This window comes from Enterococcus sp. AZ170, assembly GCF_050545135.1.
GTDB classification, from domain to species: domain Bacteria; phylum Bacillota; class Bacilli; order Lactobacillales; family Enterococcaceae; genus Enterococcus_L; species Enterococcus_L ureilyticus.
On sequence record NZ_CP172947.1, the window covers coordinates 115344 to 173014 of the forward strand.

A 57671-nucleotide genomic window follows, 5' to 3' on the forward strand; every position below is an offset into this window, starting at 1 on the left:
GCTAACAGGATTAACAGGTTCGTATTATTTAGAAACACCACCAAGTGCTAGCATCACTTTGATTTTTATTGGATTATTCATTCTTGTAAGTGTGGTTCGTAAAGTAGTGGTGACGATGCAACGGAATAAAAAGATAAATCAGAGATAAACAGGTATAATTTAGCTGAAGATAAGAGGAAAAACGAAAGTTTTTTCTTTTATCTTCTTTTTTGTTTCTTAAATTGCGAACTATTTTCCAATTTTGTTAAAAAATGCTCGATTTTTTTTACAAAACACCCTATAATAGGAACGATAGATAATGAGGAAGTATCATTTATTTTAGTTGTTGAAAATTAATGAATAACGAACCTATAAAAAATAAGGAACAGTGATTATTCTTGTGAATAATAAGCCTTAAAGGAAAGAGGAGAAGAAGTGACAGATTCTAAAATTCGAAGAAGTGAACGATTGATCGATATGACACAATACTTATTGGATCATCCCCATACATTGGTTTCTTTGACCTATTTTGCACAGCGCTATAAATCAGCTAAATCATCGATTAGTGAGGATTTAGCCATCATCAAAAAGACATTCAAACAGCGAGGAACAGGAATTCTTGAAACGATTCCAGGAGCTGCTGGCGGCGTTCGGTTTATTCCAGAAATTCCATATGAGGAATCAAAAGAACTGGTGAAGTCTCTATGTGAACGTTTATCAGAACAAGATCGTCTGCTGCCAGGAGGATATGTCTATCTTTCTGATTTACTGGGACAGCCGAAACTACTACGTCAAGTGGGCCTAATTATTGCTTCTAAATATTTAGATGAACAAATCGATGCCGTTATGACGGTAGCCACTAAAGGTGTACCGATCGCTCAAGCTGTGTCTTATTACTTAAATGTTCCCTTTGTAATTGTTCGCCGTGATTCAAAAATCACTGAAGGTTCAACCGTCAGTGTAAATTATGTTTCTGGATCATCTGAACGAATCGAAAAAATGGAATTATCAAAACGCAGCTTAAAACGTGGTTCAAGAGTGTTAGTCGTGGATGACTTCATGAAAGGTGGCGGAACCGTTAACGGAATGAAGAGCCTGATCGAAGAATTTGAGGCAGAGCTTGTTGGGATCACTGTGTTTGCAGAGTCTAAATTTAAAGGTCAACGTGCGATCGAAGATTATACTTCGTTACTTTATGTGGAAGACGTTGATACACGGACGAAAACGATCAATGTTGTGCCAGGGAATTATTTTGATGAATAGAATTGGAACCAGCTATCAGAAATGATGGCTGGTTTTTTGTTAAGAAAACGGTACATTTTTATTAAAGTAGCCAGTTTTATTTAACGAATCCCCTAAACAGGTGTATAGTTAATTCGTAAGCAAATTTATCCAGTTTTTCTCACACACAATGAGAAACTGAATAAATCAAATGAAAGAAGGCTAACACAATGGAAAAACAAGAAAAAATCCAAATCTTAAAAGACCTCGTCGCAATCAAATCAGTCAATGGCAACGAAAAAAAAGTCGCTGAGTATTTAAGCAAACTATTCAAAAAACATGGCATCGACTCAAGCTTTTTAGAATACGACAAAGACCGTGACAATCTAATTGTTGAGATCGGCAATAAAAATAGCGAAAAAGTCTTAGCCTTTTCAGGGCATATGGATGTGGTTTCAGCAGGAAATGTTTCTGACTGGACCTCTGATCCGTTCAAACCTGAAATTCGTGATGGTAAAATGTACGGTCGTGGCACTTGTGATATGAAGAGCGGGTTAGCTGCGATGGCAATTGCTATGATCGAATTGAAAGAAGAAAAAGCAGAATTTAATGGACGTTTGCGTTTAATCGCTACAGTGGGTGAAGAAGTCGGTGAATTAGGGGCAGAACAATTAACCAAAGAAGGCTATGTTGATGATGTGACCTCAATGGTGATCGGTGAGCCGTCAGGTTATGCTGGGATCGTTTATGCTCATAAGGGCTCGATCAATTTCAAAGTAGCGTCTCTTGGAAAAAATGCTCACAGCTCAATGCCCCAACTCGGTGTAAATGCAATCGATCATTTGAACGACTTTTATTCTAGAGCCAATCAATTATTTCGCAGTGAAATCCATACAGATGAAGTCTTAGGCGATTTTATCTATAATGTAACGATGATTTCCGGCGGGGAACAAATCAACAGTATTCCAAGTGAAGCGAGTCTTCAAGGGAATATCAGAACGATCCCTGGTTATGATAATGAGCTGGTCATCAAAAAAATGAACGAACTGATCGATGAGCTGAACCAAAAAGAGACGTATCATTTAACCTTGAGTATTGAAGCGAATAAAATTTCAGTGAAAAGTGAAAAAGATTCTGATATCGCGAAAATCGCTCAACAAGTAGCGAAAAAACAAGTCAACGTCGATATTCCAATGGTTGGTATTTCAGGTACAACCGATGCAGCTGAATTTACAAAAGGGAAGAAAGTATTTCCTGTGATCATTTTTGGTCCAGGTAATGAAACACCTCATCAAGTAGATGAATATGTGGATGTGGATAACTATTTGGAAATGGTGGCTATTTATAAAGAAATGGCAACGACCTATTTAGATTAAATCTAATCAGAAAATTAGAAGAGAAGAAGCCTGAAAGTGCCTATCTGTGTGTTTCGCAGATAGGCACTTTTTTTATGAAAAATTAGGTAACGAAAACATTGAACTAATTGAAAATATTAAGGGGTATTTGGATTTTGAAATGTTTCTTTAATTATAGAATAAAAAGTAAGCTAATCATAGACGACCATTTTTGGGATAGATTTATTTTATAAAAAATCTATCCTTTAAATTGGAAATGTAGTGTCAAAATGTTTTTGAAAAGAAGGAAAGTAAACAATACTCTATATTGGAGTTTAGCGGAGAATTATAGAGAAGGAACCAAAGTCAAACAACGTGTGATTCTCAATTTAGGAACTACAGATCGAGTAATTCAAAAATTATCTGAAAATAATCAGTATGGTCATTTTTTAACTAAAGTAGCAAGTGAAGCAATGAAAACAGTAGAAAGTGTTACTGAACTGTGGGATCAAGTTTTTAATGAAAATTGTTTATTAGACATGAGAACGATTCCAGATCATACTATAGATATGATTTTTTGTGATTTATCCTATGCAACCACAAATAACCATTGGGACAGTTTAATTCCTCTTGAACCTCTTTGGAAAGAGTATAAACGAATCATAAAGGACAATGGGGCAATCGTTCTTACAGCTCAAACACCTTTTGATAAAATCCTTGCTAACAGTAATTTAGATATGTTGAGGTATGAATGGATTTGGGAAAAAACAACTGCTACTGGATATTTAAACGCAAAAAAATGCCAATGAAGGCACATGAAAATGTTCTTGTTTTTTATAAAAAGCTACCTACTTACAATCCTCAAAAAAACAACAGGACATAAGCCAGTAAATAGCTATACTAAGCACCAAAATGATGGTAGTAACTACGGTAAAACCAAAGTAGGCATTTCTGGTGGTGGTTCTACAGAACGATACCCACGTAGCGTTTTAACGTTTGCTACTGACAAACAAAAATTAGCAATACACCCAACGCAAAAGCCTGAATCACTTGTTGATTATTTTATAAAGACATATTCTAACGAAGGCGATTTGATACTTGATAATGCTTGGAGTAGTGGAAAAACTGGAGTTTTATGTAAAAAATAATAGACTTTTTTTGGATTTGAAAAGGACAAAGATATTTACTTATCTTCGTTAGAACGATTGAACAGCGTGTAAATTCTGAGTATAGGCAAAAGTGAGCTCATGTAGTTGCTTTAGGATAGGTCTCTTTTAATAAAGAATAAGTGTAAAAGAACACCTGTGCAAAAAAATAGTCTTCGGAAAGTTTAGAGTTGTTAAATGTATATCACAATCAATCCTAACAAGTATTTCATTCTTTTTAAAATAAATGTTTACAAGAATACGTTTTCATTGTATAATTCAATTATCAAATAATAGAAATTGGGTTACATTATGAAAAAGAAATTATTGTTTAGTGTTTTGTTGGGTATTTCGTTGACAGTGCTTGCGTTTCCAACGTCAGCAAAAGCAGAAGAAGTAGAGACATTAGTTGAAAGTGGAACAGTGGTTCAAGTTGAAGAAAATGAGAACGCACTTCAAGCTATGCCTAGAGGTGGATATATTGCAAAAAATCATAGACAAACTAATTACAGAGTAACTTCTGGATGGTATTATTGGTATACACAAACTATTGGTGCATTAGGGGCTAGCAGGACATATCATATTTATCATAGAAATGTTTCTTATACAGCTCAATACGATTTGTATGATCAGTATTCTGGGCGCTTCATTAGAACAGTCTCTCAAAATGTAAACTCTGCAGAGGAACAATGGCGATTAGTTTATTAGAAATGAGGAGAACAGTATGGCTAAAACTAGTAAAGGTTATATCTTTGGCATTAATTTAGCTATTGTTATTTACTATTTTTTACCCAGAACTAAAATATCAACACACTCACAACTATGGAACATGTTTTTCGATTTCAGAGGTATCTGTGTACTTTTGATTACGATATTAATGTTGCTAATTACTTTTCAAAAATCACATTCTGGTAAGTGGAAAAATGTTAATCTTAGCAGGATGGTCACGGGTTCGTATATTTTATATTTTCTAGCGACATTCTTTTATCTGATGATTGTCGAATTGATCTAATTAGTAAATTTAAAGGAAGTTGATATAACTCAACTTCTTTTTTATTTGTTCAAGTATAAAAAAATGCAACTCTGACTGAAGCACGTTGAGTAAGATTTTCTTAATTGGGTGATCCCCAAAAATATTCGTTTTCGAGACATGTATTTTCTAATTTGAATCAAAAACAAGGATTGTCACATTAAAAGATAAATTACGCAGTTTTTAAACGTTATTTTGCACCAATAAAACAAACTTCCAACCTAGAACAACTAAGTAAGAAGTATATTTATTCGATTCATATTACTAATCTTGTTATTTTTAAGAAATTTGTATGATAATTTGAGTGAATTTTATCTCTACAAATGATGAAAATAATAAATTTTTTAATATTTTTTTAAACATTATGAAGGTCATTTAACCTATTTTTTATTTCAATCATATTCTCAGGGATTTGACTAGATTCAATTGAGTCGTAAATAGAACAAGTCCCTAAATCGCTGGCTGTTTCATAATACCAACATTTGTATTTGACTACATTTAGAACATCTTGTAACTCATTAATTTGTTTTTCGATTTTTTTCTGTCTCTCCTTAAACATTGTCAGTCGCTCGTTAATTGTAGAATCACCTTCCATAGTCCAATCTACAAAGGATTTTATATCTTTAATAGACATTCCAGTACTTTTTAAGCATTGAATAATATGGATGAATTCTAAATCAGCTGGCTTAAACATTCTTGTACCTATTTTATTAGAACTACGTTCTACAAAATCGAATAGTCCTTCTTTTGCGTAATATCGTAGAGTGTACGGTGTCAAACCAGTTTTTTTTGAAATATCATTAATTGTTAGGTACATTCTTATCCTCCTAAATTTTAAAAAACTTGACTGATAGTTGACTATTAAGTGTAAACTTAATATAAAGTTGGCGAAGAAATTTGTCAATAACTAATTCAAATTGAGTACTGAAAAATTGTATATATATTAATTTGACTGTTGCGCTTAATATATGTAAAAAACAAGGAGGAATTTTAATGATTTAAAAAAAATAGAGTTTTCATTGTAATTGAAGTTAAAGACGGAATTGCGAGGAAAGCGGTCTAATTATTAACTAAAGAAGGAACTAGCTGTACTTTAGTTGATAGAAATAAAAAAATGAAGGTCAGATTTAGGAGATTTAGATTATAAAGTAATTGCTATCCAATGTGATGTTTCTTATGAAAACTACCTTCAAGCAATTGCAGTTAGTATAGGCTATACAAGTTCAAGAGGAATGGTTACTATGTATTTGAATTAAGTAAAAATATTAGTTAATATATTAAAGTTGAAAGGAAAAGAATTCCGAATAATTTAGCGTTTATGTGTATTCGGTAGTTCAAGGTACTATTAATATGAAATCTACAATTTTTGAAAAAGCTGGTCTAGTAACAGTTCAAGAAGTGGACAAACCACATTTACAAGCTGAAGATGATGTTATTATCAAAGTTGTCCGTGCGTGTGTTTGTGGCTCTGATTTATGGTCATATTCTCATGGTGACAACAAAGAAGCACACTCAATCAACGATGGACACGAAGCTCTTGGGATAGTTGAAGAGATTGGTTCTGCCATCACTTCTGTAAAACCTGGAGATTTTGTTATTGTGCCATTTACTCACGGCTGTGGTGAATGTGAGGCTTGCCGCGCAGGGTTTGACGGTACATGTGATCGTCATCAAGGTTTTACTAACTGGTCTAATGGTTTCCAATCGGAATATATACGATTCCATTATGCAAATTGGGCTTTGATCAAAATTCCTGGTCAACCATCAGATTATACAGAAGGTATGATTAAGTCGCTATTAACTTTAGCAGATGTGATGCCGACAGGATATCATGCAGCGCGTTGTGCTAATGTTAAAAAAGGTGATAAAGTTGTTGTTATCGGTGATGGTGCGGTAGGTCAGTGTGCTGTGATTGCTGCGAAAATGCGTGGTGCTTCTCAAATTGTTCTTATGAGCCGACACAAAGATCGCCAGAACATGGCACTCGATTCAGGAGCTACTTCTGTCATAGCCGAACGTGGTAAAGAAGGAATTAACAAAGTCCGTGAGATTCTTGGTGGTGGTGCAGATGCTGCTCTTGAATGCGTGGGAACAGAATCTGCTATTGAACAAGCCATTGGAGTTCTTCGCAATGGGGGTAGAATTGGTTATGTAGGAGTACCACATTACAATAATCGACCACTGGGTTCAACATTCGCACAAAATATTTCAATAGCTGGTGGTTCTGCGTCTGTAACGACGTATAACAAACAATTTCTTTTAAAAGAAGTTTTAGATGGCAATATCAATCCTGGTCGTGTTTTCACACAAATGTATAACTTAGATAACATTAATCAAGCCTATCAAGACATGCAAGACCGTAAAACAATTAAATCAATGGTTGTTGTATCTAAATAAGATTACAAGTTTTACAAAAGCAACTAAATTGGATGAATCTTCAACACAATGACATATTAATTCTCTAAAGAGCTTGGACGTAAGTCCCATGAACCTTATAATATAAGACCGAAAATCGTAAAAAATGATTCTCAGTCTTCTATTTTTAGATTATTGGGAGAGTCCTTCTTCTTTTCTGGCTTACTTAGCCTATATTTCCTTAAATTTCCTGCCATTAACGTGAAACCAATTTTATTGTGTGTCTGCTGTTTTCCTCGAACAGAGAAACGAGTGAAGCCTAAACAAGCTTTCAAATGTCCGAAAGCAGCTGTTGAATCGTTGCTTTAAAGTATTCCCAGTTCATGTTCTATTGAATCTCACGATTCTTGTCACTCTTCGCTTTTATACATTGGCTTCGAAGAGGACAATTCGAGCAGTCTTCACATTCATACCGTTTTAAATACCGTTTAAATCCATATTTATCTGCACGAATAGAATAATTTCTAAAACTCATTTTCCGTCCGTTTAGACAAAGAAACGCATCCTCTAATTCTTGGTACAACCAGTTTGCGGGAAGAAACGGATTTTGTTTAAACTTTTTCTTTTGTTCTTTATGATACATAGCATAAGTAATGAGTGGTGTTCGCTCGTGATCCTCTAAAACCGCTTGATAGTTTTCTTCACATCCGTAGCCAGCATCTGCGACAATATAGTTTGGCAGTTCAAAGAAACGCTCTTTTAAAGTGGTCAAAAAAGAGCGCAATGTCCGTGTATCTGTTGGATTTGAGAAAAGGTCGTAACCTAAAATGTACTGGCTATTTGTGGCGATTTGAAGATTATAGCCTGCTTTCAATTGACCGTTTTTCATGTGATCATCTCTAGAGTAACTGTTTCGTTGCCCTAAAATCCGTCTATGTTTTTGATAAGCGAGTTTTTGCTCTTTAAAGTACTGGAAAAGTTTCATTACAACAAATGCGATGAGATTTCCAGAGGTTCAAGCTTTTTGGAAAACCTGTTAAAAGCTGAATAACTATTTAGTGCTATTTTGTATGGATGATGAAGATTTAATTGCCTCTTGTTTAAAAGCAAATCCTCGAGGATCAGTTTGTATTTTGAATTTAGAAACAAAGCATGTACTCCTGTTGAAAGGAATATTTACTCAAGTGAAAGTGACTAAAGTGCAATCAAAAGATTACTATGTAGAGTATGAAGAAATGAGACAAAGAATCAACCCAATGCTGTTTGAAATTCAGACGTTAACAAAAGAAGAACTAATGATTTACTAATTTGATGCTTAAAAAGAAAGGTTCTTTCTAAAGAGCTTTTCTTTTTATTACTGGCTATACCAAAAACAGTTGTTTTTGGGACAGAATATTTTTAGCTTTATTAAACAGTGAACACAAATGTGTTTACCCGCGTTTATGTTCATGATATACTTTAAGTATACTAATGAAGAAAGAGGTGTCTAAATATGGCAACTATTACTGTTCGTGTTTCCGATGAGGAAAAGAAATTTTTTGATGAAATGGCAAAATTTGAAGGCAAAAGTTTATCAGATTTGTTAAGAACGTCTACTTTAGAAAGTTTAGAAGATAGCTATGATGCACATATTGGAGATCTTGCTTATGAAGAATACTTAAAAACTAGAGAAAGTAATCCTTTAGCAAATCTCTTGAAAAAGTATGAGGTAGATTAATTGCCAAACTATAAAGTAGAAACTACACCAAAATTTGACAGACAATTAGCAAAGCTGGATAAGTTTACTGCAAGAATGATACTGAAATGGTTATCTAAAAATATAGATAATACTAATAACCCAAAAAAATTTGGAAAATCACTTGTTGGAAATCACAACGGAAAGTGGCGATACAGAATTGGTGACTATCGAGTGATTTGTAAAATAGAAGAAAATGAATTAATTGTTCTTGCATTAGAAGTGGGTCATAGAAGAAAGATATACTAATTTTCAGATTAATAAAAAGTATGAGTGAGATTGTCTTACTCATTTTTTTAAAAGCTAAACTATCAAAACTTAAAAGTATCGATCACATAAAATCGATCAATAAAAATCAGGATGTTAGACTATCAAAAGTTACAATCATAATTTAAACAATAATAGAGCTGACACAATAAAAGTGTGTCAGTTTCTCTAAAATGTACGTTTCCCAAAAACATTCGTTATTGGGAATAGATATTTTACAAATAATTAGAGTTCTTTTCTAGATGCTTATTTTTATTCTATAATGTCAAAGTGTCTTCCCTTTTTAGTTGTAATCATTTAAACTAATGATAGCAAACTGTATTTTACAAAAGGAGGGCTATAATTGTCTATTAATAGCACAACCAGTGTAGCAGGGGGCGTGTCAGCTTCATTCAGCCAATCTGCAAGCGCATTAAATAGAATTTCTGTCTCTGTTAGTTCAGGACAAACCAACGTTGCAGGAAATAGTGCAGCAATACAGAGTTTTTCAACCTTTCAATCCAGTCTAAAAGGGATCTCTAACAGTGTTGTACAAGCAGGGGACAACATTCATTCTGTCGCCAAAGAGTTTGAACAGATTGATCAAAAAATTGCTCAGTTACCGACTCTTTCTTTTGGAGGGCTGAGATAATGAAATTAACAGCACAACAACTCTTTGACGATAAAAAATATCGTTTCAATAATCAATTGGAGGAACTTCAAGAAGCACAACGAGAGAATAAAAAAGAGCAAGGATTCATTGAACAATTACAAGAACGCTTTTATAGGGTGCAACAACAAGAACACAAACTATATGAACATTCGTTGAATGAAGTAGATCCAGAAGAAAGACCCTTTTTTGAAGAGCGACAAGACGAGGGATTTCATTTGTCACGCAAAGCATTACAGGAATTTGAAGAAGAACAAGAACAATTGGCACAAGATCGTAAGAACTTGTTAGAGCAAGAGGATTCTGTCCGTTTCGATCAACGAACTTTCTTAAAATCGGAAGGAAAGGAGAATCTTAGTGGGACTAAAATTTAGTGTATCAGAAGCACAAACGAGAAGCTCACAGGCTGCACAAGTTAGTACACAAGCCCAACAAGCGGCCGCTTCTTTACAACAAAGCGTAAGTTCGTTTCTATCTGCCCCTTTATCCAGTAAAGCCTATGATTCTGCAAAGAGTTACTTTATGGTTGCCTACACGCCAATTTGCCAGTCTATTATTATGACAGGTGAAGCATTAGCTAATGCCCACAAGAAATTTCTAAGTGAGTATCAATCAACGGTTAGTGGTATGGATATGGATGAGGATAAAATCTTAGCAGAAATTGACGACTACAGGGCGTTATTGCATACGATTGACGAACTAATACGTGATGCGAAAACACCTAGACCAGATTTGGAAAAACGATCGATGAATGCCTACGAAGCCATGCAAAAGAGACAAGAGAAGCTAGAAAAGTTTCGTGCATACAGTGCGCAGTCAGCAAGCTACTTTGATGAATACAACTCGTCACAACAGGAATTAGACAAAGGTCTTGCCCAAGTGAAGGACTGTAAAGCATGGAATGCTGCTTCAGGGACGTTTGATATCAAGAAATTAGACATGAATTGGGCAAAGCCAATTGCGACTCGTTGGGGAGATCGCCAGAAAAAAATTGATGCTAAAGTAAAAGCATATACTCTTGCAAATCAAGAGATTATAACAAAATTTGATGAATATGGGAATGTCTTGGGTGTGTATGTTGATGGAAAATTTGATGCAGAATTAACGAGTACATTGCAAGAATCTATTAGGACGCAAAACATAGATATGATTAAAGGCTTCGGGTCTGGATTTATTGATCAGTTGGCTAATAATAATGGTAAATCTTTATTAAATGAATGGTTTGGGGAAAGAAAATTTGGCGCAGAATTTTCAGGAACAAAAAATTATGCTGTAGGGCAATTTGTAGCAGACTTAACTTCTTTAGTACAAGGTGGAGCAGAGTTTATCGGCGGAGGAATATGGGCCTTTGGTGGTTCAGCAGCGTTCACTGTCTTTTCAGGTGGTGCAGGAGTAGTTGCTGTTCCTGCAATTAATGCAAGTGGATTAGCAATATCTGGTCATGGAACTGGTGTGTTTACAAGTGCTTGGGGTAGTTTAGGTGATGGCTATTCTTACAAACCAGATAACAATGCTGTTGCGAATATGAAAGAGTTTTTTGAAACGGAATTTGGATCTAATATAAAAGATAATGTTTCAAAAAATGGAAAAATAGTTGATGGGCAGCAAGTTTATAAAGTAGATGACAAGCAACTAAAAAAATATGGATTAAAAAAAGGGGATCAAATTTATTTAGACGGGATGCACAAAGATCATCTAGAAGTTTTTAATAGCAGCGGTAAGTTAGAAAAAGTTTTGAATTTAGACGGAAGTGTCAATGCCGATAAAACCAGAAAAGCTTTAGGGAGGGTTTTAAAATAGTGGAAAATGCTGATTGGAAGACTTTAGTAAAATTTTATGAAGAAATAGACAAGAAAAACAAAAAAGAATATACTTCAGATTTCCCAATAAAAAAATTAAAAGAAGACGTACTTGAAGAGATTGAAGACGATTTAAAGGAATTGCAGCAAACTATTGCTACGATAAAGTCTATAGATGTTGATGTTGACTTAAACGTATTAAATAGTAATCAGATGTTTAAAGAACAGTTAATAATATTACTTGGAATATATGGTCATTTAAATACTGAATTTGAACAGTTGTATGATTTTCATGCACAGTTTATTAAACAGTTGCCTGAATGGGATGAAGACACCAATTGAAGAAAAGAGGATAGACAAAAAATTCAATAGTTACTGTACAATTTTTTTTAGTAAAGAATTAATGTAAAAATACGTATACCAAAAACATTGGTTTTAGGTGAAAAAGGACAACTACAACAGAGAGTTTAAATTCGACAAAAGAACAAAAAATGAGGACAAAAATATCAAAGAGTGAATTTCCTTATTTTCGAATTTTACAACAGTTCTTGGAGATAAAGTGAGGGATACCATTGGCTGTTTAGGTAGAACAGTTTTAATTCATAAAGAGAACCCATGTATCGGTTGATACATGGGGTACTTGGGGTAATTGAGATTATGTGAACTTACTATTTAAATAACTTGATTAGTTACTTTTTTTACGTTTAAAAGTTAATATATATGCTCCACTTGCAAGCAGTATCATTGCACCAACGTCTGTTAATAAAGGTGAGTTTGTTTCACCTGTTTGTGGCAAGGTGGCTGTTGTAGAAGCTGAATTAATTGTCTTTGCTTTAACTACTGGTTTTGTATATGATTCAGAAGGTTTAGTCGGTTCTAAAGGCTGATTAATCGTGTTTTTCGTATAAACATAAGTCACAGTTTGAGCTGTATCAGTAAATGTTCCGTTTGGATTCCCATTAACCTCTTTAAATGTATAGCCATCTATGGTTAATTGTTCAAAAGAATAAGGGTCTCCAATATTACCAGATTTCACAACATCAGGAGCAATTGTATTTCCCTCTGTATCTTGGTAGTGAATGGTTACATCAGCACCAAGTATGCTATCTTGAACGATAACAGTCATAGTTTTATCAATAAATGTTCCAGCCATGACATTTTCAAGTCTATAAGTAATCGTATAAGTCCCTGCTTTAGAGGTATCTACATCATTAAAAATAGCAGTAAATTCACCATCTCCATAAGGTATTTCTTGGTCACCTCTGAAAGCTGTAGCATAATTTTCAGGAGAGAAAATATCACCAACATTGAGAGTTACCGTATCATTAGGTAACTCTATTCTATCGTTATCTTGAACGATAACAGTCATAGTTTTATCAATAAATGTTCCAGCCATGACATTTTCAAGTCTATAAGTAATCGTATAAGTCCCTGCTTTAGAGGTATCTACATCATTAAAAATAGCAGTAAATTCACCATCTCCATAAGGTATTTCTTGGTCACCTCTGAAAGCTGTAGCATAATTTTCAGGAGAGAAAATATCACCAACATTGAGAGTTACCGTATCATTAGGTAACTCTATTCTATCGTTATCTTGAACGATAACAGTCATAGTTTTATCAATAAATGTTCCAGCCATGACATTTTCAAGTCTGTAAGTAATCGTATAAGTCCCTGCTTTAGAGGTATCTACATCATTAAAAATAGCAGTAAATTCACCATCTCCATAAGGTATTTCTTGGTCACCTCTGAAAGCTGTAGCATAATTTTCAGGAGAGAAAATATCACCAACATTGAGAGTTACCGTATCATTAGGTAACTCTATTCTATCGTTATCTTGAACGATAACAGTCATAGTTTTATCAATAAATGTTCCAGCCATGACATTTTCAAGTCTATAAGTAATCGTATAAGTCCCTGCTTTAGAGGTATCTACATCATTAAAAATAGCAGTAAATTCACCATCTCCATAAGGTATTTCTTGGTCACCTCTGAAAGCTGTAGCATAATTTTCAGGAGAGAAAATATTACCAACATTGAGAGTTACCGTATCATTAGGTAACTCTATTCTATCGTTATCTTGAATAGACTGTTCTTGGACAGTACTTTCGGCTAAAACAATTCCTGAAGGAATAAATTGAAAAGACAATACAAAAATTGCTAACACAATATTAATTTTTTTAATAGAAATCCCATCCGTTCCTTATATATATATTATTATATACATAGTATATAATAATATTAGTTAAAGATAAATAGCTAAATAAAAAATTAATAAATAAAACAAGAAATGTATTAAAAACAGATGGTATAGTCTACAAAAATTGACATGATTGAAAATAGACAAAAATATCTACAATTTATAAAAGTTTTATTCGTTCCATAAACACTCATTTTTCATATAGGTAGGACATTTATAAATTGTAGATAGATTATCCTTGACTCTTCTTATTCCTAAAAAATAATTACTTAATTTTTAAAGTATGGTATAATTTATTATAAAAAAATAATAAGGAGATATAATGAAAAAATTAGTACGTGTAAGCATGTTTTATATGATTTTCGGTTTGATCTCGGGTGTCTATTATAGGGAATTTACTAAGCTTTTTAACTATTCTAAGGAGACACAGTTAAGTACCCTACATACTCACATTTTAGTATTGGGCATGTTTTTTTTCTTGATTGTCCTGCTATTAGAAAAAAATTTTCAATTAACGAGGCATAAAAACTATAAAAAATTTTTTGCAATTTATAACAGTGGCTTAGGTATAACTTTATTAGTCATGATTATAAATGGAACTCTGACTGTTTTAGGTAAGTCACTAGGTGCTGCTATTTCTGGTATTGCTGGTTTGGGACATGTTTTATTAACTATTGGATTAGGTTATTTTTTTAATGTTCTTTTTGATTCAGTTGAATTAGATGACTAGTTCATATTCAGATCAAAGATTTAATTTTTGAGAGGGTTTCTAATCACGCCTATTTAAAATATGACTGGTGCAAACCGTATGACCATTTATCGAATGAAGAAGGAGCTGGAAAGTTAATAATTGGGGAACAAAAAAATCATAGTATTCAGCTTATTTATAAAATTAATTGGTATTTTACTATATCAGTTTTAAAAGAAGCTATGTATTGCGGATTTTTATGTTATATTGAGACTGAAAAATGAGCGGATGTTGCACTTCATAGGATTAACCCCATCCCATCATAATACACTACTTATTAGCAGGTATTATGATGGGATGATTTATTTTGAAGCGTATGGGCTAGGAAAAAATCCGGCGACTCTCTGAATGATACTATATGTTTTCTTAATTGTAATAGTTTTTCAAGAGTAACATACCTCTCAATTTTAGTATGGATAGCAATTGGTATCCATATTATTTGGAATATAGCATAATTGAATACACTCTTGGTTAAGAGAAAGTAACTATGCTAACCAGTAATAATTCAAATTTCTTTTTTTATTTCCTATGAATCTAACAGGTTGACTTTGATAGTTTTAACAATGTTTGTTATTTTCACTATGTATGAACTAATAAAAAACTCTACTAGAGAGCCTTAATTATTAAAAACCAAAGAATTAGATGAAGTATTATAAAGAGTCTAAAGGAAAAATTCTCCAGACTTTTCTTCTATTATACATTAAAAAATCACGGATTTCTCATTAATACAAAAAGTGTAGAGCAAACAGAATTTCATGCTAAAAAAGGTTAAAACAAAAAGATTCCCAAAAAATGAAATAAAATTTTTAGAGTAACTTGATTAAAGTACCTTGAAAGATATCAAACTTATTCACTGCAGATGAATAAATGGGTTTTTTTAAGATAGTAGAGACTCTCTGATTTTCTAACTCAAGTATTCCGTAGTCTTCAGAAACCTTTGAACCAATTTCTCCTTTTATATTAGAAGGAATCACAATCCATAAATAATTCATATGTTGCTGGTATTGTCTACTACTGAAAGACCGGTGAAGATCTTCTTCAGTTAGAATGACTTCAATAGAGTGCAAATTCAATTGATGTGGTTTGCTAGTATAATTTTGAATAACTAAAAAGTCTATAGTATGTAATCGATCACTTAAAGATGAGTAAAACGAAAAATTAGGGAACAACTTATAAACTTTTTTTCGAGAGTGAGCGGTAAAATTGTTCATATTAACATCAGGAAAGTGATCTAGCCAAGAACTATAAGTTAAGGAGATAGCGATGTCTGAAACAGATAATGAACCGACCCCAAAAAGTTAGACCAAAAATCTAATTTTTTGGAGGTCGGTATTTTTATGTCTAAATATAGCTTTGAACTTAAACTAAAAATTGTTCAAGAATATCTGGTAGGGAAAGGAGGAATACAAGCTTTAGCAAATAAGCATGGGGTTAAAGCGGCGGAACAAGTCCATAGGTGGATCAATGCTTATCAAGAATTTGGTGAAGAAGGTCTTTTACGAAAACGTCAAAATCAGAATTATTCTGTTCAATTCAAGCTAAATGCGATAGAGTTATATCAAACAAGTGAGCTCTCCTATCGTGAAGTTGCCAATATTCTTGAAATGAATAATCCAACTCTTATTGCCAACTGGATGCGAAAATTCCGAAAAGAAGGAATCGATGGGCTCTCAAAAGAGAAAGGGCGTCTATCTACCGTGCCAAAAAAAGAAGAACAGACAAAGAAGCATTTAATGAAAGAAACGCTAGAAGAACAGAATCGCATCAAAGAATTAGAAAAGCAGGTTCGTACTCTTCAAATTGAAAATGCCTTTTTAAAAGAACTGAGGAAGCTGCGAAAACAGGAAGCTCAACAACGACGAGTGAATCAATCGCGCGAATCATCGCAAGCCTCCGAGGACAGTTCAAATTAGTTGAGCTTCTTGAAGCATTGAATTTTTCTAAATCAACCTTTATGTATTGGCAAAAACGATTTGACCGAAAAAATCCAAATCAGGAAATTGAAACAGAGATGCTTCATATTCGTCAAAAGCATAAAGATTACGGCTGTTTACGAATGACGAACGAACTAAGGAGCCGAGGATTCCACGTGAATAAAAAGAAAGTTCAACGCTTAATTCGAAAGCTAAGGATTGAAGTCCGCTCTTATACACGGAAATCCCGTCGCTATAGCTCGTATCGTGGAAAAGTTGGAACGATTGCCAAGAACCGAATCCAACGTCGCTTTTACACGAGTGTTTGTCATCAAAAAATAACGACAGATACAACAGAATTAAAGTATTTTGATTGTGATCCCAAAGGAATCATTCGTCAAAAAAAGTTATACTTAGATCCTTTTATGGATATGTATAATAGTGAAATTCTTTCTTATCGTATCTCAGAAAAACCAAATGCACTGGCAATAATGGAAGGATTAGAAGAAGCAATCAGACTGACGAATGATTGTCCTTATCGTCGCACCTTTCACTCAGATCAAGGTTGGGCGTATCAAATGAAAGCTTACAGCTATAAACTGAAGAAACAGAACATTTTTCAAAGTATGTCTCGAAAAGGCAATTGTCTAGATAACTCAATCATGGAGAACTTCTTTAGTCTTTTAAAACAAGAAATTTATCACGGGAAAACCTATTCTGGTTTTGAAGAACTAAAAATGGCAATTGATAACTATATCTATTATTACAACAACGAACGAATGAAAAAGAAACTGAACTGGAAAAGTCCTGTACAGTTTCGAATAGCCGAAAGTAAAGCAGCTTAATAACGAATAAAAAACGGAGTAGATTTCTCTACTCCGAAAAAAGTCTAACTTTTTGGGGTCACTACATAGCGCTATCTCTTTTTCTTTTTCAGAGCAGCTAACTTCAGAGTGGCTGTTCTTTTTGATTATGCTGCCGGGATCATTCTGTCTAATTGTTTTGACTGATTTCCAAGCACTTACTAAATCAGATCGTTTTAACTCTCGATGCAATACTTTATCCATTAAATCGTCTTTAATATCTTTATTTCCCTGACTGATCTTTTCTACTAGTTCAAAATTATCTGGGCTAACTTCGACGTCTTCGATTCTTGGGACAGATAATCCTTTCTTTTTTGCCCTGGTTTGATAATCGGAATAAATTTCGCCAGCTTTTTTCCGTTTCCATATTAAAGACTCGGTTACACCAGATTCATACGCCAAGTGTCTGATCCAACGAGTAAAGGATAAATGTTCTGGTTTCCATAAAGCACCTAATTCAACTTCTCTGATCAATTCAAATAATCGTACCCAGGAGCGCTTATCTTTAATGAGAATTTTTTCAATTTCTTCTTCAATCGTTTTTATGTTCGTCATAAAAAAACTCCTTTCTCAATAGTTACTATAACGTGTTATAGTAACTATTGCAAATTAAAATAATTTAGCCAAAATAGATGATTTTTATGAATGTGACACAAGTATGTTGTGTCGTATTCAAAGAAATGGGCCAAAGATAGATGGCTCTAAGGGTTATTCATTATATGAGTAGCCCTTTAGATTTATAGATTGTTTGAATAAGACTAAATATGTAGTATAATAAGATTAAGTCATATTAATAAAATGAGGGATTTTTACATGAAAATTGTCCAACCAATCAGAGAAAAAAAGCAAATCGATGCAATGAAGGCCATTTTGTCTTCTGGAAAAATGGGGCCAAGAAATATGTTACTATTTTCTATTGGAATAAATACCGCTTATCGCATTTCAGATTTACGTCGATTAAAATTATCAGACGTGCTAATTATTTCTCGTGGTCGGGTGATCGCGAAAGAACGATTAGAAATGAAAGAGCAAAAGACCGGAAAACACAATTCCATTATTATTTCGAATAAATTGAGAAAACAGATTTTAGAGTATGCGAATGACTCTTTTCCAACTCAGGTAGCAAATCATGAATTTGATCATTTTTTATTTCCAAGCCGAAAAGGAAATGATCAGCCATTAAGCCGGCAAGCTCTTTGGGATGTTTTGAGTAAAGCAGCTAAAAGTATGGGGATGAAAAATATTGGCAGCCACTCGATGAGAAAGACGTTTGGTTATTTTCTTTACAAGAATGGAACCCATATTGAGATCATTCAAGAATTATTAAATCATTCATCGCAGCGTGAGACATTACGCTATATTGGGATCACACAAGAAGATAAAGATACTGCCGTAATGAGTTTAGATTTATAGGGTGTAATTATTTACTATATAATAGAAGAAACACGTCATTTTTTTGGAAATTTGCCGATTTTTTATAGATAGAATACGGTAGAGACTTTGATCATTTCCGTAGATAGTTCAATTAAAGAAGCGACAGTAACTAAATGATCAAAAATTTGATCATTGGTTTGAAAATTAAGAATGGGCTAGGAGAGGAAATATGTTAGAAAATAAATTAGGCATTACAAACCAAGTTGAATTAGCAAGAGTAGAAGAAAAGATCAGTAAATCGAATGCAAAGAAATTATACGATAGTGGTGATATTAACAAACTAGAAGTAGGAACGTTCAAAGGGCTAGCAGCTATTCATCGATACCTTTTTTCAGATATTTATGATTTCGCTGGTGAAATGAGGACGGTAAATATTGCTAAAGGGAATTTTCGATTTGCGCCGGTGATGTATTTGAACGTTTCTTTAAATCATATTGATCAAATGCCACAATCTACTATTGATGAAATTGTAGCAAAATATGTGGAGATGAACATTGCACACCCGTTTCGTGAGGGAAATGGTCGTAGTACAAGAATATGGCTAGACTTGATTCTTAAACAAGAAATAAAAAAAGTAATCGATTGGAATCTGATTAACAAAGAAGATTATCTTTCTGCAATGGAGCGTAGTCCTGTAAAGGATTTGGAAATTTCTCATTTAATTAAGCAAGCACTAACTTATTCAGTAAATGATCGTGAAACATACATGAAAGGTATTGATGTTAGTTATTACTACGAAGGATACACAGAGTTCAATACTGAAGACTTGTAGTCAGTGAAAAGGACAAAATATCACCAAAACTTATATCTAAATCTATATCCGGTAAAACTACGTTAATGGTAGAGAGATTCTAAGCTCATTTCAACTTTTAAACTGAGGTATTGTCTTGAACAAGCAATCTAGTGATTACCTAAAACGCCGTTTTTGGTAAAATAAAAAAGTTGCCCCAAAACTAGGACAGCTTCCAGTAATACCAGTATTTCATTATCATTGAATCATTAATTATGCAAATTATCGAAAACGCTCGTTTTCGGTATAAAGGCTTGTTCCCTTATTTTTAATGTTAAAGGAATGAAGCAGCATTGTCAATTTGAAAAAGGATCAATAAACTGAAGGAGGATAAATTATGTGGCAAGTCACTGAGATATATAATGATGGTATGAATGCAACATTTAGCAAATTCAAAACTAAGGAGAAAGCACTGGCTTATTTAGAAGCAGAAGAATACGGAATGGAAGAATCTTTTCATTCAGGTGGTTACGTTCAATACTCACAAGATTTACATACAGCTTATTTAATAAATTCAAGAAACATTGAGACAAAGGACTAAACGGAATACCAAAAAGGATAATTAGGAGGAATAACCCGATGTCTAATATAGAAGGAAAGCTAATATACGATCTTTCAAGCAGGTTTAGAAACGCTATCGAAGAAGCAAAAAACACTGGTCAGCTCTTTGAAACACCGTTTAATAGATTTCCTAACGGTTGTTGTGCAGATACTAGCGAACTATTGGGTCAGTTCTTACTATTAAATGGAATACATACCCAATTGGTGACTAATGCTTTTAGTCAGGGGCAATCACATGCTTGGTTATTAGGAGAAGACGGCTCATTAATTATTGATATTACAGGTGATCAGTTCAAAAATAAATCTAATTTTTTAAACTTTAACGAACCTGTTTATATTGGGAAAGATAATAAATTTTATCAATTATTTGATAACGAACGGTATACAGTTAAGGAAGTTAAACTACTATCAGATATGAGGTATAACGAAACTTACCGCAATCGAATTAAAAAATTATTGGAGATAATTTTAGAATTTTGCTGATGGACCATTCCAAAAATTAATCGTTCGAAAAAACAGGCTATTTTGTCCGGCTACAGCGTGAGATCTCTCCAGGTATTTGAAGGTATTGACGAACGATTGCAGAGGTCAGGACAATGGCCAAACTCAAAATGGCGAACTATACGCCAAAAACGATAGAAAGGTAGATAGAAAGGGTGGACAAAAAAGCAAAAGTTTTAATGAAAGGAAAGTTTAACTATTCTAATTCAAAATTTAAAAAAATGTCAGTAAGAATTTTGTTAGTTCTTACATTTATCTTTGTATTTCTTTTTGGAATAGAGATAATTAGTAACACTAGCATTAATCTTGATGGTGAAGTGTTACTAATTCTATTTGGAACAATTTATTTTGTAGGAGCAATATATTTGTCTGAGATAATTTATGAAAAGTTATTCTTGAAAGAAGTTGTAATAACTAAATGCACAAAGGGTGTAAGGATTTTGGTTGGTAGTGACGAAATTATAATTCAGATGAATAAAATACGTAGAGTTAAGGCAGAATTGAGTTATGGTGTAGGTTCAAGAGGAAGCTCAAGAGGAAGCTCACGATCAAGCGCTAAACTAGTAATTTACACAAACACTGAAGTATTTCATTTTACTACCTCGGGAATAAACGAAGATGTTAAAAAAGTTGAGAGCTATATCAACAAAGGTATAGAGATAAATAGCCAGAAGAGTTCTAAATGAACTGGATACGTTTTTTCAAAAACGATCGTTCGGAAAAATAGGTTGTTTTGTCCAGCTGCAGCGTGAGATCTTCCAGGTGAATTAGATATAATGACGAACAATCTCAGATGCCAGGACTATGGCCAAACAGAAAATTTCGAACTATATATCAAAAAGGATCAATAAATAATTGAAATGGAGCAAGATAAATGAATTTTTCAAGCATTCAACAAAAAAATATACCAGGATTAAATTTTTATGGTGATGTAACTGATAAGGCAATTGACAATTTAGAATCTAGTTTTCAAGACTTGTTTTTCCAGTCAGAAGACTATGAATTACAAACATTTGAAAGACAGTTCTTTGAAGAAAAAAACACTAAAACAATATTGGTGAAAATGCCTGCGGCTATTCAAAAAATTAGTCATAAGCTACCCTTCTACAGAGCAGTGTTACAAGAAGAAATAGATAGTGAAAATTTAAAGAAGGTCAAGACTATTCGCTATTACGTGGATATGAACCGTGTTTTCTATGTGCAGATTATTTTTGAAATGAACTAGAGACACTATCCCAAAAAGGATCAATAACTGAAGGGGGAAAACATGATAAAAATATTCAAGTATGGATTTTATAGGTATGTGAAAGCAATTTTTGCTTTAGTAATTTTAGTAGGAGGATTTTTCTTTGCTTACAAAAATGAACTTTTGAATTTCGAGGCAATTGTTCTATATATTCTGTTTGCCATTTTTTTAACGATTCTTGTTTGGTGGCAACTATCCAGTCAAATCATACTCAAAGAAGGGATCATTACAATTAAGTGTTTTGGAATGACTATTAAAGAAATGAAGATAAATAATACATTATTCAAATTTAATGGATATGAAGACCCTAATACTTATCGTTCTTTGACTAATAAGTCGGAACCTTACTATTGCATTAGTACTACAGATAAGAATTCAAAAGACCACTATAAAATAAAGATATATGATAAGAAAGACTATCTGATTTTTTCGAGCACACTTCAAAAAATAGTGAACTTAACTTAGTTCCTAAAAAGGATCAATAGCTGCATGCATTAGATCCACAGAAAATGAAAATATTTCTTGATTAATTGTAAAAAACGCTTTACTCTAAACCTTATATAATGTATAATATATTTATACATTATATAAGGTTTTTAGATTAGGAGTGATCAGTTGAATTTGAAAGAGTTAGGTATTATGACGTTTCCTGAAGCAAGTGAAAGATGGAATAAAGAACGTACGTATGTTTTACAGCAATATAATAATTATCCTGAAAAGTTCCTTGAGGGAACTTTTACTAAGATAGGCAACGGAAAAGGAACGCAGATCATAAGTAGGGAAGGTATGGAGTATCTAACTGGCATGACGGAACAAGAAGCAAATAATGAAGTATGGAAAATAATTGTTTTGCAGGACTCTAACATTGTAAATGAAAAGATTGCTACTTCTGAAAAAAAGGCTCATGTTCAATTTTTGAAACTTGTACGAGATTATTTAGAGCGGACAGGTGTTTCTATAAAAGATATTCCAAAGCCAACGTACCTAGATAAGGCTCAAAAGAATCGTGGAATCAAATTTGACTTTGGTACAGTTATTTACTATAAAAAAGAAAAATGAAGGAGGAAGAATGATGAAAAGAATGTTAAGTGAGATTGAATCAGACTTCAATGAGATCAAAAATCAGAAAGGCTCATACAATAGAAATTTGGCACTAGTAGAATTAATGAATGAACTGGAAAAGCATTACACAACAATGATGATTTATGAAACTGAAGAGCAGCTGCAAGCAGAATTAAAAAAGAATGCTGCAATGAGATTATACAGGGAAATTTCTTTTGCTAGAACCAATGAAGATTAGTTCCCAAAAAGGATCAATAATTAAGGAGAAGTGAAATGAAAGTCACCAGTCGGACAGTAGTAGTTACAGTTTTTCTCTCATTATTTGTGTTAGGTACGGTAGGTAGCATAGTATATAGAAAAGCTGAAGATAAGAAAGCAGAGCAAGAAACTGAACAATATTATTACGATTATTTAATATATGGACGTAATGACCGAAGAAAAATAAGAATAGAAGATTCAAAAAAAGATTAGCTGAATTAAATAAAAATGGAATAAGTGGTATGTATATTGAACAATTAAATATAACGATTAAAGAAAAAATGCAACAAGTATACAATATCGGCGATGAGAAAGGGCAAAAAAAGTGGGGAGATTTAACTGCAACAGAACAATATATTGCTGGTGAAGGAACAGGGAAATTAGGAGATGAATCTTGTAAGGCGAAAAATATAAGGTATGAAATTGATAATTTTGCTCGTATGGCGGGACTTGACAAGACAGATATATATAATTATATATCTGATATTCCCAAAAAGGATCGGTAGCAGCATGCATGAAAAATAAAGGAGGAACAAAAATGAAAAATAGAACAAGGTTAAAAATATGTGGATTTGCAATACTTATTGTAGGTGCAACGATTGCTTTTAAAAATCCGTATCAGTGTATTTTATTGACGATAATTGGTGCAGTGATTTTAAACACCACATATAAAATGGATTGAAGATTAGTTCCCGAAAACGATACGAAAAGGAGATTGTAATGGGGCAACACAAAAATAAAAAAGAAAAGTTATGGAAAGAAGGAGGGAAGACACTTAACCAAGTAGCAATTATTTTTGTAATACTATTTGTCATTCAAAAAATACTGGATATTATTAAGTATAGAGGTTGGCCAACTATAACAATACCGAATGAAAGCTTTCCAAATAACGATAATCTTTCAACGACCGTAAATATTGGGATATTGATATTTATTATTCCATGTATGATAGCTACTCAATTCAATTTTAAAATAGCTACCAAAAAACAGAAGAATCGTATCATAGGAATCTTGCTTTTGTTTGCATTGATATTTATTTATACATTGTATGATGTATTTACAAATGTTTTTTTATGTGTAATAAGTTGTGTCTAAAATGATCAGAAAGAAGTGTGAAGAAAGATGAAAAAAACTATTTGTTTTGTTTTAGTTTCAGTTACACTATTAGCGAGCTGTGCTAATAATGAATCAACCGGGTCTGTAGATTCAACTAAGCATTCGGTCACTAATTATAGCACTCATAAAAAAGAAGAAACCTCAGTATCAAGTTCGATAAAAAAAGAATCAATAGAAACTACTCAAAGTTCACAAGTAACCACAAATTATGAGGAAGCTAAATACCCTAAAATTACAAAGACGTTGCTTAATGGAAAATCTTGGTATGAAGGAAACTCTACTGGTGTAGAGAACCAACCAAGACAAGGTTTTACTGAAGATAAGCTTCATGACCTTTTCGGTAATGAATTGGAATATGAAATTGTTGCTGATGATAATGAACAAACATATAGAGTTCTTGATTCTAGAAAAAATGAACTTGTTGATATTAAACTTAAAACAAAAATTAGAGTGAGTAAACCAACGGTTGACGGTACTTATAGAGACGTATCCTACTATTTATATTATAAATATGACGGAACATTGATGATTGCACTAGAAGAAACTCCGTCAGAAGAAAGTGATTTGACAAGTTATCCTTTGGAAGAAATAAATATTTGGGAAAATTAGAGTTAATGAACAAACGGTATATTTCCAAAAGTGACAGCTATAATATACTCAAACAGTTATAAAAAACGATCAGTAAAGGTGGTTTATAAGTTGTGGTAAATAATATAATAAAATTTCTATTCTTAGTTTTTGTTGTGATCTTACCTTTCATTAGCTATAGAAATTTTAAAATAGAAGCTACTGGAAAAAAGAGTAATGCGTACTATTACTGGAAGATACTGTTTATTTCGAGTATTCTTCTTCTACTCTCTTTAATGCTACCAACTTTAATTTATTTCATTATAAGCAGATAAAAACAGAGTGCTAAAAACGATCGATACTTAAGCTTAAGGAGGATTGTATGAAAATAGAGTTTCGCTTGTTGGATAAGACAACAGAGACATTAAGAATTGTCTATTTCCAAAAAATGGAAAGATAAAGAGCTTTTTTTTTTACAAGTGATCCTCAATCAGCAAAAAAATATTGGCTTGATCGATTAGCTGAAGAGGATATCGATTTACTTCAAAAGGCAAAATCAGAAACGGCAATTACTGTATCAATAAAGTTAGTGCTGTAACTAACCTAAAAAAGATTGAAAAGGGGTAGAAAAATGATTTTTAAGCAAAGAAGTGAAGAACAGAAGCTAATAAAAAAAGTTGAACACGAATTATTGAAACTTAAACGTAAACGGGACTTTCTACAACCTAGAGTAAAAACTACTTTTTTCTTAAAAAAAGAAGTTGTCCCTGTTTCTCAATGTGAAGAAGTACAGGAAATAACTAGTAAGATTATTGAATTAGAAGACAAATTAGTGGTTCTCAAAAACGATGAGTTGGGACAGATATATGGGTGATAGAGAGCAACAACGAAAATTTGCACAAAATTCAAATATAAAAAATAGTGAATATGATCGTCAAAATACTAATGTGATAGGCGTACTAATGCAGAAAACAAAGGAAATATACTAGCTACAGACATTGAAAACCAAAAGAGTCCTCAAACAAATATATTACTTGTAAATATTATAAGTGTTGTGTTAGGAGTAGGATTTTTTATTTTTATTATTCCGATAAGCAAATATTTTTTAAGAAAAGATTTTTATTCTGGTTCATTATTCTTATTAATCTCACTTGTAATTACGATTCTTTTTGTTTACCTGATGATATTTGTTGGAAACAGAATTTTTCGTATTAATTATTGATTAGATTAGTACTACCAAAAAGGATCAGAAAGAAGTGGAATAAATGGAGTTTAAAGATTTTCAAAAGAAAAATATTCCAGGATTAACTTTTTATGGTGATGTGACAGAAAAAGGACTAATAAACTTAAAAGAAAGTTATACAGATTCTGAAGCGTTTGAAAAGGAATCCAAGTGTTGTAAGATAGAAGGTTTTGTATGGCCAAGTATTGATCAAGACTTCATAGATCAAATGAAATAAAAAGAAAATATATAGGAGGTAATATGATCAATAAAAAAAACTCGTTAATCCTTTTGCTTTTTTTGGTTGTGCTGGTTGCTATTACAATTATGTTGTTTAGTTTCAATGTAAAATGGAAAGTATTTAGAATAAAAGAAACACCCACTATTGAAAATAGTTTAGACAAGTCGAGTAGTAAAATTAAGCATCAAAATATTACTATGAGTTCTTTAGATGGCTGGTATATTGGGTATAGTAACGGTGAAACTGTTGACCAGTCAAATGAGAATACAAATACAGGTAATCTAGATACTATAGTACTGTTGAAGATGACTCATATTAAAACTAAGGATGGGATTCAGACGAGAGTACAATATTTACCTATCACGGAGGAATCTTTGAAAGGAAATTTGATGGATTCAGTAGTTGAAGAACCCCACATTTCTATTATTAAGCTATATAATTTTAATCAGGGATTATATTCAGCTCAATATCAAAATTTTCAAAATGAAGTTTCAGGGAATAATGCTTTTGTTTACTCTTTGGAAAAAAAATACGATCAGCTTCTTATGCGTTTTGAAGGTCTGGTTAACAGATCCTTCTCAGTTACCTATGTACCTGATCAAATGGTACATTCTTTAACCTCTGAAAATATAGAGGGCTTTCAGAGGAAATTGGATGAATTAGAAGTGGTTAAGTTACAACCAGCAGAGAATTTAATAAATCAAGCGGCTTCTCAACATGTTGGACAAGAAGGTATACCAGTTACAAAATAAAAAAATATCATTGTGTCACCAAAAAAATGGTTCGAAAAAGTAGCCGATTTTTGTTAATAAGAAAAAAATCTCGAAAAGGATCATTTTCAGAGAAATTATTCTCTTAGTACAATTTTTTTAAAATAAATTACTTAAATAGCCTGTCCAACAATTAATACAGTTGGACGGGCTACTTTTTTATTCAAAAAGAAGTGACTCAATTTCTTTGGATAATTCAGGATTATGAATATCTAAACCAATAATTGAAATTTTTCTTTTTTGATTTTTCATATCAATTACAAAAGACTTTAATGCTTCAACTCCAGAATGATCTAAGATATGAGAATAAGAAAAATCTATTGTTAGCTGTTCGTTGTCATAATTAACAGTTTCAAAATAATGGAGAAACGAATGTGTGGAAGCAAAAAATAAAGGTCCTTTTACTGCAAACAAATCATCTTTTTGAACAATTGAAATCGTCGATAGCTTTGCCATAAAAATGACTGCGCTTAATAGAACACCTACAAAGATACCAATCGCCAAATTATGTGTATAAACAACAACACCTATCGTCACAAGCATTACTAGACTCTCTGTTACTTGGAAAGAGCGGATGAGAGATAAACTTTCCCATTCAAATGTTTCAAATGAAACAGTAATCATAATACCAATAAGAGCTGCAGTAGGTATCTGTATCATGATATCTTTTAGACCAAAAATTAGGATTAATATAGCCATTCCCGCAACAAAAGTAGAAAGTCTTTTTCGTCCACCAGATTTCACATTGACCACAGCTTGACCAATCATTGCACAGCCTGCTGGACCACCAAATAACCCCGTCACTATATTTGCAAGACCTTGTGACTTCACTTCCCTTTTGTTATCTCCTTTGCTTCCGGTCATTTTATCAACTACAGGAATAGTCAATAATGATTCTATCAGACCTACCATTGTTAAAGCAACTGCTGTTGGAAAAATGATAGAGAATGTTTTAACAGTGAAAGGAACCCCTGGAAATGATAATGTTGGTACAATTGTCGACATATTTCCCATATCTCCAATTTTTTGTAGATATCCTGGGTAAGCCAATGCAACAACAGTCATTACTATAATAACAATTAATGCAGGTGGAACAGCTTTTGTAACTTTTGGAAGTCCGTACATTAGCATGATTGTGATAATTACCATGGAGTACGTCCATATTGATTGCCCAGGTAATTGTTGTACTTGAGCTAGAAAAATTAAAATGGCTAAGGCATTTACGAAGCCAAACATCACAGTTTTTGGAATAAATTTCATTAATCTTTGAATACCAAGATATCCTAGAACTAATTGCATAATACCTGTTAAAATAGTTGCTGCTATCATATATTCAAGACCATGGCTTTTAATTAGCGCAGCCATAACGAGTGCCATAGATCCTGCGGCGGCTGAAACCATGGCTGGTCTTCCACCTGTAAAGGATATAATTAAAATAGTTGTTGCTGAAGCAAATAGTGCTGTCATTGGATTTACTCCTGCAATAATAGCAAAACCTACAACCTCTGGAAGTACGGCTATAGACGAAACTAGACCAGCAAACAAATCATTTTTCCCATTTCCAATCCACTCTTCTTTTTTTATACTAAATAACATGTAGATAAATCACACCCTTTTAAATTTTTAGTTGCATTTGACAACTTTATTATAGTATCATAGTCACATTGTTAAATAAAGTCTTAGGTGAATTTAAATACAATTAAAATTAACCCTATAGTGAATTTTTGAGGTGATTGAATAGATGAATATTGGAATAAGAATTCAAGAATTAAGGAAAGCAAACCACATGACTGCAAGAACATTAGCTGAAAAAATTAATATTTCCCCATCTTTTATTTCTGCAATAGAGAATGATACAACAAAGCTCTCCTTAAAGACACTAACACATATTTGTGAGGCATTAGGTGTATCATTGTCAGATTTTTTCAATCCTAAATTAAGTCCTACAGATCAGAAATTAATAACTGTTATTATGAGTTTACCAGAACAAAAAAAATATGAACTTCTTCAGTTTTTAACAGGCTTAGAAGAGAAGTAGTTTTTCCATAGATCAAATTTCTGATTTTAAAATTACCACTCAATTTCTGTAGCTTTTTAACCATTGTTATTAACTCAAGAGATGATCTTGAAAAAAATGTTTACTTTTCATTGACACAAAGTAAATGGAGTAAGTTCATGACTAAACGTTTATTTGTACCAGCAGTTTCAATTATATTTAATGGTGATAATAGATATCACAATAAGAGTAAGAAAATTAAAGTATCTCTTAGCATTGAAAATGGAAAAAAACCGCAGTAATTAAAGTACAATTAATTTCACGAGATACAAACAAAATTTTAGGACGCCAATGTCCCACGTATTCTTATGATGATTGGAAAAATGTGGAAATTGCAAGTAAGAGGTTGTTTAAATACTTAGATATCAATAAGAATTTTTATGATGAATTTACCGGATTTAACGGTTCTGATATTGTATTACCGACCCCAGAAGCAATTAAAAAATTTGATTAATTTACAATCGTAATTTAAATATATTAATCTTCCCCAAAAGGATCAGTAGGAGAGATATGGAATAATTTTCTTAGTGGTTGTCCTTGTACATTATTTACTATATAAAAAATTTGAAAAAAGGATAAAATTATCGAAACAATGTATCATGAATTTAACAGGAGTTCTTAGTGTACTTTTATGGGTAATTGGAAGTTTCATAGTAGACGTTTTGCCAAAAAGTTTAAGAGGCAGCTACGATTCAATGTGGGGAGATTTGACAATATTTCCAATGCTGATTATCGTACTTCATAGTTTAATATTTATGTTGATATATGTTTTAGTAATTAATCTTATTTTATTATACAAAAAACATAAGATGTATCCCCAAAAGGATAGAAAAGAGGATTAGTATGACTAATAACAAAGAGACAAAACAACTAATAACGGATTTGTATAACAGTTTTAAAGACAATCAAGAAAATAATTATGCGGAATTAAAAGAGGTTTTATTAAAAGTATATAAAAAACTGGATGTGTCTATAAATGAGGAAGCGTTAATTGCTAGACTAACTAACTTTATCTATTTTAAAACACTCACTGAAAAATGGAAATTTAATCCAGAACAAAATCAAATTATAAGTGAATTGAGTGATATAGCTAAATCAGCTGGGGTGAATAACAATTATAGAGGTGATTTAGGAAGCTTGTCTCAGTTTGACTAAATTTGAGTGAACTAACTTCTCAAAAAAGATAAGATAGGTGACTCAGGAATAGAAGGAAATTAAAGCATAAAGGTAAGTCAGCAACGCCCATTTATCAAAGTATTCTAATGATATTTTATTGTATAAGTGCCGTTGTCTTAGTTTTTGTCTCTTTTATCTTTTTTGGAAGATATGGGCGTCCTAGCATGTATGAACGCTATAAAATTTTATATAGAGACAATACGAACGAGCTTTTTTCAGCGATATTGACTGAAGTAAGCATAAGTTTAGTACTATTAGGTGTATCAATACTATTAGTAGTATTGATTTTATTTTTAAAAAGAAGGAAATATAATCGAATTAAACAAAAAAAGTTTCCTAAAAAGGATCAGTAGGAGGATAAATGATGGAATTAACAACCAGTCAAGTGGGTATGATCTTACATGGTATGTATATGTCAGACTACTTTGAATCTGAGGATTTAGAAGAAGCATTACAGCAACTTATAGACGATACAGAATCAACTATTGGAATTACTGTCCAAACAGAATTACCAAGCGTTGATCCAGTGATAGAGAGACTAGTAAAAGAACGCAAAAGTTTAATTGAGTTGGCACCTAGCAAAGAACAAGACAATTTTATAGAAGCCCAAAAATATATTGAGGGATTTGAATATGCTATAGAAATTCTCAAAAAGGATGGTTAACTCCTGATAGACAAAAAAGACCTACCTTAGGGAGAAGGTAGGAAAAAGAGTTAAAAAAGAAGAAAATGTTTTGTTAGGGTTATTTGATATAAGTAAACAGTATCTTATAATAATGAAAAATAGGAATAAAAATCATCATTTTCATTATTAATTTAGAAATTACCAATTACTAGAAAAGAAAATTTGTAAACAAAGTAACTAACTTTTCAGGCTAGACTGATACACACGAGAATGTTTACGATATTGTTTCACAACAATAGGAATAGCGATAGCAGCAAGTACAACAAATGTTTTTTTCATAAAACCATTCCTTTCTAAAGTATCTATTATATTTCAAGTGCCGAAGCACGACGTGGACGGTAGGATTCGAACCTACACCTCGATGATAGAGTACCAACAAACGTTTAGCCTCTGGGAGTTAAACACCACGTTCACCCACATAATTTAAGAGTAGCGAAAGAGACAAATGAGTCTCTTTCACTCAAAAATTTGGAACAAGTTTCTTACTTTCTTTGTAGAATAAATAAATAAATTTGAGATATCTAATTGTTTCAAAAGCAATAATGACCTCCTTTGTTTATCTGTATCTAGAATACCGTTTAAACCTTAAATCAACCCTAAAAAAGTAAGAAGTAAATGTGAAGAATGATTAATAAAGTGATAAGAGCTATATTACCAAAAAGAATAGTTAGAGGCTAACTATGAAAATAAATACTATTTTAAATTTTCATATAATTTGTCTTCTATCAGAAAGAAAGGAAAGTGGTTACTGTGATTGCTTTTATTTTATTATTTCGTAGTTTATGGAGAATCTTAAAAATTCTATTCCTTCAAGAAGAACAAAAAGCTATTATGTTAGCCGTTCTCTTTATTTTATCGATAGGCACTTTTTTCTACCATGGTGTAGAAAGCATGAGCTTTTTAGATGCCTTATACTTTTCTGTAATTACACTTGCCACGGTGGGGTTTGGCGATTTATCTCCCCATACAGCAGTTGGTAAAATTTTCACAATAATTTATGTTTTAATTGGAGTAGGTATTATTTCCGTAATGATTGCCAACTTTAATCACGCAATGGCCACATACCACAAAGAAAAAAAGAGTAAAAAGCAATAAGAGGGTAAATATAGTTAGAATACCAAAAACAATCGAATAGCTGTATGCATTAGATCCAAAAAGGAATGGTAGATGAAAAATGACTAAATCTTGTGGAAAGAAACTAAATGATGGTGATTATATCTACTATGTCGATAAAGGATTTTATCATGAAGAGTGTTTGAGCTTAAAACCAATAGCTTAGATTGTTAGAGATGGAAAGGAAAAACAGGAAAAGAAATTGAACAAGTTTCTTCGCATACGTGAAGAGCTTAATGAAGATTGATTATCTCAAAAAGGATTAATAACAGAAGGAGTCAATATGGAAATTATAATTGATAGACAAAGTGTATGTATGGGGGATGATGTTACAAGTCACGAAACTAAAAATGAAGTAAACGAACATATCACATTTCTAGAACTCTTTGAAGAGTTAATAGCAAAAAATTATTTTCCTCATATTCAAGGAAATGACGTCGTTTGGATTCTAAGATTTGATGGGAAAGATAGGATTGCTTGGAAAACAAAGGAAAATAAATTTTATGAATACAATAAGACTTATTGTTCGATAAGTAAGAATAGAAAAAGGATTCCAGAGGTTACGTTTATTTATTATTCATCAGTTGAAGAGTGGTCAGAAAGACGTGAAGACTGTCTAGAGAATAAGATAGTGCAAATAAATTGGTTGGATAAGTTGAAGAATTTTTTTTATAAATAGCTATTTGCGGAATACTGAAGGCATTTCTAAAAAGGAAAGGAAAGTGCTAGAGTGATCAAATCGCTAGTTAATTTTTTTAAAAAAAAGAATGATATTGGTGTTACTGAAGATGATCTAATCAATACTAAGAGAGCTTTACAAAATATAAATAGATTATCTGAACAATTGGACGAAGAAAATTTTTGTAGAATGTTCAATTCCACCCTAAATGTTTTTGATTTAGATATATCTAATCAAGAGAAAGCAAAACGGATATTGGCAAAGTCACAGGTATTTGGTGGGATGGGATCTTGGAATGATTCTCCGGGTTACGAAGCTTACAGATTAGGTATTCAAAAGGAATACGAAGAAGTTACAGAAGAGCTGTATAAACAGCGATCAATTCTTCAGGAAAAGATCAGTTTTTCCGAAAAGAATCAGTTATTAAAAATAAAGGAAGAAACTAATATGGAAATTAATATAGATAGACAAAGTATTTGTATGGGTGATGACATGGAGAGTCACGCAAAATTATATGAAATAAGCGATATGACAACTTTTCTAGAACTCTTTACTAAATTGATAGAAGATAATTATTTTCCATATACAGGTAAAAATAATATCGTTTGGGTTCTAAGATTTAATGGAAAAGATATAATTGCTTGGAAAACAAGAGAAAATAAATTTATTGAATACAACGAGACTAGTTATCTGGTATCAAAAGATCAAGAAATAATTCCGACTGTTGTTTTCAAGTATTATAGTTCATTCAAAGAGTGGGAAGAAAAGAATAAGTATTAGCAAAGTAATCAGTATTTTTCAAAAAGGCTCGTTCGTATTATGGATGAATATTCTTTGGCTACAGCTGTGAATCTTCCAGGAAGATTTCTCTAAAAGCGAACGGTAAGAATTCTTAAAGTTGAAGATAGATCGGCTTCTCGAAACAGATGAATAGCAGCATACGTGAGATTCAAAATGTTCAGTAGTAGCTTTTGTACGAATAAAAATCAGAAAGATAACTAAGTGATGAATAATGAAATGAAAATTACAGAATGGCTAACGGTTTGTCCAGATTTTAAATTAAGTAAAATAGAAGAAAATTCAATTATTAATAAATCGTTGGTATGGGGGAAGTTGCCTAACAAATCATTTAATGGAGTAACATTCGCAGAACTTAAACACTATCTTGTTGATAGCTATCAATGGAATACTGAAGATACTCCCAAAAACAATAGGAAAGAGAGTGATAGATTATGATGAACAAGCTAAAAAACAAGTGGTGGTTATTTACTATTTTATCTGGTATTTGTTTATACTTAAATCCTTATTTTGGATTGTTTTCTATTGTTACAGTACTTATTCTATTTTTTGATATCATTTATTGTATCCTTATTAAAGGTCACTTTAATATCTTTTCAAAAAGAATAGCAGATAAAACAGAACATAATGATACAATCAAAAAAGTATTTAGCAAAGAAATCCTTTTTTTTAAAATTGGGAAATTGTTTACTACTGTCTGTATGATCTTTGTGATACTTGTAATTTTCATAAATAATATAGAAATACAAAAAATAATGGCTCCATATTATTTTTTATCAATAGAACAAAATTTTGGCATACAAGTAATGTTAATTGTTTTGGCTGTAGCTTCAATAATATTTTCGTTTATTTTATTTTGGATGTATGTAGATCTATATAAACTAAGATTGAATGAATTAGAGTAGTAATGTGTACATTAATAATTAATTCCCAAAAGTATCAATAGAAGGGGTGTAGAAAAATGCGACAAAATCATAAAATGGGTGACTATCTGTATAAAAAAGGGAATATATATAAAATTGTCCCTCATTGGGATGATTTATTCGCTTATGGTGGTCTCGTCTCATTATTTTTACAAGAATCAACAGGGAAAATGTTTTATAGTCCCTATTTAATAGAAAAAGACGACTTTAGTTACATACCTGCAACAACAGAACAAATAGAAAAGTTTGACTTGGTAGAAAAAAATTATCACTGATTCTCAAAAACGCTGTCAACAGGAGGTAAATAAATGATCGATAAAATCAATAGTATGGACACAGAAATACTAAAATTGCTCACACTTGCAACGTCAGAAAAGAATAGTGAAAAAACATTGGAAGATTACTTAGGAGCTTCTAATAAACACTTGTATGTGAAGCGGTGTAATAATGTGGCAGTTGGTTGTATAGGCATTAATATATCCGACGGAAACTCATTAACCATTACTCATATAGCTGTTGGAAAACCTTATCAGAGGAATAGAAATGCTAGTGAAATGATTGATTTTATCAAAAGAGTATATAAACCATCAATGATAATCGCTGAGACAGACAACGAAGCAGTAGGCTTTTATCAAAAATATGGGTTTAAAATAAATAGCCTAGGTGAAAAATATCCTAATGTTGAGCGTTTTCAGTGCTCTCTTATAATAAATCATCATAAGAACGATGTATCAAAAGGACAAACGAAAAAACTGTAGACATCATCCCATTTCAGGACATCGTCTACAGTCTGAGACACTTTCCAATCAACGGAAAGTGTCTTTTTATTCTTAGAAGACAGCTCCTACAATTGAACCAACTGTATAGCCAACATTATACCAAAAACCTGGTGCAGCTACTTCTTCATATTTTTCGATACGAGATAAAGTCATCATAATTTGCTCCTTTCTATAAAAATTTATTCAAATAATTGCTACTATTTCTTAAAAGAAAGCTCCTACAATTGAACCAATTGTATAGCCTACGTTATACCAAAATCCCGGCGCGGCTACTTCTTCATACTTTTCGATTTGCTTTAAGACCATTGAAAACCCCTCCTTTTTTTAATAAAAATAGTCGTATTAACCTCTAATTCCGTCAACAAGTCCATGACAGAAGTCAATAATATTTGCCACGATCCCCGGAGCTGCGACTGCTTCGTACTTCTCAACTTGAGTTAAAATCATCATTTTAGTTCCTCCTTTTTTTTAATCTTTAATGGTTCAAATTAACCTCTGATTCCGTCAACGAGTCCGTGACAGAAATCAATAATATTTGCCACGATCCCTGGAGCTGCTACTGTTTCAAATTTTTCCACTTGCGCTAAAGTCATCATCTTAGTCCCTCCTTTTTATCTACTTGTTGTTGGATAACTTTGACATAATCAATACACTCTTTGATTTCCTGTTTACAAGTCTGCTTCGATTTTGCGGAATCAATAAAAGCCAATGTTCTTATTTTGTACTTGTAACTCAACAGCATGAGCTCTTTTGATAGACTGGAACAGATCACGATAAAGTGTAAAGGTAGGTATCTATCACGGGATAAAAACTCTTTACTAAACCGCATAAATGTTTCAACAGTTGGAATGTAAACAAAATAGAGGCTTAAAGAATTTTTTACGGCCAAGTGATGAAACGAGCGCTCATTTTTCATGCATACGTATGATGTAGACACATCTTCTTCTGCGACTTCTTTTAGCGCTTTCGTTATATTTGTATACTCTGTTTCATAGATAATTGAATACAAATGTAGTAATTCATTGCTCCCCATGTGACGATCCTCCTTTCAATTTACAACGGATCTTTTCAAGTTTGTACGTGTTATCCTTGCTACACCACTAACTATACAGTGCTTCTTCAAATAAATACTTCTCTCCCTTCAAACAGTTCGCTTTTTGTCGCGAACTGTCTTGAATGAACCATTCACGGCGGAAAAATTACCGTTTATGAAACACGATTCTCTTCCTTTAACATATTCGATAAAGTCATAGTATCAATAAAAATTGGAGGACGAAAAAATGAAAATGACTGATTTACAGATAACAGAAAAAGAAGATCATTATGTTGTCCTAAAAGAAGATCAATATTTTCGATTAGGTATTTCAGAAGGAAAAGTTCTAACAGAATTAAAGGAAGGACGTTCACTAGAAGCGATCTCCGAACAATATGGGGTTCCTATCGAGGAAATAGAACGCTTTATTCACTCGTTGGAAGAGCTAGGTGTATTAGGGGAGAAAAAAGTAGAAAAAAAGAATTGGCTCTATTACAGAATCAAGGTATTCAATCCTGATAATCAATTTCAGTGGGTCGTAGACCATTTACTCAAAAATAAGCTCTTTAACCGACTGTTCCTTTTAATCTTGGGTGCTATTTGTCTAGGAGGGATTGTGGAGTGGGGACTGCATTCCCAAATGATTCTCACTAATATTTCTTATGACATAACAGTGAAAAATATTCTGATCCTTTATACAGGAACAATTTTAACAGTGTTCTGTCATGAGCTAGGGCACGGCTTGGTCTGCAAGTATCACGGTGGAAAAGTGAAAGAAATTGGTTTTTTATTTATTTGTGGTTCACCAGCGCTATTTTGTGATGTGAGTGGGGTCAGAGAATTTAATGAAAAAAGAAAAACATTGGCTACATTGTTAGCAGGAGTAATGGTTCAATTTATCATTACAGCGTTATCTGTGATGGTATCTATCCGTATGGGCGGAGCAAATGCGTTGTTAAATACATTCATTTGCTGGAACTTGATCATGATGCTGTCCAATCTTTTGCCTGTGACGAAACTAGATGGCTATTGGATACTCTCGACTCTTTTAAATATTCCCAATCTTTATGACAAGTCGATTAAATTAGCTTTAGGCAAGAAAAAAGATGTTCTGTTTAATAAATATGAAGAAAGTAAAGCTGGACTTATAAAATTTTATGGAATCATGAATCTCGTCATTATGTCGGTAATGATTATCAGTATGATTTTAGGTATTTCAAAAATAAAACTTGAAAGCAATAATGTCTTTTCCACAGGGTTAACTATTTTCCAAGGTATTCTTGGGTTCGCCATGATTTTTTATTTACTAAGAATGATTGTAAAAGTACGGAGAGAGAACTAAATAATAGAAAGAAGTGAAATGTGTAATGATTGAACTTAAGTCCGTTTTCAAAAGCTATAAATTAAAAAAAGAAACGGTTCCAGTATTAAAGGATATCCAACTAACGATAACAAAACCTGGGCTGGTTTACCTAATGGGGGAATCAGGCAGTGGCAAATCTACTCTGCTGAATATTATTGGTGGGTTGGATCAGATCGATCAAGGCAGCTACTGCCTTTTTGGAGCAGATACAGCAACCTTGAGTGAAAAAAAATGGGCTGCGATCCGCCAAAGTAAGATGGGGATTGTATTTCAGCAGTATAACCTGATCGACCACTTATCGATTTTAGAAAATGTTAAATTGAGTTTAATGTTAGGGAAGTCTAATGAAAAGGAACAGAATGCAAAAGCAGAAGCATTATTGAAAAAGGTAGATATGTGGGAAAAAAGGGACTATTTTCCAAATCAATTAAGCGGTGGACAAAAACAACGTGTAGCAATTGCTCGTTCCTTGGCTAATGATCCAGAAATCCTCTTGGCAGATGAACCGACGGGTGCATTGGATTCAGAAAACGCAGATAACATTATGGCCCTCTTCAAAGAAATTTCTGAACAAGGAAAGCTGGTCATCATCGTGACGCATTCACAAGACTATATGGAACTGGCAGATCAAATCATTGAATTGGCGGATGGGAAGATTATCAATGAAACACAGATAGCGACCAATAGCTCAGTCCAATCAGCTAAAAATAAATTAAGGCAAAAAAGATTGTCGCTAGCCGCTGTTGTGAAGCTAGCCTTTCGCAATATCAACAGTAAAAAGAGCCGGACATTCCTAACGGCTATGGGTGCCTCAATTGGAATCATGTCGGTCTTACTGATTTCGTTCTTTAGTCTAGGAATGAACAAGTATATTGAAAATGAATTTTGTATCTATCAAACCAACCAATTGTTAATGGTGAATAAAGCTGGATACGGATTACTCTCAGAGGAAATCAGGGCAGAGCTTGCGAAACAACCGGGAGTGAAAGAAGCAGTAACTGATTATGTTTTTTCAGCGAGTTTGAAAAGTGGAGAAAAGGTCCAAAACATGAGTCTGTATACAGCTTTAGATAAGAAAAATATCTCTTTGTACAATGAAAGTATTTTAGAGAGTGGGCAAATGCCGATCAAAGACACAGAAATAGCTATCCCCGAAGACACAGCAGATCAGTTTTTTGGCAGTGCAGAAAAAGCAATAGGACAAGAAATCGAGCTAGTGACACAATTAATGTCAAAAAGTGAGATGATGCCAACGTCGCAAAGAAAGGTAACCATTTCAGGAGTGACGCGAAAGAAAATCGTAGAACTGCTAAATCTAGCCTATGTTTCCCATTCTTTAGCGGAATCTTTAACGAATGATTTTGACTTAACAGCAAAGCAGTCAACGGGAATGATTTTACTCTTCGATACTGTTGCAGCTAGTGAAAAAGTCAATAAATCACTAAAAAAAGAGGGCTACATCTCCGTTACACCTGAAGAAGATACCGAAACAGGCAAACAGTATATCACCATTCTCTTTGTCTTCTTAGGCTTAGTAGCAGGTATTTCCTTAGTCGTTGCAGCGATCATGATTGCAATTGTGATTTATGTTAGTGTGATCGAACGTAGAAAAGAAATCGGTATTTTAAAATCCATTGGTGCAGCCAGAAGTGATGTGCGACGTTTGTTTGTAACAGAAGGTGCGATGATCAGCTTATTAGGTGGATTTACCGGTGTTCTGTTGAGTTTAGTGATTGGGACAATTGCGAATTACTTACTAAAAAACAAACTAGACTTTGCTACCTCATTACTTGAGTTTAATGGTGGCACAATCATCATCATGCTTGTCTTTAGTGTGCTATTGGGCATGATTGTTTCCTTCATACCTGCTAGAAAAGCAGCAAAAGCATCAATTGTTTCCGTTTTAAATAATCCATAGAGGTGAGAAAATGATTCGTATTGAAAATGTAACGAAAAGCTATCAACTAAAAGATGAAACGATAACCGTTTTAAAAGAACTTTCTTTTGATATCTCCTCGGGTTTAACGTATATTTCAGGGAAATCCGGAAGTGGGAAATCCACTTTGTTGAATATTATTGGTGGGATCGATCAGGCAAGCAGTGGTCAAATTTATTATGATGCTATAGAAGTCACTGATTATTCAGAAAAGGAATGGGCTGAGTTTAGGAAAAAAAATGTGGGGTTTATTTTTCAATCCTTCAATCTTTTAGACCATTTGACTGCTCTGGAAAATGTAGAAATCAGCTTAATGCTTGCAGGTGTAGAGAAGAAAAAAAGGCGGGCAAAAGCGCAAACTCTTTTAGAAAAAGTTCATATGACAGAGTATAGCCGACACCGACCAGGCGAATTAAGTGGCGGGCAAAAGCAACGGATTGCTATTGCCCGAGCTTTAGCCAATGATCCAAACGTCATTCTTGCAGATGAACCAACAGGGGCTTTAGATAGTAAAAATTCAGATGAAGTAATGGCTGTTTTAAAAGAAATTAGTGAAGAGGCTGGCAAAACAGTGGTCGTCATCACGCATTCAAAAAAATATACCTCACTTGCTGATCAAATCATCTATTTGAAAGACGGCAAAATTGAAGAAATCCAACAGCAAACAACGATAGTTGCTCATTCAAAAGCAGTGGTGAACACTGTTCGTAATTTTTCGTTGTTATCGACCCTTAAATTGGCGTTTAGCAATATGAAAAAAAGGAAAGCAAGAACATTTATTACAGCTTTAGGCGCTTCTGTAGGAATCTTTGGTATTTTGATGATCACGTTTTTAGTAGCAGGTTTAACAAAGCAAATGAATACGATTGCCTCAGACCGAGTGAGTGAAAATACACTTGTTGTTTCCAAAGAAGATAAGCAACTATCGCCTGTTTCAGATAAAAAGAAGTTAGCGAGAGTGGATGATGTGGCTCTTGTTTATGAAACGAACCGTTTCCGTACACAATTAGAGTATGGAGAAAAGCAGCTACAGGCTGAAGCAATCAATATTGCACCAAAAAAATCAACTATTTCTGAGAATTATATTGATTTGGGGGAAGTTCCTTTAAATCCAGGTGAAATCGCTTTGTCAGAAGAGATAGCGAAGCAATTATTCACACAGTCAACAGAAGCTTTAAATAAAAAAGTGACAGTAAAAACGCAGTTGATTACAGCGGATACAACAGCCGTCTATCCTGTAGTAAGTAGTGAATTTACGATCATAGGTATTTTCAAAGATGAAGAACAGCATCAAGCAAGAGTTGAGCTATCCTATAAAAGTGCACAGCAACTGATGCAAAAGGACAAATCCACCAAAAATCTGACGAATTACTTTACCATCGTTCCAAAAAATTTAAACAGTATCGATGGACTAATGAAACAACTAACGAAAATGAACTATTCTTCTGAAGATAATACATTAACATCAATGAAAAATTACTTGAACATTGCCAGAAGTATTTTGGTCGTCCTATCGTCGATTTCATTAGTTGTCTCTACGTTATTGATTTGTGTTGTATTGTATATCAGTGTGACGGAACGAACTAAAGAAATCGGTATTATGAAAGCTTTAGGTGCGACACCTACGAACATTCAGCGTTTATTTCTTGTTGAAGGTGGATTGATTGGATTGGCAGGTGGTGTCTTGGGCTTAGTTTCTGCACTAGGAATTTCTTATGCTTTAAATGCAGTGATCGAACACGCTGTTAAGTCGATCAAGTTTCAGTTCTTTACGTTTGATGTAGCAATTATCGTCATGTTATTGGCTTTTAGTGTTTTGATTGGTGTATTGGCAGCCTATTTTCCAGCTAGGTCAGCTAGTAAGAAAGTCCCTTTGGAAGCATTGCGTTTTGAATAACACAGAAAGGAGCAGCTTCAATGGTTCAAGGTGTATTAATTGATAATCAGAAAGAAACGATTTTGGTTCCATTCAGTGAACTTCTCTATATTCAGACGACAGAAAATTCGCATAAATTGAAAATCGTTACCTTAAAAAATAGTCACTATATCTATAGCTCATTAGATAAACTAGAAGTAGAATATCCTGCGCTCATTCGTTGTCATCGAACGACCTTAGTCAATCCTAAAGCAATCAAAGGAATCGATAAAAAGAAACGAGCAATCATCTTCTTTGAAAGCCCTCAGGAAACATGTAATATTTCAAGACGTGTCTACCAGAATTTGCGTCTATCTTGGTTAGAATATTAGGAGACTAAATGCTGCAACAGACGAAGGAACAACAAATAACGACTGTTCCTTCGTCTATTTGGCGTAAATTATTGATCATCTTCAAGCTAAAACAATAAGTGAGAAGCTAATTTTTCATTATTTTCTACAAGGCGAAAACATTTTGAGGTGGAAAACGAACCGTTTAGGGTATATAATGACTAAAACATTTCCTTTCTTTTGTATAATTAAATTGTCATAAGGAGGGAAAATTATGTATCATTCGATTTCATTATTTATTCTTAGAAAGAAACTCAATTGTGATCATTTTTTATCAACAGAGGAATTTGCCTATGCAGTATATAATCTAGAAATGTTACTGATTAATCTAGAGAAAGTCATCACTATTTATCTTTTTTCCTATATTTTTCTGACTATTCAAACAACATTGATTGTTCACTTGTCTTATTTTTTGATTCGACTGTTTGCAGGAGGATGGCATGCCCAGTCTTCAAAAGAATGTACTCTTAGTTCGATTTTTATCTTTATATTGCTTCCTAATCTTGTACAGTCATTGCAAGTTACGGTGAACACACCGTTGTTTATCATTCTTGCGATGGGGATATGTGCGACTATTTGGACCTATGCGCCTGCTGGGACAGAGAAGCGAACGATAACGGATGCTGTATTACGCAGAAAATTAAAGCAAAAATCATTATTCGTTACATGCCTCCTACTAGTATTTGCTTATGTAACACCCGTAGCCGATTTACGTACGCTAATGCTGTTAGGCATAGGTATTGAAACAATGACGATCCATCCCTGTTTCTATCAACTAATGAAAAGAGGAAATAAAAATGATTAAAAATGTGAAAATCCAAAAATTAATTCGAAAATATTTGCTCAATACTTCCTACGTTTGTCCTTATTTTTTCTATGAACCAACACATCCAAAGCTGAACAAGTCTAAAGAGACGTCGAAATGATTCCGAGTATTACGCTTCTAGTATTACTTTTGATTCAACTTGTAGCACTTATGCTGATTTATCAGCAAATCAGTAAATCAACACTATTCTGGAAGGAAATTGTAGGACTCTTTTTAGTGGCCTTTCTTACGTTGTCCTTTATGAATTATTTTTTCTATTTAATTATTATCCTATACTTCTACGTGATAGGAATACGGCATCATTTAAAGAATAAAAAGCATCTAGCTGCCTTTTACGCCATTTACAGCGTGACAATTTTATCCGTGATTGGAAATATCGTGCAATTACTAATCGACAAGTTTTTTTCGACGAATATTCCGATTACATTATTGTTACAATTGGCACCATTCTTTATGAATACCTTGATGCTTCATCTGTTCAAAACCAATTTTGATTTTCTAGTAGAAAATTATGAACAGATCAATAAAAAAATTCTGGTCAATATTAATGCCTTACTGTTCCTTTTATGCACCATTCAGTTTATTGGTTATTTTTTCGAACTAAGAAGCCAGAATATAGACCGATTGAATGTGATGAAAACCTTTGCTTTTTTTGTGATTATTCTTATTTTGTTGTTTTATTTGAATATGAAAACGCAACTACTCCAAAAAGAACAGCTGGAGAAACTAAAGGAAATGCAACTGAACGATCTAACGGAATATACCGCCCAAATTGAAGCTTTATATGGAGAAATCCGTAGTATTCGCCACGATTATGTGAACATTATTGCTAGCTTGAAAACTGGGATCGAAGAAAATGATATGGCACAGGTGAAAGAAATTTACACGGATGTTTTAAGTGAAGTGAAACAATCATTACAAAACCAAAAATATGATCTGATACAGCTTAGGAAAATCAAAATCCCAGCTGTAAAGGGAATCCTTTCGGCAAAACTGTTGGCAGCCCTTCAAAAAGAGATTGTTGTAAATATAGAAATTTTGAATGAGGTAGAAGAATCCTACTTTAATACATTAGATTTTATTCGGATTCTTTCAATCTTTTTAGATAATGCGATTGAAGCAGCTAGTATTTCAGATCAAAAACAAGTGACGATTTGCTTGATTCAAGAAACAAATAAGCAAGTTATTATTATTAACAATTCCACACGAGACACCGTGATCGACAAGCGAAAGATGTTTACTAAAGGCTATTCCACCAAAGGAGAGCAACGTGGTTTAGGCTTAGCGATCGTAAAAGATATTTTAGGCAATTATCCTAATGCGTCGTTAGAGACAGAGTTTCAAGCAAATCATCTTACGCACACAGTAGTGATTCAGAAGAAAGGAGCAACAGGATGAATGTTTTTATACTAGAGGATGATTTGTTTCAGCAGCAGTACTTAAAACGAATGATCGAGCGAATCGTAAAGCAAAACCTTTGGATGTGTACCAAGCTTATTGCGACATCGAAACCCAAAGAATTACTGGCTGAAATTGCGAATAGTCAAAACGGTGCGAATATTTATTTTTTAGATATTGAAATCAAACGAGAGCAACAGGCAGGACTGGAGCTAGCCAAAGAAATCAGACTGCTGGACCCTTTTGGACAATTGATTTTTGTTTCTACTCATTCTGAATTTCTACCCATTACCTTCAAATATAAATTGACTGCTTTGGATTTTATTGACAAGGGGTTTGATGAAACTGAATTTTCTAAACGTGTCGAAGAATGTCTGGAGATTGCATTTACCAATAAAAAAGAGTTGGTTGCTTCTGATGCATTTGTGTTTAAAAATCAACATTCCGATTTTCAAGTTCCTTTTGCGGATATTTTATTTTTTGAGACAACGGAAATCACCCACAAGATCCGCTTGATCACAAAAAATCGATACACGGAATTTTATGCTAAGCTTCAAGAAATCGAAGCGATGGATTCTCGTTTTTATCGTTGTCATCGCTCGTATGTTCTCAATGTTGGTAACATTCAGTCTGTGGACAGAGTGAATAAGCTGGCCTTTTTTGATGGAGAGGAACAATGTATGATTGCGAGAAATAAAGTGAAAGAATTAGTCCATAAATTAGAAGAAGTTCGGTTGATTCGGTGAAAATAGTCAAATGGATAAAAACAAGCAGCTACTTATCATGTGATAGCAAAAAATGGTTGGTTGTGACAATACGATAAGCAGCAGCTTGAAATCCGCAAGTTCTGGTCGTTTGCGCATTTTTTACTCAATACTTGATTTTCCGCTAAATCAAGTATTAAGGGTACGGCTATCTTAAGAGTAGAACGGGACATTTTATCCTTCAATCGGGTTGAAAATTATTTACTGGTTCTGTGTTCTGTCCTATTTTGTACGCATTGACTCAGCTGCCTTTTTTGATTGAATGAAAAATGTCTGGTAGCAATCACTCCCAAGATACCCGATCGTAAGCACCAGTTGGTAGAATGCAAATACGAAAGGAGTCGTATTTGAAAGGAGAGAAAGGTGCTTACGATGTATAAAAAGAGCGAAAAAAGACGGCATTAGCTACCAACTAATACCGTACAAAAGTGCAACAAATACCCACCAACTGCTTCAATCGACACAAGAATTGTAAAAAACACTAGTATTTCTTACAAAAATTGAGTAAAATGAAAGAGTCGATATGAAAATATTGACTTCGGCAACTTATATTATTAGTTTGTGCTGATAATATGAGGCTCTGTATTTGGGTTACCGCCCTTGTACAGAGTGCCTTTTTATTTTGTTTTTCGCTCTAATTACCTGATTTTAAACACAAAAAAATGATATTAGTCAGCTACTAATACCATGAAGCGTTCGTTAAATAACCATTCACTACCAGGATCGAGTACGTAAAAAAGAATGGCAATCCGTTCTTACTTTTAGTACAATAAGGGTAGTCAATAAGAAATTATTGGCGAGGCAACTTGTATTATTAGTTTGTGCTGATAATACAGGGCTCTGTTTTGAAGATTACCGTCTTCTGACAGGGCGCCTTTTTTTATTTTATGTTGTAAATTTATTCTAACTTAAAGGGGTTGGGATAGTCAATAGAATACTTGTGAAAGAATTTGAATTATCAAAAGAGTCCAAAAAAATGGACAAATATGATAAAAGTATGGGATTTTTTAAGATTTATTTGCGTTGTTTGACATTCATTCATGGACGAATGCTTACGTGGCTAAAAATAACTGTCTAAGCTTCTTTTTATGCGCTAAACTGAAACAAAAGTAGTTGAGATGAATAAAAACATGTGGTAAGATTGATTTGTAGATATTATGAAACAAAAAAAGCCTGATTGGCGTCAGACTTCTTTTGCTACTAATTTTGATACGTAACCTAAATAATTAGGCTTGCAAAAACAAGTTGGCATTCCTGATTTAGTATCAAAAAAAGTATTGCATTACATACTTATTTCTTTAACTGACCACAAGATGCCTTCGAAAACTTCTTGTTGGTCTTTTTTTTGCTTTTACATCTGATTTTAGTTCTTTTAGTTTTATGATGTTCTCTGATAATTAATGCAGGAATATCCATAAATAATACCAAAACAAATAAAATCACAGAAATCCATGCTGGAAATCCGCTGATATAGTTAAGCAAAAAAGTACATATAAGTGTACTTTGTTTCATTCTGACCCTCACGTAATTTATTTACCAAAACCAAAGTGAGTTTACAATTATTTTTCATGTATCACACTCCATTTGATAGTATTAGGAGTGCTACTTGTTTTCTAATTATTCAGTTACCTATAACTATATCAAATTTACATAGATATTCGCAATAGATATAGTAATATTTATTGATCTTTGTGTTTTTTTATTCATACTGTTAGCGAGTGAGACAAGATAGATAAAAAGGGTCTTTGCCAACGTTCGTTGATAAAGACTCTTTTTAAGAAGAACAATGATTCAGCTTGTTTATGAACTATTTCATAAACTTCACATTCTGAACGAACGCTTCCAACTCTTCTCTACGCTCGATATTATGGTTACATTTCTCACTATCGTAGCAAATATAATTCCCACGCTTCGTATACATCCCATCACCAGATTCTTTCACCTTAGACAAAAACATCGAAACTTCTGACGTTTCATGACAAATCGGGCAGATGCCTTTTTGCGTCGTAGGAGAAATCGTTCCAGAAACACCAACTAGCTGTCCATCGATGGAAGCGATAATGAATTTTTGCTGTTTCCCACTATCATTCCAGCTATAAAAGGTATAATCACGCAAGTCCATTGTTTCCCACTCTGGGATTTTCAATTTCTTCGTCTTTTTAAAGAGCTTTGTCAGTTGTTGTTTTGAAGGCGGAGCAAACGGAATGACTGCTTCTTTTAACCCTTCCAAATAGTGTTCCAGTCTAGGTTTAGAAGTCGCAGCTTCGAAAAAGTCTTCTAGCAATGGCTGTAACTGATCTTTATCCGCACCAAACTGTTCATTGATTTTCTCAAGAACGATCGCTTGTAGTGTTTTGATTGTATTTTTATCATTTACAGATAAATGGGCTTGCAGTAAAATATTGGCTTGTTTGCGAATAAAATTAAATTGATAGGGTTGTATTTGTTTCATCATAATGGATTTCCTCTCTATCATTCAAGTGATAAAGTACTTTGCGTAAAGGCAATCCTTCAACAACCAAAGCACTTTATTATGTCAAACTTGAATGGGCTTTTGATTGAGATACGTGTGTTTGTTTAAGTATCATATTATCACCCCCTAATTTTCTTTCATTATAACGCAAAGGTCTGAAATTATAAATTGGTATAGCAAAAAAGCAATTGGTTCAGTTGAAAAACCATAAAGAGTAGGCTAAACTAAAACATGCCGCTATTTTAAATTAAACTAAACGATTAAAAATAAAACAAATCTTAGGAGTGAAGCAATTGGAAAACAGATATGTCATCATCCTGGCTGCTGGTAAAGGAACACGCATGAAGTCAAAACTATATAAAGTGCTGCATCCTGTCGCTGGAAAACCAATGGTGGAACACATCATGGATCAAGTAGAAAAGACGAATCCAAGTGAAGTTGTGACGATCGTCGGTCATGGTGCCGAGGCAATCAAAAGCCATTTAGGTGAACGTAGCCAATATGCTTTACAAGCTGAACAATTAGGAACAGGGCATGCGGTGTTGCAAGCAGAAGCACATTTAGCAGGAAAACAAGGCACTACTCTTGTGATTACAGGAGATACACCATTACTAACTGCTGAAACTTTATCGAATCTTTTTGACTATCATCAAGGAAAAAATGCCAGTGCGACGATTTTGACCGCTCATGCAGACGATCCAACTGGATATGGTCGTATCATTCGTGATCATGTAGGGATTGTTGAAAAAATCGTGGAGCAAAAAGATGCTTCTGAGCAAGAGGCGCGTGTGCAAGAAATCAATACTGGAACATTTTGTTTTGATAATGAAGCACTATTCAATGCCTTATCTAAAATTAATACCAACAATGCACAAGGGGAATATTATCTAACGGATATTATTGAGATCCTTAAAAAAGAAGGCAAGACAGTTGCCGCATATCAAATGGCTGACTTTGAAGAAGCGATGGGAATCAATGATCGTGTGGCTTTGGCTGAGGCTAATAAAATTATGCATCGTCGTTTAAACACGATGCATATGAGAAATGGTGTATCATTTGTTGATTCTGATTCAACCTATATTGATGAAGGCGTTGTGATTGGTTCAGATACCGTGATTGAAGCTGGTGTTCATTTAAAAGGGAAGACAGTGATTGGTGAAGATTGTATGATCGGCGCACATTCAGAAATCGTTGATAGTGTCATCGAAGATAATGTAAAAATCACACAATCAGTTGTTGAAGAAAGTATTATTCGCAAAGATGCGGATGTTGGACCCTTTGCTCATATCCGCCCACACGCTGAGATCGGCGAACGTGTTCATGTGGGGAACTTTGTGGAGATCAAAAATGCGACAGTGGCAGAAGATACGAAAGTCGGTCATTTGACTTATGTTGGTGATGCAGACTTGGGTAAAGATATCAATGTTGGCTGTGGTGTGGTTTTCGTTAATTATGATGGGAAAGACAAGCACCGGACAACTATTGGCGATCATGCATTTATTGGTTCAGCAACAAACCTGATTGCTCCTGTGAACGTTGCGGCGAATTCAGTTATTGCAGCAGGATCAACGATTACCGATGATGTAGCAGAATTTGACTTGGCGATTGCTCGTGCTAGGCAAGTGAATAAAGAAGGTTATGGGAAAAATATGCCTTATATGAATAACGAGAAATAAAGAAAAGATGACTGCATTTTTGTTCAGCAGTCATCTTTTTTTTATCCTATTTTCCGTTTCCGGTTATATTCATAGAAACTGTAACCAGAAAGACCAACAATTAGTAACCCTAAACTACCATATGCGACAATCGTTTCACCCATTTTTGGATAATTTGCTGTTTTTCCAACGGGTTTGGCTACTTTTATCTCATCAGGTTTCGTTGGGTCTTTTGGATCTGGATTTGGTACAGGTTCAGGTTTGTTTTGTTTATTGAACTCGGCTTCTGAAATGGAAATGATCCGTTCGCCGGGAAAGGCTTCTTTATATTGTGCAAGATCAATAGTTGTTGCCGCATCATAAAGGCGCAGGGTGGTTCCTTGTTTTAGATGATCGATTAAGACGGTATCTAAAGAAGGGCCTTCTTCTCGTTCGCCGCCTAACATATCGTAGCCATCGCCGCCAGCTGCTAAGAAATCATTCGTTGCCATATGATAGGTTGCCTTTTCATCGATCGGGGCAAATTTTCCAGTTGTGCGGTCCTGCACTTCTATTTGCAGAACTCGTTCGCCGACGAGGGTTTTATCTGTTCCGTTTCCTTCGTCTGCTGGCAGTAAAGAGCCCTTTTTCGTTGAATCGTAGTGTACACGAATTGTACTTGAAACATGGAGGAAACCACCATTTGCACCAAGTTTTGGCTGGTTGGAATCATCTAAAAGGATTGTGCCATTTTCGTCTTTTTGCGCCATTGAGCGAAGAGAAAGTTCAAACATTTCCTTGACTTCAGCACCAGTAACATTGATTTGGGAGATACTATTGCCAAATGGCATAACGGCAATAACATCACCCAAGGTCACTTTACCTGGTTCGATATTTGCTCGAATACCGCCGCCATTTGTGACCGCGAAATCGGTTTGATTATTGAAGCCGTGTTGGCCATATGCGAACATTGCATCGCCAATCAAATTTCCTAGATTGGTTTCTCTCGTGCGTACATTATCGCGTTCGCCATTGAATTGGTAAGGGTTATTTTCAATCACAACTTCTGAGCCCCAGGCTTCAAAATTCGCTCTAGCTTGATCGACTAACGCTTTAACAGCAGGATTTTCTTCTAAATCTGCTAATGATTGTGCGGGAGTTAATGAAGCGGTTTTTTTAGTAAAATCTGCCAAATCAACGTCAACTAAACCGACGTTGTTTAGATAATTTCCGGTTTGTGTGTATATGACATTGCCAAATTTCTTCCCGCCATCAACGGCTGTATGCGAATGACCATCCAAAACTGTAATATTCAAATCAGGAAATTCTTTGCTTAATGCCTCAGCTAAAGTATCACCACGCCATTCATGCGGGGTGGTTTCATCGATGCCTAAATGACCTGTTACGACATAGGCAGTCATTACTTCTCCTGAATTGTTGATTTCATTGATTGCTTTTTTTGTTTCAGTGATTGGATCGGAAAAAGTCACACCTTGTACATTATTTGGATGGGTTTTAGTCGCTGTTTCTGGTGTTGTTACGCCGATGATCGCATATTTTTCGCCACTTTTTTCAACGACTGTAGAGGGTTCAAAAACGAGCTCTCCATCTTTAAATGTATTGTTGGAAAGGATTGGGAAGTTTAATTCATCTTTATAGTCCAATGCAGTTTCCAAGCTAAAATCAAATTCATGATTCCCAACGGCCATTGCATCGTAACCAACTTCATTCATCACTTTGACCATATCTTTACCTTTAGAGAAATTAGACATTGGCAGTCCTTGAAAGGCATCCCCCGCATCGATCAAGAGGTCTGGATTCATCCTATTTTTATAGGTTTTCAAACGTGCCATCCCTAAGACATCTTTGCCATTTCCTTCCAAACGTCCATGTATATCATTAGTATGCATGATTGTGAAGGTTTCTGATTCGGGTTGATATCCTGCATTTTTCACGTCTTCTTTTGTGATAGGCTTAACGTTAGGCGTCCGACCATCGGCAGCAGGTTCGGTCTGTAATGTACCGTCGTTGACTAATCTGACCGCTAAATCTCGCCAGTTTTTGTTAAAATGATAACCGATCACTTCCCAGTTATTTTCGATTTCAACTGTGGGGTCAAGGGTTTGCTTTTCACGAATATAATCAGCAATCAAGCCACGTAATGTTTCAGGATCAGTAGACTTGATTGGTTCCCCTGTGACAATACCTTGTGCTAATAACCCTTCGTAGCGATAATTGTTCATAGCTATCGTATAGTTTGCCGTAAGATCAACTGGTTTCCCGTCGATGGTTGGATTGATTATGCGTTGCCCATGTGGTTTAGAAATATCGATCTTATAAGAAATTCCTGAAAAAATATCATAATTGTATACACGAATTTTTTCGTTAAAGCTGATCGTTAGGTCATCAGGTCCGGGTGTATTGTAGTAATCCGCCTGGTTTTCCATGTATGTCAGTAGGTTTTCGCCAGTAATAGCGACACTGACAAGTGTATTAGGATATTTGTAAATATCAAAAATATTGGAATAAGAAATATCGCCAGCATTTAATCTACTATCTGCTTTAAAGAGGGCAGAAGCGGCTAGTTGAGCGCCTGTTGCTTGTCGTTGCACATTATTGATCAAAGAGATCATCGCAGTGGGACGTAGTTGTGCTTCTGGGATTCCTTTTATTTCTTCAGCTGGTAAAAAATGGCCAGTGGCTGTTCCGATTTTTTCTGAAATGAATTCTCTTGTTTTGTCATGGTATTCTTTCGTTTCAGCTTTTAATGCTTCATCTGCTGGGACCGTTTTGGTGCTTACAATAGCAGCATCACTGTTTTTAACTTGCCACTGGTCCCCATTTTTTTCAATATCAAGATCGATTTTGATCATTTCTGTTCCGGTATCTTTAGGTCCAGCTACTGGAACGAGCCCATTAGGACCTTGGATTTTTTCTGCAAAAGAGCGGTGATCATGACCTAGAATATACGCATCGATGCCTGGAACGTTACTGATGACTTGATCGGCACTCGCAGCAGGATCAGCATTTTGACGGCCAGCATGGATCGACGCAACAATGATATCTGTCTCATCTTTTAATTCAGCAACAGCTTTGGCTGCTTCTTCTTGCAAAGGATTAAAATAAAGGCTGTCTACTTTGGCGCCATCCCATAATGGAATTTGCGGTGTTGTGAGACCGATGATGCCGACAGTCAAATCGGTTTGTCCGTCTCCGTTTAGGTCAATATTTTTTTTCATTGTACCGCCAACAAAGCGATTGTTTGACTCGTTTACATAAGTGTTTGCTGATAAGATCGGAAATTTCGCTTCATTCTCAAGCTTTTTAATTAGATCCAAGCCAAAATTGAATTCATGGTTCCCTAAAACCATTGCATCATAGTTCATATAATTCATGGCTTTGATCATGGGGTTTGGCTGAGCAATCAAAGGTGCTTTATTGTATAGATCATCTGTCAGAATCGTTCCTTGATTCATATCCCCATTATCGATCAAGATGGTTCCATTTGGATTTTCTGAGCGAACACTATTTACAATAGAACTGACTTGAGAAAGACCGACTGGTGTTTGTTTGTCATCTTCGTAAGACCAGTTCCATAGCTGACCGTGAACATCAGAGGTTCCTAAAATCGTCAATTTTTGTGGTAGATCGTCCGTTTCATCTAAAGGTTTTTGAACGACATCTTGTTCATTTTTTACTGTACTTGAAGCAGTGGAACTTTCGGAAGTGCGTGTTGAAGTTTCCTGTGTGTCACTACTCAGAGTGTTTTCAATCGCTAAAGCGGTGGTAGTACTAGTACCTACAAGTAATGTTGAAACCATCAATATCTGTAAACCCAGTTGTACTTTTTTCAAAACTGACTTTTTCACAAAATTCCCCCTCAAAATAATTAATGCTTAACAGGATGAAAGTAAGCGTAGTGCTAGTCTGCGAAGCTAGAAAGTTTTAGTCCAATGACGTAACTAGCTGCAACGAAAGTAATGCGCTTTCATTTTTTCTGCCATCTAAATAGTAATATATATATTGTCTATTGTCATTATAAAATATGCTGATTTTCAAAAAAAAGAACAAACGCCTCCTCTTTCAACTATTTTTGTTTTTTTACACGAACAGTCACCGACTTTTATTAGAAAATCGTATTAATTTAGAGGAATCCCCCAAAATGACTTGATTTATTTTGAAAAAGTGACTACTATTTATAAGGAAACTATTGTTCAGCAAAAGAAAGTGGAGGTCCTCATGTCAAAACATTATTTTGATCCTAGATTGAAAATCTTTTCTCTTAACTCAAACCGTCCTTTAGCGGAAAAAATCGCAGCAGCTGTCGGTGTAGAATTAGGAAAATCTTCTGTCACGCAATTCAGTGATGGTGAAATTCAAGTAAATATTGAAGAAAGTATTCGTGGTTCTCACGTTTACATCATCCAATCAACAAGCAGTCCTGTTAATGATAATTTGATGGAATTGTTGATCATGATCGATGCCTTAAAACGTGCTAGTGCAAAAACAATCAATGTTGTGATGCCTTATTATGGGTATGCACGCCAAGATCGTAAAGCGCGTGCTCGTGAACCGATCACAGCGAAACTTGTAGCAAATATGCTTGAAAAAGCAGGAGCAACTAGAATGTTGACATTGGATTTACATGCAGTTCAAATTCAAGGATTCTTCGATATCCCAGTGGATCATTTAATGGGTGCGCCATTGATTGCAGATTACTTTATGGAACATGGGATTCAAGGGGATGATGTTGTGGTTGTGTCTCCTGACCATGGTGGTGTGACACGTGCACGTAAACTTGCGGAATACTTGAAAGCACCGATCGCAATCATCGATAAACGCCGTCCGAAAGCAAACGTTGCTGAAGTGATGAATATTATTGGCCACGTAGAAGGTAAAATATGTGTGCTGATCGATGACATGATCGATACAGCTGGAACAATCTCGCTTGCAGCGAACGCCTTACAAGAAGCCGGAGCCAAAGAAGTCTATGCTTCATGTACACATCCAGTTTTATCAGGACCAGCTTTACAACGTATTCAAGACTCTGCAATCAAACGTTTAGTTGTGACGGATTCCATCTATCTTTCTGATGATCGTAAAACGGATAAAATCGATGAAATCAGTGTAGGTGAACTAATTGGAGATGCGATTAAACGTATCCATGAAAATAAACCAGTTAGCCCATTGTTTGAAACAAAACGCCGTTAAGACAAGTGATAAAAGTTGCCAGACCATGCTGTGTTTTCACATACAGCATGGTCTGGTAACTTTTTTATAAAAAAGATTAATCTTGTTTCACAGCGGCCATCTGTTCACTATACAATTTTCCATCATACATCTTGAAAAATGGATAATAACAAACGATCGAAACCGCTAAATTAATCAACGCAATCAACACCGCGCGGAAATCACCGCCCGTTCCCAGAAATGCCCCGATCCCTACAGGCGAAATCCAAGGAATCCCAGTAATTACTTTATTCACCAATCCAAGAGAAGAAGCAAAATAAGCAATCGTGACATTGATCAAAGGTGTCACAATAAACGGAATGATCAAATAAGGATTATACACGATTGGCGCTCCGAAAATCACTGGTTCATTGATATTAAACAAACCAGGGAGTACAGCGGCTTTACCAAGCACCTTCAATTGATCAGATTTTGCCACAAAAATCATCAATAAAACTAAGCCAAGCGTACTTCCAGCACCGCCGATAAAGATATACATATTGACAAAATCACCAGCAAAAATATTTGATCCCCCGTCAATATTTTCTGTTAATGCTACTAATAAAATTGGATTGATAAAACTATTCTTGATCACTGCAGTCCCATGAACCCCAACAGCCCAAAGCAGGTGGATCAACAGCATGATTACGATGATTCCCAACCAAGAACCGGTCAGATCCTTTACAAATTCAAACGGTTTTGACAGTAATCCATGTAAATCAGTATGGAACACTGCTAAAATCGTATTGATAAATAGCATGACAAAAGCAATAAAAATAGCAGGAATCAACGAAGCAAATGCTTTACTTACACCATCAGGAACTCCTTCTGGCATGCGAATCGTAATATTTTTTTTCACGCATAAACGATAAATCTGTGTAGCAATCACTGCTGTGATGATGCCAATAAAAATACCTACCCCACTAAAGCGAGTGACCCAACCACCTAATGCAACGCCATTATAAACAATGGCTGTTTCACTTTCAGATTGGATCAACTGCGCACCACCATCAACGATATCCGTTTGGATAATGGTCATCAAAAAGGCAAACAAACCTAAAACAGCACCCACGAAGCTGCTAAGCCCTTCACTTTCTTCTTTTCGATAAATATCGGTCAAATAGTAGGCTGTTGCCAAACAGTAAAAGATCGCGATCGAACCAATCGACATAGTCGTTGCTACACTGTAGATCGGTGCAAATTTCAAAATCGTATGTTCAAAAAAAGGCGCAAGTGGGGGAATGATTTGCGGTAGATTATTGATGATCAGAAAAATCGATCCCACAATCGTAAACGGCACCGTAATAATCCCTGCTTGCATGATTGCCCGAATAAAGCGCAAGTTTGCTACTTTATTCAAAGGCGGCATCAATTTTGTTTCTAAGAATGTAAATACTTTATTCATTTTCTTCTCCTTTCTTTAAGAGGGCAGCTGATTTGTTTTAATCAGCTCTTGATACCAATAAAAACTGTCTTTTCGATATCTAGCAAGATCTTTTTCATCCTGTTCTGTGCGGTCTACGTAAATAAAACCATAACGCTTGCTGATCCCTTCATGGACACTGACTAAATCGATTGCTGACCATGGGCTGTAGCCAATCAAATCAACACCGGCTTCAATTGCCTGTAAGCATTGGTCGATGTGCTGTTTTAAATAGTTGATGCGGTATGTGTCGTGGATTTTGCCATCAGCTGTAAGCTCATCTTTTGCGCCTAAACCATTTTCGGTAATAATGATCGGTAAATGATAACGATCATACAGTGTTTGCAACGTTGTTTTTAAACCATCGGGATCGATCGTCCAGTTGAATTCATTTTTCTTCAAATAAGGATTGGTGAAGCCTTTGTAAAAACCCCATTCCATGATATCTTCACTTTGTTGATCGCTGATTCCGTTTGCCATACCGTCTTTTTTAGTTGGTTTTTCTACAGTGACCGTTGTGTAAAAGTTCATCGCAACAAAATCAGGGAAATGATTTTCCATCAGTTCTTTGTCTTCGGGGGCAATTGTGATTGTCACATTATTGCGGTTCAAATAATCTTTAAAGACAGTATTATAACGGCCAAAACAAGAGAAATCTAGATAAGCCCAGTTGCGGACACTATTAAAATAAAGCGCTGCTTGATTATCTAATGGTTTACTAGTTGCAGGATAAACAAGTGAAATGTTGGGAACAGGTCCGATTTTTCCGCCTTCGATCAGTTCGTGGCAGCGTTTAAACGCATATTTCTCGGCAATCATCAAATGATGGAACTGTTGGTACTTTTCTTGCAGTGGAATCTCCTTACCAAGAATTTTTTTATCTACTAGAAGCATGATGTTCGGTTCGTTGATGGTCAGCCAATGTTTGGCTCGGTCCCCGTAGGCTTCAAAAACAGTTTCTGCATAATGCTTGAAGGCCTCTACAGTGGTGCGAGCACTCCAGCCGCCTTCGTCTTCTAAAGCTTGTGGTAAGTCAAAATGATTCAAGGTGATGTAAGGCTGAATCCCATATTTTAATAACTCATCAATTACATCGTTATAGTGTTGTAGCCCCTTTTGATTGATTTCACCTCGTCCATTTGGAAAAATTCTGGTCCAAGCGATCGAAAATCGGAAGACTTTGATCCCCATTTCAGCGAGTAAACGAATATCTTCTTTGTAGTGGTGATAGTGATCCACTGCTACCGTGAAGTCCGTAATGTCATGATTATCTCTTTGGCGTGTGTCTTGAACACTTAAGCCTTTGCCGTCGCTTTGATAAGCGCCTTCAGTTTGATGGGCGGAAATGGATGCGCCCCATAGGAAATGTTTTGGAAATGTATTCGTCATATGATTCTCCAATCTGTTTTTTTATAAAGCGTTTTCTTGGTTTTAGAATAAGCGATTGTTTCGGCAAATTCAATGCAATTTAAAGAACTGTTCATGAAAGTATTTTTATGAACAGTTCTGGATAGGCAATTGCGAAAAAGCGAACACTTTTCAGTATACCTTTTTTATTCAGTTAAGACTTCTGTGGGGATTGACTGATGTTGATAGTGTGCCAAAATTGAAGTAGAAATAGCAGAATCGGTATATAATGTATCAAATAAAAAGGTTCGATCGATCATAAAAGAGCTCACAGATTCTAAATGAGTCGAGGAGGCATAAACGAGTTTAGCTCCTTTTGTATGCTGGATCATGGTTCGATAAACAAAGGATTCACTCAAGGTTTTAGTCGTTACTTCATGGGTATTAAAACCAGCAGCTTCAATGATACAAAGGTCAGCGACGACTTTATTAAAAGAATGGATAGCAAAATCCCCAACTAAAGCCTGTGTGTTTTTTTCCAGTTCCCCGCCACTGATCGAAATCAAGGCTTTTTTCTTAGGATGGTCGATCGAAATCGCAGCAGCATCATTCGTCAAAATCATGAGCTTAAAAAAAGACAGAGCATAAATCAATTCTGTCGAGAAGCGACCTGCTCCGACAAAAAGTTGCCGGTCCTCTACTAGAAAAGGGGTGATTTGCTTAATAAAAGCCTCTACTGGAAAGGCTCGTTCCTCCTGCACTGTA

Annotated in this window: 65 protein-coding genes and 1 tRNA gene (2 of these 66 cut by a window edge); 54 read left to right on the plus strand and 12 right to left on the minus strand. The window is 34.3% G+C overall.

Translation table 11 applies throughout. The features are described 5' to 3' along the window. From IGJ55_RS00520 to IGJ55_RS00545, 6 genes are all read left to right on the plus strand, one after another. Positions 1–148: the end of a metal ABC transporter permease gene (locus IGJ55_RS00520; protein ID WP_429951377.1), read on the plus strand. It extends 689 nt beyond the left edge of the window; 148 of the gene's 837 nt are visible here — the last part of the coding sequence; its start codon lies beyond the left edge, outside the window; the stop codon is at positions 146–148. Between the two features lie 266 nt (positions 149–414). Continuing rightward, positions 415–1242, plus strand: a complete 828-nt coding sequence (gene purR, locus IGJ55_RS00525; protein ID WP_083244324.1) for a pur operon repressor — start codon at positions 415–417, stop codon at positions 1240–1242. Positions 1243–1430: 188 nt separating this feature from the next. Next, a complete protein-coding gene (locus IGJ55_RS00530) occupies positions 1431–2576 on the plus strand; it encodes an ArgE/DapE family deacylase (RefSeq protein WP_429951375.1) in 1146 nt (381 codons plus the stop codon). Between the two features lie 248 nt (positions 2577–2824). Beyond that, positions 2825–3343 (plus strand): hypothetical protein, encoded by a 519-nt coding sequence (locus IGJ55_RS00535; RefSeq protein WP_429951373.1) that lies wholly within the window; start codon positions 2825–2827, stop codon positions 3341–3343. Between the two features lie 12 nt (positions 3344–3355). Then, positions 3356–3682, plus strand: a complete 327-nt coding sequence (locus IGJ55_RS00540) for a DNA methyltransferase (RefSeq protein WP_430607052.1) — start codon at positions 3356–3358, stop codon at positions 3680–3682. A 309-nt stretch (positions 3683–3991) separates the two neighbouring features. Further along, on the plus strand, positions 3992–4387 hold the full coding sequence (locus IGJ55_RS00545; RefSeq protein WP_429951369.1) for a hypothetical protein: 396 nt from the start codon (positions 3992–3994) through the stop codon (positions 4385–4387). Between the two features lie 677 nt (positions 4388–5064). On the opposite strand, the gene IGJ55_RS00550 is transcribed toward IGJ55_RS00545, so the two are convergent. Continuing rightward, positions 5065–5526 (minus strand): MerR family transcriptional regulator, encoded by a 462-nt coding sequence (locus tag IGJ55_RS00550; RefSeq protein ID WP_429951367.1) that lies wholly within the window; start codon positions 5524–5526, stop codon positions 5065–5067. A gap of 533 nt (positions 5527–6059) precedes the next feature. On the opposite strand from IGJ55_RS00550, the gene IGJ55_RS00555 reads away from it, so the two are divergent. Beyond that, positions 6060–7106: an alcohol dehydrogenase catalytic domain-containing protein gene (locus IGJ55_RS00555; RefSeq protein WP_429951365.1), complete on the plus strand. Its 1047-nt coding sequence runs from the start codon at positions 6060–6062 to the stop codon at positions 7104–7106. A gap of 346 nt (positions 7107–7452) precedes the next feature. On the opposite strand, the gene IGJ55_RS00560 is transcribed toward IGJ55_RS00555, so the two are convergent. Beyond that, positions 7453–7953 (minus strand): transposase, encoded by a 501-nt coding sequence (locus IGJ55_RS00560; protein ID WP_430607055.1) that lies wholly within the window; start codon positions 7951–7953, stop codon positions 7453–7455. A 181-nt stretch (positions 7954–8134) separates the two neighbouring features. Here IGJ55_RS00560 and IGJ55_RS00565 point away from each other — a divergent pair, with 181 nt between their 5' ends. The 7 genes from IGJ55_RS00565 to IGJ55_RS00595 all read left to right on the plus strand — a co-directional run bounded on the left by IGJ55_RS00565 (position 8135) and on the right by IGJ55_RS00595 (position 11856). Beyond that, positions 8135–8371 (plus strand): hypothetical protein, encoded by a 237-nt coding sequence (locus tag IGJ55_RS00565; RefSeq protein WP_429951363.1) that lies wholly within the window; start codon positions 8135–8137, stop codon positions 8369–8371. Positions 8372–8556: 185 nt separating this feature from the next. Next, a complete protein-coding gene (gene relB, locus IGJ55_RS00570; protein ID WP_429951361.1) occupies positions 8557–8781 on the plus strand; it encodes a type II toxin-antitoxin system RelB family antitoxin in 225 nt (74 codons plus the stop codon). Further along, entirely contained in the window at positions 8782–9048 is a 267-nt protein-coding gene (locus tag IGJ55_RS00575) for a type II toxin-antitoxin system RelE family toxin (RefSeq protein WP_429951359.1), read from the plus strand. A 361-nt stretch (positions 9049–9409) separates the two neighbouring features. Then, positions 9410–9697, plus strand: a complete 288-nt coding sequence (locus IGJ55_RS00580) for a TIGR04197 family type VII secretion effector (protein WP_429951357.1) — start codon at positions 9410–9412, stop codon at positions 9695–9697. Further along, positions 9697–10089 carry a hypothetical protein gene (locus IGJ55_RS00585; RefSeq protein ID WP_430607058.1) on the plus strand — a complete coding sequence of 131 codons (393 nt, stop codon included), beginning with the start codon at positions 9697–9699 and terminating at the stop codon, positions 10087–10089. Before IGJ55_RS00580 ends, IGJ55_RS00585 begins: the two co-directional genes overlap by 1 nt. Next, the gene (locus tag IGJ55_RS00590) at positions 10073–11515 is read left to right on the plus strand and encodes a hypothetical protein (protein WP_430607060.1); all 1443 of its coding nucleotides are present in this window, start codon (positions 10073–10075) and stop codon (positions 11513–11515) included. The genes IGJ55_RS00585 and IGJ55_RS00590 overlap by 17 nt, the downstream gene beginning before the upstream one ends. Continuing rightward, positions 11515–11856, plus strand: a complete 342-nt coding sequence (locus IGJ55_RS00595) for a hypothetical protein (protein ID WP_429951349.1) — start codon at positions 11515–11517, stop codon at positions 11854–11856. The genes IGJ55_RS00590 and IGJ55_RS00595 overlap by 1 nt, the downstream gene beginning before the upstream one ends. A 343-nt stretch (positions 11857–12199) precedes the next feature. Here the strand turns inward: IGJ55_RS00595 and IGJ55_RS00600 are convergent, their stop codons facing one another. After that, positions 12200–13681, minus strand: a complete 1482-nt coding sequence (locus tag IGJ55_RS00600) for a MucBP domain-containing protein (protein ID WP_430607062.1) — start codon at positions 13679–13681, stop codon at positions 12200–12202. Between the two features lie 355 nt (positions 13682–14036). Here IGJ55_RS00600 and IGJ55_RS00605 point away from each other — a divergent pair, with 355 nt between their 5' ends. From IGJ55_RS00605 to IGJ55_RS00615, 3 genes are all read left to right on the plus strand, one after another. Then, positions 14037–14444 (plus strand): DUF2871 domain-containing protein, encoded by a 408-nt coding sequence (locus IGJ55_RS00605; RefSeq protein ID WP_430607063.1) that lies wholly within the window; start codon positions 14037–14039, stop codon positions 14442–14444. A gap of 1355 nt (positions 14445–15799) precedes the next feature. Further along, positions 15800–16375 carry a transposase gene (locus IGJ55_RS00610; RefSeq protein ID WP_430606831.1) on the plus strand — a complete coding sequence of 192 codons (576 nt, stop codon included), beginning with the start codon at positions 15800–15802 and terminating at the stop codon, positions 16373–16375. Continuing rightward, on the plus strand, positions 16345–17220 hold the full coding sequence (locus IGJ55_RS00615) for an IS3 family transposase (protein ID WP_430608100.1): 876 nt from the start codon (positions 16345–16347) through the stop codon (positions 17218–17220). Before IGJ55_RS00610 ends, IGJ55_RS00615 begins: the two co-directional genes overlap by 31 nt. Here IGJ55_RS00615 and IGJ55_RS00620 read toward each other — a convergent pair. After that, a complete protein-coding gene (locus IGJ55_RS00620; protein WP_430607064.1) occupies positions 17107–17793 on the minus strand; it encodes a hypothetical protein in 687 nt (228 codons plus the stop codon). The two genes, IGJ55_RS00615 and IGJ55_RS00620, sit on opposite strands and share 114 nt — an antisense overlap. A 258-nt stretch (positions 17794–18051) precedes the next feature. Between IGJ55_RS00620 and IGJ55_RS00625 the strand changes: the two genes are divergently transcribed. The 17 genes from IGJ55_RS00625 to IGJ55_RS00705 all read left to right on the plus strand — a co-directional run bounded on the left by IGJ55_RS00625 (position 18052) and on the right by IGJ55_RS00705 (position 26988). Beyond that, a complete protein-coding gene (locus IGJ55_RS00625) occupies positions 18052–18651 on the plus strand; it encodes a site-specific integrase (protein ID WP_111246957.1) in 600 nt (199 codons plus the stop codon). 190 nt (positions 18652–18841) lie between these two features. Continuing rightward, a complete protein-coding gene (gene fic, locus IGJ55_RS00630; RefSeq protein WP_069640192.1) occupies positions 18842–19444 on the plus strand; it encodes a protein adenylyltransferase Fic in 603 nt (200 codons plus the stop codon). A gap of 355 nt (positions 19445–19799) precedes the next feature. After that, positions 19800–20003, plus strand: coding sequence for a hypothetical protein (locus tag IGJ55_RS00635; RefSeq protein ID WP_430607067.1), 204 nt, complete (start codon positions 19800–19802; stop codon positions 20001–20003). A 38-nt stretch (positions 20004–20041) separates the two neighbouring features. After that, on the plus strand, positions 20042–20506 hold the full coding sequence (locus IGJ55_RS00640) for a hypothetical protein (RefSeq protein WP_429951330.1): 465 nt from the start codon (positions 20042–20044) through the stop codon (positions 20504–20506). 173 nt (positions 20507–20679) lie between these two features. Further along, entirely contained in the window at positions 20680–21210 is a 531-nt protein-coding gene (locus IGJ55_RS00645) for a hypothetical protein (protein WP_429951328.1), read from the plus strand. A gap of 188 nt (positions 21211–21398) precedes the next feature. Then, positions 21399–21749: a hypothetical protein gene (locus tag IGJ55_RS00650; protein ID WP_429951326.1), complete on the plus strand. Its 351-nt coding sequence runs from the start codon at positions 21399–21401 to the stop codon at positions 21747–21749. A gap of 42 nt (positions 21750–21791) precedes the next feature. Beyond that, positions 21792–22235 (plus strand): hypothetical protein, encoded by a 444-nt coding sequence (locus tag IGJ55_RS00655; protein WP_430607070.1) that lies wholly within the window; start codon positions 21792–21794, stop codon positions 22233–22235. Between the two features lie 150 nt (positions 22236–22385). Beyond that, positions 22386–22829 carry a helix-turn-helix domain-containing protein gene (locus tag IGJ55_RS00660; RefSeq protein ID WP_429951322.1) on the plus strand — a complete coding sequence of 148 codons (444 nt, stop codon included), beginning with the start codon at positions 22386–22388 and terminating at the stop codon, positions 22827–22829. Between the two features lie 13 nt (positions 22830–22842). Further along, complete coding sequence (locus IGJ55_RS00665) at positions 22843–23070, plus strand: hypothetical protein (protein WP_429951321.1); 228 nt, start codon at positions 22843–22845, stop codon at positions 23068–23070. Positions 23071–23105: 35 nt separating this feature from the next. Continuing rightward, positions 23106–23303, plus strand: coding sequence for a hypothetical protein (locus IGJ55_RS00670; protein ID WP_429951319.1), 198 nt, complete (start codon positions 23106–23108; stop codon positions 23301–23303). A 29-nt stretch (positions 23304–23332) separates the two neighbouring features. After that, positions 23333–23596 (plus strand): hypothetical protein, encoded by a 264-nt coding sequence (locus tag IGJ55_RS00675; RefSeq protein ID WP_430607072.1) that lies wholly within the window; start codon positions 23333–23335, stop codon positions 23594–23596. 32 nt (positions 23597–23628) lie between these two features. Further along, positions 23629–23772, plus strand: a complete 144-nt coding sequence (locus IGJ55_RS00680; RefSeq protein ID WP_157804652.1) for a hypothetical protein — start codon at positions 23629–23631, stop codon at positions 23770–23772. Between the two features lie 38 nt (positions 23773–23810). Next, positions 23811–24185, plus strand: coding sequence for a hypothetical protein (locus tag IGJ55_RS00685; RefSeq protein WP_429951315.1), 375 nt, complete (start codon positions 23811–23813; stop codon positions 24183–24185). A 27-nt stretch (positions 24186–24212) separates the two neighbouring features. Then, positions 24213–24815 (plus strand): hypothetical protein, encoded by a 603-nt coding sequence (locus IGJ55_RS00690; protein ID WP_430607074.1) that lies wholly within the window; start codon positions 24213–24215, stop codon positions 24813–24815. A 589-nt stretch (positions 24816–25404) separates the two neighbouring features. After that, entirely contained in the window at positions 25405–25647 is a 243-nt protein-coding gene (locus tag IGJ55_RS00695) for a hypothetical protein (RefSeq protein ID WP_429951311.1), read from the plus strand. 391 nt (positions 25648–26038) lie between these two features. Then, a complete protein-coding gene (locus IGJ55_RS00700; protein ID WP_429951309.1) occupies positions 26039–26233 on the plus strand; it encodes a hypothetical protein in 195 nt (64 codons plus the stop codon). Between the two features lie 23 nt (positions 26234–26256). Next, positions 26257–26988 (plus strand): hypothetical protein, encoded by a 732-nt coding sequence (locus tag IGJ55_RS00705; RefSeq protein WP_430607076.1) that lies wholly within the window; start codon positions 26257–26259, stop codon positions 26986–26988. 177 nt (positions 26989–27165) lie between these two features. On the opposite strand, the gene IGJ55_RS00710 is transcribed toward IGJ55_RS00705, so the two are convergent. Beyond that, positions 27166–28602, minus strand: a complete 1437-nt coding sequence (locus IGJ55_RS00710; RefSeq protein WP_207121016.1) for a SulP family inorganic anion transporter — start codon at positions 28600–28602, stop codon at positions 27166–27168. A gap of 145 nt (positions 28603–28747) precedes the next feature. Here IGJ55_RS00710 and IGJ55_RS00715 point away from each other — a divergent pair, with 145 nt between their 5' ends. The 4 genes from IGJ55_RS00715 to IGJ55_RS00730 all read left to right on the plus strand — a co-directional run bounded on the left by IGJ55_RS00715 (position 28748) and on the right by IGJ55_RS00730 (position 30902). Further along, positions 28748–29044, plus strand: a complete 297-nt coding sequence (locus IGJ55_RS00715) for a helix-turn-helix domain-containing protein (RefSeq protein ID WP_069640184.1) — start codon at positions 28748–28750, stop codon at positions 29042–29044. Positions 29045–29181: 137 nt separating this feature from the next. Next, the gene (locus IGJ55_RS00720) at positions 29182–29304 is read left to right on the plus strand and encodes a hypothetical protein (protein WP_275579453.1); all 123 of its coding nucleotides are present in this window, start codon (positions 29182–29184) and stop codon (positions 29302–29304) included. A 601-nt stretch (positions 29305–29905) separates the two neighbouring features. Continuing rightward, positions 29906–30217, plus strand: coding sequence for a bacteriocin immunity protein (locus tag IGJ55_RS00725; RefSeq protein WP_069640182.1), 312 nt, complete (start codon positions 29906–29908; stop codon positions 30215–30217). Positions 30218–30602: 385 nt separating this feature from the next. Beyond that, positions 30603–30902 carry a hypothetical protein gene (locus IGJ55_RS00730; RefSeq protein ID WP_069640181.1) on the plus strand — a complete coding sequence of 100 codons (300 nt, stop codon included), beginning with the start codon at positions 30603–30605 and terminating at the stop codon, positions 30900–30902. 351 nt (positions 30903–31253) lie between these two features. Here the strand turns inward: IGJ55_RS00730 and IGJ55_RS00735 are convergent. Then, positions 31254–31337 (minus strand) — tRNA-Ser (locus tag IGJ55_RS00735). Between the two features lie 336 nt (positions 31338–31673). On the opposite strand from IGJ55_RS00735, the gene IGJ55_RS00740 reads away from it, so the two are divergent. From IGJ55_RS00740 to IGJ55_RS00770, 7 genes are all read left to right on the plus strand, one after another. Then, positions 31674–32018 (plus strand): potassium channel family protein, encoded by a 345-nt coding sequence (locus tag IGJ55_RS00740; RefSeq protein WP_069640195.1) that lies wholly within the window; start codon positions 31674–31676, stop codon positions 32016–32018. A 301-nt stretch (positions 32019–32319) separates the two neighbouring features. Next, positions 32320–32715, plus strand: a complete 396-nt coding sequence (locus IGJ55_RS00745; RefSeq protein WP_430607078.1) for a hypothetical protein — start codon at positions 32320–32322, stop codon at positions 32713–32715. Between the two features lie 51 nt (positions 32716–32766). Next, a complete protein-coding gene (locus IGJ55_RS00750) occupies positions 32767–33495 on the plus strand; it encodes a hypothetical protein (RefSeq protein WP_207121693.1) in 729 nt (242 codons plus the stop codon). Between the two features lie 222 nt (positions 33496–33717). Continuing rightward, positions 33718–33951, plus strand: coding sequence for a hypothetical protein (locus tag IGJ55_RS00755; RefSeq protein WP_430607079.1), 234 nt, complete (start codon positions 33718–33720; stop codon positions 33949–33951). Then, the gene (locus IGJ55_RS00760) at positions 33948–34418 is read left to right on the plus strand and encodes a hypothetical protein (RefSeq protein ID WP_207121696.1); all 471 of its coding nucleotides are present in this window, start codon (positions 33948–33950) and stop codon (positions 34416–34418) included. The genes IGJ55_RS00755 and IGJ55_RS00760 overlap by 4 nt, the downstream gene beginning before the upstream one ends. 56 nt (positions 34419–34474) lie before the next feature. Continuing rightward, positions 34475–34711, plus strand: coding sequence for a hypothetical protein (locus IGJ55_RS00765; RefSeq protein WP_430607080.1), 237 nt, complete (start codon positions 34475–34477; stop codon positions 34709–34711). 33 nt (positions 34712–34744) lie between these two features. Next, a complete protein-coding gene (locus IGJ55_RS00770) occupies positions 34745–35194 on the plus strand; it encodes a GNAT family N-acetyltransferase (RefSeq protein WP_430607081.1) in 450 nt (149 codons plus the stop codon). A 613-nt stretch (positions 35195–35807) separates the two neighbouring features. Here the strand turns inward: IGJ55_RS00770 and IGJ55_RS00775 are convergent. Continuing rightward, the gene (locus tag IGJ55_RS00775) at positions 35808–36248 is read right to left on the minus strand and encodes a hypothetical protein (RefSeq protein ID WP_430607083.1); all 441 of its coding nucleotides are present in this window, start codon (positions 36246–36248) and stop codon (positions 35808–35810) included. Positions 36249–36495: 247 nt separating this feature from the next. Between IGJ55_RS00775 and IGJ55_RS00780 the strand changes: the two genes are divergently transcribed. The 7 genes from IGJ55_RS00780 to IGJ55_RS00810 all read left to right on the plus strand — a co-directional run bounded on the left by IGJ55_RS00780 (position 36496) and on the right by IGJ55_RS00810 (position 44782). Beyond that, positions 36496–37590, plus strand: a complete 1095-nt coding sequence (locus tag IGJ55_RS00780) for a M50 family metallopeptidase (RefSeq protein WP_069639119.1) — start codon at positions 36496–36498, stop codon at positions 37588–37590. Between the two features lie 25 nt (positions 37591–37615). Next, the gene (locus tag IGJ55_RS00785; RefSeq protein WP_430607085.1) at positions 37616–39529 is read left to right on the plus strand and encodes an ATP-binding cassette domain-containing protein; all 1914 of its coding nucleotides are present in this window, start codon (positions 37616–37618) and stop codon (positions 39527–39529) included. 10 nt (positions 39530–39539) lie between these two features. Further along, positions 39540–41444, plus strand: a complete 1905-nt coding sequence (locus IGJ55_RS00790; protein WP_430607087.1) for an ATP-binding cassette domain-containing protein — start codon at positions 39540–39542, stop codon at positions 41442–41444. Between the two features lie 20 nt (positions 41445–41464). Continuing rightward, positions 41465–41794 (plus strand): LytTR family DNA-binding domain-containing protein, encoded by a 330-nt coding sequence (locus IGJ55_RS00795; RefSeq protein WP_069639122.1) that lies wholly within the window; start codon positions 41465–41467, stop codon positions 41792–41794. 232 nt (positions 41795–42026) lie between these two features. Continuing rightward, positions 42027–42617 (plus strand): accessory gene regulator AgrB, encoded by a 591-nt coding sequence (locus IGJ55_RS00800; RefSeq protein WP_430607089.1) that lies wholly within the window; start codon positions 42027–42029, stop codon positions 42615–42617. Between the two features lie 117 nt (positions 42618–42734). Further along, complete coding sequence (locus IGJ55_RS00805) at positions 42735–44036, plus strand: sensor histidine kinase (protein WP_069639124.1); 1302 nt, start codon at positions 42735–42737, stop codon at positions 44034–44036. After that, entirely contained in the window at positions 44033–44782 is a 750-nt protein-coding gene (locus tag IGJ55_RS00810) for a LytR/AlgR family response regulator transcription factor (RefSeq protein WP_069639125.1), read from the plus strand. The genes IGJ55_RS00805 and IGJ55_RS00810 overlap by 4 nt, the downstream gene beginning before the upstream one ends. 1825 nt (positions 44783–46607) lie before the next feature. Here the strand turns inward: IGJ55_RS00810 and IGJ55_RS00815 are convergent. Next, positions 46608–47255, minus strand: a complete 648-nt coding sequence (locus IGJ55_RS00815) for a FusB/FusC family EF-G-binding protein (RefSeq protein WP_069639127.1) — start codon at positions 47253–47255, stop codon at positions 46608–46610. Positions 47256–47566: 311 nt separating this feature from the next. On the opposite strand from IGJ55_RS00815, the gene glmU reads away from it, so the two are divergent. After that, complete coding sequence (glmU, locus tag IGJ55_RS00820) at positions 47567–48949, plus strand: bifunctional UDP-N-acetylglucosamine diphosphorylase/glucosamine-1-phosphate N-acetyltransferase GlmU (RefSeq protein ID WP_069639128.1); 1383 nt, start codon at positions 47567–47569, stop codon at positions 48947–48949. A gap of 41 nt (positions 48950–48990) precedes the next feature. Here the strand turns inward: glmU and IGJ55_RS00825 are convergent, their stop codons facing one another. After that, complete coding sequence (locus tag IGJ55_RS00825) at positions 48991–52776, minus strand: 5'-nucleotidase C-terminal domain-containing protein (RefSeq protein WP_430607093.1); 3786 nt, start codon at positions 52774–52776, stop codon at positions 48991–48993. A gap of 370 nt (positions 52777–53146) precedes the next feature. Here IGJ55_RS00825 and IGJ55_RS00830 point away from each other — a divergent pair, with 370 nt between their 5' ends. Further along, on the plus strand, positions 53147–54118 hold the full coding sequence (locus tag IGJ55_RS00830) for a ribose-phosphate diphosphokinase (protein WP_069639130.1): 972 nt from the start codon (positions 53147–53149) through the stop codon (positions 54116–54118). Between the two features lie 76 nt (positions 54119–54194). Here IGJ55_RS00830 and celB read toward each other — a convergent pair whose 3' ends face one another. The 3 genes from celB to IGJ55_RS00845 all read right to left on the minus strand — a co-directional run. Further along, complete coding sequence (gene celB, locus IGJ55_RS00835) at positions 54195–55541, minus strand: PTS cellobiose transporter subunit IIC (protein ID WP_429951271.1); 1347 nt, start codon at positions 55539–55541, stop codon at positions 54195–54197. A gap of 15 nt (positions 55542–55556) precedes the next feature. Beyond that, the gene (locus IGJ55_RS00840) at positions 55557–56948 is read right to left on the minus strand and encodes a glycoside hydrolase family 1 protein (RefSeq protein ID WP_430607097.1); all 1392 of its coding nucleotides are present in this window, start codon (positions 56946–56948) and stop codon (positions 55557–55559) included. A 164-nt stretch (positions 56949–57112) separates the two neighbouring features. Beyond that, positions 57113–57671, minus strand: partial view of a DeoR family transcriptional regulator gene (locus IGJ55_RS00845; protein WP_430607098.1) — the 3' portion only. The gene runs 215 nt beyond the window's last position; 559 of the gene's 774 nt are visible here — the last part of the coding sequence; the start codon falls outside the window, past its right edge; it ends in the stop codon at positions 57113–57115.

Bases quoted from the DNA above. Each gene is read 5' to 3' on its own strand.
- IGJ55_RS00775 (WP_430607083.1), bottom strand. From the start codon at position 36,248: ATGGGGAGCAATGAATTACTACATTTGTATTCAATTATCTATGAAACA.
- IGJ55_RS00650 (WP_429951326.1), top strand. From the start codon at position 21,399: ATGAATTTTTCAAGCATTCAACAAAAAAATATACCAGGATTAAATTTT.
- IGJ55_RS00565 (WP_429951363.1), top strand. From the start codon at position 8,135: ATGGATGATGAAGATTTAATTGCCTCTTGTTTAAAAGCAAATCCTCGA.
- IGJ55_RS00790 (WP_430607087.1), top strand. From the start codon at position 39,540: ATGATTCGTATTGAAAATGTAACGAAAAGCTATCAACTAAAAGATGAA.
- IGJ55_RS00710 (WP_207121016.1), bottom strand. From the start codon at position 28,602: ATGTTATTTAGTATAAAAAAAGAAGAGTGGATTGGAAATGGGAAAAAT.
- IGJ55_RS00745 (WP_430607078.1), top strand. From the start codon at position 32,320: ATGGAAATTATAATTGATAGACAAAGTGTATGTATGGGGGATGATGTT.
- IGJ55_RS00560 (WP_430607055.1), bottom strand. From the start codon at position 7,953: ATGAAAAACGGTCAATTGAAAGCAGGCTATAATCTTCAAATCGCCACA.
- IGJ55_RS00640 (WP_429951330.1), top strand. From the start codon at position 20,042: ATGTCTAATATAGAAGGAAAGCTAATATACGATCTTTCAAGCAGGTTT.
- IGJ55_RS00830 (WP_069639130.1), top strand. From the start codon at position 53,147: ATGTCAAAACATTATTTTGATCCTAGATTGAAAATCTTTTCTCTTAAC.
- IGJ55_RS00690 (WP_430607074.1), top strand. From the start codon at position 24,213: ATGAAAAAAACTATTTGTTTTGTTTTAGTTTCAGTTACACTATTAGCG.
- IGJ55_RS00675 (WP_430607072.1), top strand. From the start codon at position 23,333: ATGTATATTGAACAATTAAATATAACGATTAAAGAAAAAATGCAACAA.
- IGJ55_RS00540 (WP_430607052.1), top strand. From the start codon at position 3,356: ATGTTCTTGTTTTTTATAAAAAGCTACCTACTTACAATCCTCAAAAAA.
- IGJ55_RS00810 (WP_069639125.1), top strand. From the start codon at position 44,033: ATGAATGTTTTTATACTAGAGGATGATTTGTTTCAGCAGCAGTACTTA.
- IGJ55_RS00730 (WP_069640181.1), top strand. From the start codon at position 30,603: ATGGAATTAACAACCAGTCAAGTGGGTATGATCTTACATGGTATGTAT.
- IGJ55_RS00770 (WP_430607081.1), top strand. From the start codon at position 34,745: ATGATCGATAAAATCAATAGTATGGACACAGAAATACTAAAATTGCTC.
- IGJ55_RS00620 (WP_430607064.1), bottom strand. From the start codon at position 17,793: ATGACGAACATAAAAACGATTGAAGAAGAAATTGAAAAAATTCTCATT.
- IGJ55_RS00840 (WP_430607097.1), bottom strand. From the start codon at position 56,948: ATGACGAATACATTTCCAAAACATTTCCTATGGGGCGCATCCATTTCC.
- IGJ55_RS00695 (WP_429951311.1), top strand. From the start codon at position 25,405: ATGATTTTTAAGCAAAGAAGTGAAGAACAGAAGCTAATAAAAAAAGTT.
- IGJ55_RS00535 (WP_429951373.1), top strand. From the start codon at position 2,825: ATGTTTTTGAAAAGAAGGAAAGTAAACAATACTCTATATTGGAGTTTA.
- IGJ55_RS00555 (WP_429951365.1), top strand. From the start codon at position 6,060: ATGAAATCTACAATTTTTGAAAAAGCTGGTCTAGTAACAGTTCAAGAA.
- IGJ55_RS00785 (WP_430607085.1), top strand. From the start codon at position 37,616: ATGATTGAACTTAAGTCCGTTTTCAAAAGCTATAAATTAAAAAAAGAA.
- IGJ55_RS00585 (WP_430607058.1), top strand. From the start codon at position 9,697: ATGAAATTAACAGCACAACAACTCTTTGACGATAAAAAATATCGTTTC.
- IGJ55_RS00700 (WP_429951309.1), top strand. From the start codon at position 26,039: ATGGAGTTTAAAGATTTTCAAAAGAAAAATATTCCAGGATTAACTTTT.
- IGJ55_RS00670 (WP_429951319.1), top strand. From the start codon at position 23,106: ATGAAAGTCACCAGTCGGACAGTAGTAGTTACAGTTTTTCTCTCATTA.
- IGJ55_RS00530 (WP_429951375.1), top strand. From the start codon at position 1,431: ATGGAAAAACAAGAAAAAATCCAAATCTTAAAAGACCTCGTCGCAATC.
- IGJ55_RS00545 (WP_429951369.1), top strand. From the start codon at position 3,992: ATGAAAAAGAAATTATTGTTTAGTGTTTTGTTGGGTATTTCGTTGACA.
- IGJ55_RS00605 (WP_430607063.1), top strand. From the start codon at position 14,037: ATGAAAAAATTAGTACGTGTAAGCATGTTTTATATGATTTTCGGTTTG.
- relB (WP_429951361.1), top strand. From the start codon at position 8,557: ATGGCAACTATTACTGTTCGTGTTTCCGATGAGGAAAAGAAATTTTTT.
- IGJ55_RS00625 (WP_111246957.1), top strand. From the start codon at position 18,052: ATGAAAATTGTCCAACCAATCAGAGAAAAAAAGCAAATCGATGCAATG.
- celB (WP_429951271.1), bottom strand. From the start codon at position 55,541: ATGAATAAAGTATTTACATTCTTAGAAACAAAATTGATGCCGCCTTTG.
- IGJ55_RS00655 (WP_430607070.1), top strand. From the start codon at position 21,792: ATGATAAAAATATTCAAGTATGGATTTTATAGGTATGTGAAAGCAATT.
- IGJ55_RS00680 (WP_157804652.1), top strand. From the start codon at position 23,629: ATGAAAAATAGAACAAGGTTAAAAATATGTGGATTTGCAATACTTATT.
- IGJ55_RS00725 (WP_069640182.1), top strand. From the start codon at position 29,906: ATGACTAATAACAAAGAGACAAAACAACTAATAACGGATTTGTATAAC.
- IGJ55_RS00720 (WP_275579453.1), top strand. From the start codon at position 29,182: ATGACTAAACGTTTATTTGTACCAGCAGTTTCAATTATATTTAATGGT.
- IGJ55_RS00715 (WP_069640184.1), top strand. From the start codon at position 28,748: ATGAATATTGGAATAAGAATTCAAGAATTAAGGAAAGCAAACCACATG.
- IGJ55_RS00665 (WP_429951321.1), top strand. From the start codon at position 22,843: ATGAAAAGAATGTTAAGTGAGATTGAATCAGACTTCAATGAGATCAAA.
- IGJ55_RS00760 (WP_207121696.1), top strand. From the start codon at position 33,948: ATGATGAACAAGCTAAAAAACAAGTGGTGGTTATTTACTATTTTATCT.
- IGJ55_RS00795 (WP_069639122.1), top strand. From the start codon at position 41,465: ATGGTTCAAGGTGTATTAATTGATAATCAGAAAGAAACGATTTTGGTT.
- IGJ55_RS00765 (WP_430607080.1), top strand. From the start codon at position 34,475: ATGCGACAAAATCATAAAATGGGTGACTATCTGTATAAAAAAGGGAAT.
- fic (WP_069640192.1), top strand. From the start codon at position 18,842: ATGTTAGAAAATAAATTAGGCATTACAAACCAAGTTGAATTAGCAAGA.
- IGJ55_RS00780 (WP_069639119.1), top strand. From the start codon at position 36,496: ATGAAAATGACTGATTTACAGATAACAGAAAAAGAAGATCATTATGTT.
- IGJ55_RS00550 (WP_429951367.1), bottom strand. From the start codon at position 5,526: ATGTACCTAACAATTAATGATATTTCAAAAAAAACTGGTTTGACACCG.
- IGJ55_RS00685 (WP_429951315.1), top strand. From the start codon at position 23,811: ATGGGGCAACACAAAAATAAAAAAGAAAAGTTATGGAAAGAAGGAGGG.
- IGJ55_RS00800 (WP_430607089.1), top strand. From the start codon at position 42,027: ATGTATCATTCGATTTCATTATTTATTCTTAGAAAGAAACTCAATTGT.
- IGJ55_RS00805 (WP_069639124.1), top strand. From the start codon at position 42,735: ATGATTCCGAGTATTACGCTTCTAGTATTACTTTTGATTCAACTTGTA.
- IGJ55_RS00705 (WP_430607076.1), top strand. From the start codon at position 26,257: ATGATCAATAAAAAAAACTCGTTAATCCTTTTGCTTTTTTTGGTTGTG.
- IGJ55_RS00815 (WP_069639127.1), bottom strand. From the start codon at position 47,255: ATGATGAAACAAATACAACCCTATCAATTTAATTTTATTCGCAAACAA.
- IGJ55_RS00635 (WP_430607067.1), top strand. From the start codon at position 19,800: ATGTGGCAAGTCACTGAGATATATAATGATGGTATGAATGCAACATTT.
- IGJ55_RS00610 (WP_430606831.1), top strand. From the start codon at position 15,800: ATGTCTAAATATAGCTTTGAACTTAAACTAAAAATTGTTCAAGAATAT.